Origin of the sequence: Bowmanella pacifica (genome assembly GCF_014645355.1) — a bacterium.
In the GTDB taxonomy this organism is placed as follows: Bacteria; Pseudomonadota; Gammaproteobacteria; order Enterobacterales; family Alteromonadaceae; genus Bowmanella; species Bowmanella pacifica.
This window is the reverse complement of the sequence record NZ_BMLS01000002.1, coordinates 805,378-861,942: the sequence shown is the minus strand read 5'-3', so window position 1 is coordinate 861,942 and position 56,565 is coordinate 805,378. Positions and strand designations below refer to the sequence as shown.

At 49.7% G+C, this 56,565-nt stretch carries 58 protein-coding genes (1 of these 58 only partly in view); 31 read left to right on the top strand and 27 right to left on the bottom strand.

What is annotated here, in order from left to right:
- Nucleotides 1–300: 300 nt before the first annotated feature.
- A complete protein-coding gene (locus IEX02_RS09990) occupies nt 301–1,353 on the top strand; it encodes an aldo/keto reductase (RefSeq protein WP_188693991.1) in 1,053 nt (350 codons plus the stop codon).
- A 47-nt stretch (nt 1,354–1,400) separates the two neighbouring features.
- Here the strand turns inward: IEX02_RS09990 and IEX02_RS09985 are convergent, their stop codons facing one another.
- Nucleotides 1,401–2,171 (bottom strand): hypothetical protein, encoded by a 771-nt coding sequence (locus tag IEX02_RS09985; RefSeq protein WP_188693988.1) that lies wholly within the window; start codon nt 2,169–2,171, stop codon nt 1,401–1,403.
- 247 nt (nt 2,172–2,418) lie between these two features.
- Entirely contained in the window at nt 2,419–4,512 is a 2,094-nt protein-coding gene (fusA, locus tag IEX02_RS09980; RefSeq protein WP_188693986.1) for an elongation factor G, read from the bottom strand.
- A 271-nt stretch (nt 4,513–4,783) separates the two neighbouring features.
- Here fusA and trhP point away from each other — a divergent pair, with 271 nt between their 5' ends.
- The 3 genes from trhP to IEX02_RS09965 all read left to right on the top strand — a co-directional run bounded on the left by trhP (nt 4,784) and on the right by IEX02_RS09965 (nt 6,871).
- Complete coding sequence (trhP, locus tag IEX02_RS09975) at nt 4,784–6,121, top strand: prephenate-dependent tRNA uridine(34) hydroxylase TrhP (protein WP_188693984.1); 1,338 nt, start codon at nt 4,784–4,786, stop codon at nt 6,119–6,121.
- 4 nt (nt 6,122–6,125) lie between these two features.
- Nucleotides 6,126–6,374, top strand: coding sequence for a YfhL family 4Fe-4S dicluster ferredoxin (locus IEX02_RS09970; protein ID WP_188693982.1), 249 nt, complete (start codon nt 6,126–6,128; stop codon nt 6,372–6,374).
- Nucleotides 6,375–6,481: 107 nt separating this feature from the next.
- Complete coding sequence (locus IEX02_RS09965) at nt 6,482–6,871, top strand: GFA family protein (protein WP_188693980.1); 390 nt, start codon at nt 6,482–6,484, stop codon at nt 6,869–6,871.
- A 34-nt stretch (nt 6,872–6,905) separates the two neighbouring features.
- Here the strand turns inward: IEX02_RS09965 and IEX02_RS09960 are convergent, their stop codons facing one another.
- Together IEX02_RS09960 and IEX02_RS09955 are read right to left on the bottom strand one after the other, a co-directional pair.
- Nucleotides 6,906–7,922, bottom strand: a complete 1,017-nt coding sequence (locus IEX02_RS09960) for a GGDEF domain-containing protein (RefSeq protein ID WP_188693977.1) — start codon at nt 7,920–7,922, stop codon at nt 6,906–6,908.
- Nucleotides 7,923–7,990: 68 nt separating this feature from the next.
- The gene (locus IEX02_RS09955) at nt 7,991–10,213 is read right to left on the bottom strand and encodes a GspE/PulE family protein (RefSeq protein ID WP_229702171.1); all 2,223 of its coding nucleotides are present in this window, start codon (nt 10,211–10,213) and stop codon (nt 7,991–7,993) included.
- Nucleotides 10,214–10,571: 358 nt separating this feature from the next.
- Here IEX02_RS09955 and rpsJ point away from each other — a divergent pair, with 358 nt between their 5' ends.
- From rpsJ to IEX02_RS09875, 16 genes are all read left to right on the top strand, one after another.
- Entirely contained in the window at nt 10,572–10,883 is a 312-nt protein-coding gene (gene rpsJ / locus IEX02_RS09950; RefSeq protein WP_010179497.1) for a 30S ribosomal protein S10, read from the top strand.
- An 18-nt stretch (nt 10,884–10,901) separates the two neighbouring features.
- On the top strand, nt 10,902–11,540 hold the full coding sequence (gene rplC, locus IEX02_RS09945) for a 50S ribosomal protein L3 (protein ID WP_188693975.1): 639 nt from the start codon (nt 10,902–10,904) through the stop codon (nt 11,538–11,540).
- Nucleotides 11,541–11,557: 17 nt separating this feature from the next.
- On the top strand, nt 11,558–12,163 hold the full coding sequence (gene rplD / locus IEX02_RS09940; protein ID WP_188693972.1) for a 50S ribosomal protein L4: 606 nt from the start codon (nt 11,558–11,560) through the stop codon (nt 12,161–12,163).
- Nucleotides 12,160–12,462, top strand: a complete 303-nt coding sequence (gene rplW / locus IEX02_RS09935) for a 50S ribosomal protein L23 (RefSeq protein ID WP_188693968.1) — start codon at nt 12,160–12,162, stop codon at nt 12,460–12,462. The genes rplD and rplW overlap by 4 nt, the downstream gene beginning before the upstream one ends.
- Nucleotides 12,463–12,476: 14 nt before the next feature.
- The gene (gene rplB / locus IEX02_RS09930) at nt 12,477–13,301 is read left to right on the top strand and encodes a 50S ribosomal protein L2 (RefSeq protein WP_188693965.1); all 825 of its coding nucleotides are present in this window, start codon (nt 12,477–12,479) and stop codon (nt 13,299–13,301) included.
- 15 nt (nt 13,302–13,316) lie between these two features.
- A complete protein-coding gene (rpsS, locus tag IEX02_RS09925) occupies nt 13,317–13,592 on the top strand; it encodes a 30S ribosomal protein S19 (RefSeq protein ID WP_188693962.1) in 276 nt (91 codons plus the stop codon).
- Between the two features lie 11 nt (nt 13,593–13,603).
- Nucleotides 13,604–13,936, top strand: coding sequence for a 50S ribosomal protein L22 (gene rplV / locus IEX02_RS09920; RefSeq protein WP_188693959.1), 333 nt, complete (start codon nt 13,604–13,606; stop codon nt 13,934–13,936).
- A gap of 9 nt (nt 13,937–13,945) precedes the next feature.
- Nucleotides 13,946–14,656 carry a 30S ribosomal protein S3 gene (rpsC, locus tag IEX02_RS09915; RefSeq protein WP_188693957.1) on the top strand — a complete coding sequence of 237 codons (711 nt, stop codon included), beginning with the start codon at nt 13,946–13,948 and terminating at the stop codon, nt 14,654–14,656.
- Nucleotides 14,657–14,659: 3 nt separating this feature from the next.
- Complete coding sequence (rplP, locus tag IEX02_RS09910; protein WP_188693952.1) at nt 14,660–15,073, top strand: 50S ribosomal protein L16; 414 nt, start codon at nt 14,660–14,662, stop codon at nt 15,071–15,073.
- Nucleotides 15,073–15,264, top strand: coding sequence for a 50S ribosomal protein L29 (rpmC, locus tag IEX02_RS09905; protein ID WP_188693949.1), 192 nt, complete (start codon nt 15,073–15,075; stop codon nt 15,262–15,264). Before rplP ends, rpmC begins: the two co-directional genes overlap by 1 nt.
- Nucleotides 15,264–15,524 carry a 30S ribosomal protein S17 gene (gene rpsQ / locus IEX02_RS09900; protein ID WP_188693946.1) on the top strand — a complete coding sequence of 87 codons (261 nt, stop codon included), beginning with the start codon at nt 15,264–15,266 and terminating at the stop codon, nt 15,522–15,524. Before rpmC ends, rpsQ begins: the two co-directional genes overlap by 1 nt.
- Nucleotides 15,525–15,708: 184 nt before the next feature.
- Entirely contained in the window at nt 15,709–16,269 is a 561-nt protein-coding gene (locus tag IEX02_RS09895; protein ID WP_188693943.1) for a hypothetical protein, read from the top strand.
- A gap of 149 nt (nt 16,270–16,418) precedes the next feature.
- Entirely contained in the window at nt 16,419–17,972 is a 1,554-nt protein-coding gene (locus IEX02_RS09890; protein ID WP_188693940.1) for a Re/Si-specific NAD(P)(+) transhydrogenase subunit alpha, read from the top strand.
- Nucleotides 17,973–19,346 carry a Re/Si-specific NAD(P)(+) transhydrogenase subunit beta gene (gene pntB, locus IEX02_RS09885; RefSeq protein ID WP_188693937.1) on the top strand — a complete coding sequence of 458 codons (1,374 nt, stop codon included), beginning with the start codon at nt 17,973–17,975 and terminating at the stop codon, nt 19,344–19,346.
- A 110-nt stretch (nt 19,347–19,456) separates the two neighbouring features.
- Nucleotides 19,457–20,023: a LemA family protein gene (locus IEX02_RS09880; protein ID WP_188693935.1), complete on the top strand. Its 567-nt coding sequence runs from the start codon at nt 19,457–19,459 to the stop codon at nt 20,021–20,023.
- Nucleotides 20,020–21,084 carry a DUF3137 domain-containing protein gene (locus IEX02_RS09875; protein WP_188693932.1) on the top strand — a complete coding sequence of 355 codons (1,065 nt, stop codon included), beginning with the start codon at nt 20,020–20,022 and terminating at the stop codon, nt 21,082–21,084. Before IEX02_RS09880 ends, IEX02_RS09875 begins: the two co-directional genes overlap by 4 nt.
- A 47-nt stretch (nt 21,085–21,131) precedes the next feature.
- Here the strand turns inward: IEX02_RS09875 and purU are convergent, their stop codons facing one another.
- Both purU and thpR read right to left on the bottom strand, forming a co-directional pair.
- Entirely contained in the window at nt 21,132–21,986 is an 855-nt protein-coding gene (purU, locus tag IEX02_RS09870; protein ID WP_188693929.1) for a formyltetrahydrofolate deformylase, read from the bottom strand.
- Nucleotides 21,987–22,133: 147 nt separating this feature from the next.
- Entirely contained in the window at nt 22,134–22,691 is a 558-nt protein-coding gene (thpR, locus tag IEX02_RS09865; protein WP_188693926.1) for an RNA 2',3'-cyclic phosphodiesterase, read from the bottom strand.
- 265 nt (nt 22,692–22,956) lie between these two features.
- Here thpR and hrpB point away from each other — a divergent pair, with 265 nt between their 5' ends.
- Both hrpB and mrcB read left to right on the top strand, forming a co-directional pair.
- Nucleotides 22,957–25,407 carry an ATP-dependent helicase HrpB gene (hrpB, locus tag IEX02_RS09860; RefSeq protein ID WP_188693924.1) on the top strand — a complete coding sequence of 817 codons (2,451 nt, stop codon included), beginning with the start codon at nt 22,957–22,959 and terminating at the stop codon, nt 25,405–25,407.
- On the top strand, nt 25,407–27,719 hold the full coding sequence (mrcB, locus tag IEX02_RS09855) for a penicillin-binding protein 1B (protein ID WP_188693921.1): 2,313 nt from the start codon (nt 25,407–25,409) through the stop codon (nt 27,717–27,719). The genes hrpB and mrcB overlap by 1 nt, the downstream gene beginning before the upstream one ends.
- Here mrcB and IEX02_RS09850 read toward each other — a convergent pair.
- Nucleotides 27,716–29,824, bottom strand: coding sequence for a tetratricopeptide repeat-containing diguanylate cyclase (locus IEX02_RS09850; protein WP_188693918.1), 2,109 nt, complete (start codon nt 29,822–29,824; stop codon nt 27,716–27,718). The two genes, mrcB and IEX02_RS09850, sit on opposite strands and share 4 nt — an antisense overlap.
- 218 nt (nt 29,825–30,042) lie before the next feature.
- Between IEX02_RS09850 and IEX02_RS09845 the strand changes: the two genes are divergently transcribed.
- Nucleotides 30,043–30,963: a GGDEF domain-containing protein gene (locus IEX02_RS09845; protein ID WP_188693916.1), complete on the top strand. Its 921-nt coding sequence runs from the start codon at nt 30,043–30,045 to the stop codon at nt 30,961–30,963.
- Between the two features lie 306 nt (nt 30,964–31,269).
- Here the strand turns inward: IEX02_RS09845 and hemL are convergent, their stop codons facing one another.
- The 5 genes from hemL to IEX02_RS09820 form a co-directional block, all read right to left on the bottom strand.
- A complete protein-coding gene (hemL, locus tag IEX02_RS09840; protein ID WP_188693913.1) occupies nt 31,270–32,550 on the bottom strand; it encodes a glutamate-1-semialdehyde 2,1-aminomutase in 1,281 nt (426 codons plus the stop codon).
- Between the two features lie 34 nt (nt 32,551–32,584).
- The gene (locus IEX02_RS09835; protein ID WP_188693911.1) at nt 32,585–33,601 is read right to left on the bottom strand and encodes an aspartate carbamoyltransferase; all 1,017 of its coding nucleotides are present in this window, start codon (nt 33,599–33,601) and stop codon (nt 32,585–32,587) included.
- 136 nt (nt 33,602–33,737) lie between these two features.
- Complete coding sequence (locus IEX02_RS09830; protein ID WP_188693908.1) at nt 33,738–34,229, bottom strand: P-loop nucleotide/nucleoside kinase family protein; 492 nt, start codon at nt 34,227–34,229, stop codon at nt 33,738–33,740.
- 84 nt (nt 34,230–34,313) lie between these two features.
- Complete coding sequence (locus IEX02_RS09825; RefSeq protein ID WP_188693905.1) at nt 34,314–34,745, bottom strand: CopD family protein; 432 nt, start codon at nt 34,743–34,745, stop codon at nt 34,314–34,316.
- Complete coding sequence (locus IEX02_RS09820) at nt 34,742–36,424, bottom strand: chloride channel protein (protein WP_188693902.1); 1,683 nt, start codon at nt 36,422–36,424, stop codon at nt 34,742–34,744. The genes IEX02_RS09825 and IEX02_RS09820 overlap by 4 nt, the downstream gene beginning before the upstream one ends.
- 92 nt (nt 36,425–36,516) lie before the next feature.
- Between IEX02_RS09820 and IEX02_RS09815 the strand changes: the two genes are divergently transcribed.
- From IEX02_RS09815 to IEX02_RS09790, 6 genes are all read left to right on the top strand, one after another.
- Nucleotides 36,517–37,239 carry a DUF6776 family protein gene (locus IEX02_RS09815; RefSeq protein ID WP_188693899.1) on the top strand — a complete coding sequence of 241 codons (723 nt, stop codon included), beginning with the start codon at nt 36,517–36,519 and terminating at the stop codon, nt 37,237–37,239.
- An 82-nt stretch (nt 37,240–37,321) separates the two neighbouring features.
- On the top strand, nt 37,322–37,666 hold the full coding sequence (gene erpA, locus IEX02_RS09810; protein WP_188693897.1) for an iron-sulfur cluster insertion protein ErpA: 345 nt from the start codon (nt 37,322–37,324) through the stop codon (nt 37,664–37,666).
- Between the two features lie 146 nt (nt 37,667–37,812).
- Nucleotides 37,813–39,228, top strand: a complete 1,416-nt coding sequence (locus tag IEX02_RS09805) for a transporter substrate-binding domain-containing protein (protein WP_188693894.1) — start codon at nt 37,813–37,815, stop codon at nt 39,226–39,228.
- A gap of 20 nt (nt 39,229–39,248) precedes the next feature.
- A complete protein-coding gene (locus tag IEX02_RS09800; RefSeq protein WP_188693891.1) occupies nt 39,249–39,824 on the top strand; it encodes a glutathione S-transferase family protein in 576 nt (191 codons plus the stop codon).
- A 214-nt stretch (nt 39,825–40,038) separates the two neighbouring features.
- Nucleotides 40,039–41,823 (top strand): PLP-dependent transferase, encoded by a 1,785-nt coding sequence (locus IEX02_RS09795; protein WP_188693888.1) that lies wholly within the window; start codon nt 40,039–40,041, stop codon nt 41,821–41,823.
- A 75-nt stretch (nt 41,824–41,898) separates the two neighbouring features.
- Nucleotides 41,899–42,318 carry an SRPBCC family protein gene (locus tag IEX02_RS09790; RefSeq protein ID WP_188693885.1) on the top strand — a complete coding sequence of 140 codons (420 nt, stop codon included), beginning with the start codon at nt 41,899–41,901 and terminating at the stop codon, nt 42,316–42,318.
- 56 nt (nt 42,319–42,374) lie between these two features.
- Here IEX02_RS09790 and IEX02_RS09785 read toward each other — a convergent pair whose 3' ends face one another.
- Both IEX02_RS09785 and IEX02_RS09780 read right to left on the bottom strand, forming a co-directional pair.
- A complete protein-coding gene (locus IEX02_RS09785) occupies nt 42,375–42,836 on the bottom strand; it encodes an Lrp/AsnC family transcriptional regulator (RefSeq protein WP_188693882.1) in 462 nt (153 codons plus the stop codon).
- Nucleotides 42,837–42,854: 18 nt separating this feature from the next.
- Entirely contained in the window at nt 42,855–44,141 is a 1,287-nt protein-coding gene (locus tag IEX02_RS09780; RefSeq protein WP_188693880.1) for an OapA family protein, read from the bottom strand.
- Between the two features lie 199 nt (nt 44,142–44,340).
- Between IEX02_RS09780 and tyrS the strand changes: the two genes are divergently transcribed.
- Nucleotides 44,341–45,540, top strand: a complete 1,200-nt coding sequence (tyrS, locus tag IEX02_RS09775) for a tyrosine--tRNA ligase (protein WP_188694176.1) — start codon at nt 44,341–44,343, stop codon at nt 45,538–45,540.
- A 130-nt stretch (nt 45,541–45,670) separates the two neighbouring features.
- Here the strand turns inward: tyrS and IEX02_RS09770 are convergent, their stop codons facing one another.
- From IEX02_RS09770 to IEX02_RS09715, 12 genes are all read right to left on the bottom strand, one after another.
- Nucleotides 45,671–46,483 (bottom strand): CsgG/HfaB family protein, encoded by an 813-nt coding sequence (locus IEX02_RS09770; RefSeq protein WP_188693877.1) that lies wholly within the window; start codon nt 46,481–46,483, stop codon nt 45,671–45,673.
- A gap of 171 nt (nt 46,484–46,654) precedes the next feature.
- Nucleotides 46,655–48,007 carry an NAD(P)/FAD-dependent oxidoreductase gene (locus tag IEX02_RS09765; RefSeq protein WP_188693874.1) on the bottom strand — a complete coding sequence of 451 codons (1,353 nt, stop codon included), beginning with the start codon at nt 48,005–48,007 and terminating at the stop codon, nt 46,655–46,657.
- Nucleotides 48,008–48,033: 26 nt separating this feature from the next.
- Nucleotides 48,034–48,603: a GNAT family N-acetyltransferase gene (locus IEX02_RS09760; protein ID WP_188693871.1), complete on the bottom strand. Its 570-nt coding sequence runs from the start codon at nt 48,601–48,603 to the stop codon at nt 48,034–48,036.
- Nucleotides 48,600–48,992, bottom strand: a complete 393-nt coding sequence (locus IEX02_RS09755) for a DUF2721 domain-containing protein (protein WP_188693867.1) — start codon at nt 48,990–48,992, stop codon at nt 48,600–48,602. The genes IEX02_RS09760 and IEX02_RS09755 overlap by 4 nt, the downstream gene beginning before the upstream one ends.
- 12 nt (nt 48,993–49,004) lie before the next feature.
- Complete coding sequence (locus IEX02_RS09750) at nt 49,005–49,427, bottom strand: hypothetical protein (RefSeq protein WP_188693864.1); 423 nt, start codon at nt 49,425–49,427, stop codon at nt 49,005–49,007.
- Nucleotides 49,424–49,795 (bottom strand): rhodanese-like domain-containing protein, encoded by a 372-nt coding sequence (locus IEX02_RS09745; protein WP_188693862.1) that lies wholly within the window; start codon nt 49,793–49,795, stop codon nt 49,424–49,426. Before IEX02_RS09745 ends, IEX02_RS09750 begins: the two co-directional genes overlap by 4 nt.
- Nucleotides 49,796–49,900: 105 nt before the next feature.
- A complete protein-coding gene (gene ahcY / locus IEX02_RS09740) occupies nt 49,901–51,280 on the bottom strand; it encodes an adenosylhomocysteinase (protein ID WP_188693859.1) in 1,380 nt (459 codons plus the stop codon).
- Nucleotides 51,281–51,351: 71 nt separating this feature from the next.
- Nucleotides 51,352–52,167, bottom strand: coding sequence for a cobalamin-binding protein (locus tag IEX02_RS09735; protein ID WP_188693856.1), 816 nt, complete (start codon nt 52,165–52,167; stop codon nt 51,352–51,354).
- Nucleotides 52,168–52,175: 8 nt separating this feature from the next.
- On the bottom strand, nt 52,176–53,123 hold the full coding sequence (locus tag IEX02_RS09730) for a cobalamin biosynthesis protein CobD/CbiB (RefSeq protein WP_188693853.1): 948 nt from the start codon (nt 53,121–53,123) through the stop codon (nt 52,176–52,178).
- A 4-nt stretch (nt 53,124–53,127) separates the two neighbouring features.
- Nucleotides 53,128–53,832 carry a 5'-methylthioadenosine/adenosylhomocysteine nucleosidase gene (locus IEX02_RS09725; RefSeq protein WP_188693850.1) on the bottom strand — a complete coding sequence of 235 codons (705 nt, stop codon included), beginning with the start codon at nt 53,830–53,832 and terminating at the stop codon, nt 53,128–53,130.
- Nucleotides 53,833–54,110: 278 nt separating this feature from the next.
- A complete protein-coding gene (locus IEX02_RS09720) occupies nt 54,111–54,680 on the bottom strand; it encodes a DUF2726 domain-containing protein (protein WP_188693847.1) in 570 nt (189 codons plus the stop codon).
- 100 nt (nt 54,681–54,780) lie between these two features.
- Entirely contained in the window at nt 54,781–55,110 is a 330-nt protein-coding gene (locus IEX02_RS09715) for a hypothetical protein (protein WP_188693844.1), read from the bottom strand.
- 86 nt (nt 55,111–55,196) lie between these two features.
- Here IEX02_RS09715 and IEX02_RS09710 point away from each other — a divergent pair, with 86 nt between their 5' ends.
- Nucleotides 55,197–55,667, top strand: coding sequence for a CBS domain-containing protein (locus IEX02_RS09710; RefSeq protein WP_188693841.1), 471 nt, complete (start codon nt 55,197–55,199; stop codon nt 55,665–55,667).
- Nucleotides 55,668–55,765: 98 nt separating this feature from the next.
- Here IEX02_RS09710 and IEX02_RS09705 read toward each other — a convergent pair whose 3' ends face one another.
- Nucleotides 55,766–56,565, bottom strand: partial view of a glutamate synthase small subunit GltD family protein gene (locus IEX02_RS09705; RefSeq protein ID WP_188693838.1) — the 3' portion only. It continues 616 nt past the right edge of the window; 800 of the gene's 1,416 nt are visible here — the last part of the coding sequence; the start codon falls outside the window, past its right edge; its stop codon occupies nt 55,766–55,768.

Sequence of the window (56,565 nt, the reverse complement as noted above, 5' to 3'; positions counted from 1 at the left end):
GTTCGCAGTTTGCATTTAGTTCTTTTAGCGTCAGACGGCAACACCAGTATTTGGATGAACATAAGCCAGGGGCAGCAATTAAAAGTCGAGCGCATTAGATCAGGGCGCAGATTGCTGGTAGAGCTAGAGTGAGTTGGCAGAGATTCGCTGCCCTAGGGGCGTCGTCACGCAGGGAAGCGAGGGAATCCACTTCACAGCGGAGCACATAGTCTTTTCATCAGGGAAAATGGTCAATATGGGGTTGAGCTTGCTGCGTATAGCCCCAATAAAACTAGATTCAGTAACACAAAGAGATAAGCCATGCAGTACAGCAGATTAGGCAAAAGTGATTTACAGGTTTCCAGAGTGTGCCTGGGGACTATGACCTGGGGAAAACAGAATAACCAGACAGATGCCGATGCTCAGTTGGATTATGCTCTCGCTCAAGGGATAAACTTCATTGATACGGCCGAAATGTACGCGGTGCCACCGAGTGCCGAGACCTATGGTAAAACCGAAACCATTCTGGGTAACTGGTTGGCCGAAAATGCTCCAAAACGTAAAGATTTAATTATTGCCAGTAAGATCGCTGGCCCGGGTCTGCCATACATCCGAGGTGGAGGAGAAATAACCGGTGAGGCGGTGATCCAGGCGGTGGATGCGTCGTTACAACGTTTGCAGACCGACTATATCGACCTTTATCAGTTGCATTGGCCTAATAGAACAACCCCGCACTTTGGTAAGCATTGGCCCGGGCAGGTGAACTTCACCGAGGTAAATACGCAGATGCACAGTAATCAAATGCTGGAAATTCTGCAGGCCTTGGATAGCTGTGTTAAAGCCGGCAAGATTCGCTACTGTGGTCTGTCTGATGACACCACCTGGGGGATAGCAGAGTATCTTCGCCTCAGTGAAAAGCACAGTCTGCCTCGTATGGTATCTATTCAAAATGAATTTAGTCTGTTGCATACCAAAGACTGGCCTTATCTTATTGAGCAATGTGTTCACTCTGATGTAGCGTATTTACCCTGGTCGCCCCTTGCCGGGGGGATGCTGACGGGTAAGTATCTTAATGGTCAGCGTCCGGCAGGCACCCGTTGGACACTCACGCAGCGAAATGGGCTATTCAGAGATACTGCAACATCGCAGGCCGCTATTCAGGAGTATGTTGATCTGGCGGCATCCTTATCAATGACATCCGCACAACTAGCACTGGCCTGGGTAAATCAGGTGGATGGCGTAACATCAACTATTATTGGTGCCACCAGTATGGCGCAATTAGAAGAAGATGTTGCTGCCTTTGAGGTGTCGTTAAATGATGCAAAAATGCAGGCTATCTCCACTGTTCTCCAGCGTTATCCCGTCGCATTTTAATAACGTTTTAAGCAAAAAAGCCCCGTTTGTAAGGGGCTTTTTGATATCTATTCACCTGTGTTAGATGTCGGGGGCGATACTGCGGCCGTGGGGGCCTGAATAATGTTTTCCAATTGTGTGATACGTAAGCCCAGATCCTGAATATTCTGTTGGCTGTCACGCAATTTACCTTTCAACTCATCTAACTGGCTGTTCAGTTTCGGTTGCGCTGAGCTGATCTTCATCAGGCTGGTATGCAGTGTATCCTGACTGTTCTCTAATTTAGCAAACTGTTCTTCAATGGCACTGACCCGAGTTGTGCTCATTGACATATCGGTTTCTAACAGACGCGCTTTTTCAGCGACAGACTGATGTTGCTTCTGCATGTTACCTAATGCGTTAGACAGTTCTTTAATCTCTGATTGGTTTTTACGCCAGGCTGATGCCCAGAGTTTGTCCATTTGCTCCCAGAGTTCATCGGTCTTCTCTGTCACGGCCTTGAGCTTAGCCTGCAGGGCGACGGTGGATTCACCCATTTCTTCACCTGTCGCTGACAGCTTGCCTTCGAGATCCTCAATACGGTCTTTGGCAGCCTGCAGATTTTGCTTTTCTGTTTCCAACTGCTGATAAAGCCAAGCATTTGCGCCAAGGCCTGCCAGAGCCAGCAACATAACAAAAGAGACTAAGCCTTTTCCTGCACCGCCTTTAGGCGCGACAACATGAGGTTGTTCTGCCGCACTGCTCTTATCTGCTTTGGGTTGCTTGCTGCGTTTGTTCAGATAGGCGTCTCTATCTTCCGGTTCCAGCTGGATGCTGGGCATATCATCTGTCTTGGACATGGGTCCCCTCTGAAGCGCCAATAGAAGTTATTAAGCCTATCATACCAATTTTGTTTGGATACGCAGTATTTCCACACCCCAATGTTCAAACAACTTAACCTGTGTGGTTAAAAAACATTCTCTTATAGGGCGAAGAAAAGGCAAGGTGAATTCAAGCTAAGTGTTGTCGCAAAATTGTCTGACCAGGTGATTTGCCAGGCATAAAAAAGCCGACCAGAAGGTCGGCTTTTCTTAGCTGTAAAAGCTATTACTTCTTAGCAGCAGCTTTACGAGCTTTGGCTTCTTCGATGACTTTCTCAGATACGTTGGCCGGGCAAGGCATGTAGTGTGAGAATTCCATTGAGAACTGGCCACGACCAGAAGTCATAGTACGCAGAGAACCAATGTAGCCGAACATTTCAGACAGAGGCACATCCGCTTTTACACGTACGCCAGTCGCGCCCGCTTCTTGGTCCTTAATCATGCCGCGACGACGGTTCAGGTCACCGATAACATCACCCACATTATCTTCAGGGGTGAATACGTCAACCTTCATGATAGGTTCCAGCAACTGAGGTGCAGCTTTTGGAATAGACTGACGGAAAGCGCCTTTGGCAGCGATTTCGAACGCAATAGCTGATGAGTCAACTGCGTGGAATGAACCATCGTACAGTTCTACTTCTACATCCAGAACGGGGTAACCGGCCAGGGTACCTTCGTCTAGCATGCTCTTGAAGCCTTTGTCGATGGCAGGCCAGAATTCTTTAGGTACGTTACCGCCCACAACAGTGGAGCTGAACTTATAACCAGAACCTGGTTCACCAGGACGGATGCGGTAGTCAATCTTACCAAACTGACCAGAACCACCTGACTGCTTCTTGTGCGTGTATGAATCTTCAACGGCTTTGGTGATAGTTTCACGGTAAGCAACCTGAGGTTTACCCACAACCAGCTCAACACCGAAAGTACGCTTCAGAATGTCTACTTTGATATCCAAGTGCAGCTCACCCATGCCTTTCAGGATGGTTTCGCCTGAGTCTTCGTCGGTTTCAACGATGAAGGTTGGATCTTCTGCAATCATCTTAGACAGAGCGTTACCCAGCTTCTCTGAAGCACCTTTATCTTTTGGCGCAACGGCAATAGAGATTACCGGCTCAGGGAAGATCATGGGTTCCAGTGTGCAAGGGTGATTAGGATCACACAGGGTGTGACCAGTCTTCACGTTCTTCATACCAACGAAGGCCAGAATGTCACCGGCTTGGCAACCTGCCAACTCGTTACGGTCATTGGCGTGCATTTCCACCATACGGCCGATACGCTCGGTTTTACCAGTAGCAGAGTTCAGGATGGTGTCACCCTTATTCAGCTTACCTGAGTATACGCGGATAAAGGTCAGGGCGCCGAAACGGTCATCCATAATCTTAAATGCCAATGCACGGAAAGGTTCTTCAACGGCAACTGTTGCGGTTTCACCTGTTGGTTCACCGGTTTCAGGATCAGTCATGTCCTGAGGCTGTACTTCAGTTGGGTTAGGCAGGTAATCAACAACCGCATCCAGTACCAACTGCATACCTTTGTTTTTGAACGCAGAACCGCAGAAAGTGGGGAAGAATGACAGGTTGATAGTACCTTTACGGATACAACGCTTCAGATCTTCCATAGATGGCGTTTCACCATCCATGTAAGCCATCATCAGGTCATCGTCTTGCTCAACCGCGGTTTCTACCAGCTCGTCATGATACTTATTGACTTGGTCAACCATATCCGCAGGGACTTCAGATACCGTAAAGTTATCGGGGTTGCCGGTGCTGTCCCAGACATAAGCTTGTTTGGTCAGTACATCAACTACACCAACAAAGTCATCTTCACGACCGATTGGCAAAGTCATGACCAGAGGCTTAGCGCCCAGTACGTTTTTGATTTGTTCAACAACGCGGAAGAAGTCTGCACCCATACGGTCAAGCTTGTTGACGAAAATCAGACGTGCAACTTCAGAATCGTTGGCATAACGCCAGTTGGTTTCTGACTGAGGTTCAACACCGCCAGAACCACAGAATACGCCGATACCGCCGTCCAGTACTTTCAGTGAACGATATACTTCTACTGTAAAGTCAACGTGTCCGGGAGTGTCGATAACGTTAAAGCGGTGACCTTTCCAGAAGCAAGTTGTTGCTGCTGACTGGATTGTAATACCACGCTCGGCTTCCTGGTCCATGAAGTCCATGGTGGATTCGCCTTCGTGCGTTTCACCGAGTTTATGGATTTTGCCGGTGAGCTTAAGAATACGTTCAGTAGTGGTAGTTTTACCCGCGTCAACGTGGGCGAAAATACCAATATTTCTGTAGAGGGATAAATCTGCCATGGTTTCCTTCACAAAGTTTAAGGGAAAAAAATCGCGCGCAAGTATACAGGAAAACGCAGTTAAAAACCCGTTTTCTGCTAAATATTTGTGCAAAAGTTCTTTCTGCCGCCAAGAAGAGCAGACAGAAAGCTGTTGTTGCTCTTTATTCACGGCGTAACGGCTCGCCGAATAACAGTGACAGTTTAACCTAAGTTTATTGATCCTGATTAACACCTGCCAACGAAATTCTGCCTAGTATGCCATTTTCCTTTCATTCTTCGCGGAGTTATTTATGACGACCTTAAAGGGTAAACCGGAGTTACTCAGTCCTGCCGGAAGCTTGAAGAACATGCGCTATGCCTTCGCTTATGGTGCTGATGCGGTTTATGCCGGACAGCCTCGTTATTCATTGCGAGTCAGAAATAACGAGTTTAACCACGCTAGGTTGGCCGAAGCCATCGATGAAGCCCACGCACAGGGCAAAAAACTCTATGTGGTAAATAACATCGCTCCCCATAACAGTAAGTTGAAAACCTTTTTGCAGGATTTACGCCCAGTCGTAGAGATGAATCCTGACGCATTAATCATGTCAGATCCTGGTCTTATTATGTTGGCGCGAGATGCTTTTCCTAATCTGGATATTCACCTTTCTGTACAGGCTAACGCCGTTAATTGGGCGACCGTGCGTTTTTGGCAGCAGGAAGGGATTAAGCGGGTCATTCTTTCCAGAGAACTTGGGCTTGAAGAGATCGAAGAAATTCGCCAGCGCTGTCCTGATACTGAACTTGAAGTCTTTGTGCACGGTGCTTTATGCATGGCTTATTCAGGTCGTTGTTTACTTTCCGGCTATATGAATAAGCGGGATCCTAATCAGGGGACCTGCACTAATGCCTGTCGGTGGCAGTATCAGGTACATGGGATGCAGCAAGACTCCTGTGGGAGCGGGGCAGAAAGCGAAACGTGCAATCCTCAGGCATTCTTGCAGGAGGCTTTACGCCCAGACGAATTAATGCCGGTGTTTGAAGATGAACATGGCACTTACATTATGAACTCCAAAGATCTCAGGGCCGTACAACATGTGCAGAAACTGATGGAGATAGGGGTGGACTCCTTGAAAATAGAGGGGCGTACCAAGTCGTTCTATTATTGTGCCCGCACAGCTCAGGTCTATCGGCGAGCTATTGATGAAGCGGCTGCTGGTAAACCTTTTGACCCATTATTGCTGGCAGAGTTGGAAAAGCTGGCTAATCGTGGTTACACAGAGGGATTTTTGCGTCGCCATACCCATGATGAACATCAGAACTATGAGGATGGCAGTTCAGTCAGTGATAGCCAGCAGTTGGTTGGTGAGGTGTTAGAGCAAAGAAGCGATGGTTGCTTGCTGGTGGAAGTTAAAAACAAATTCATGCTGGGCTGCAGCCTGGAATTGATGACTCCTACTGGTAATTGCGATTTTGTTTTAACCCAGATGCACACCGAGTCAGGCTTACCCATGCAAGTGGCCCCAGGCGCTGGGTACCGGGTTTGGATTAAACCGCCCGCCAGTATTGATGCCCAATACGGCATTGTTATGCGCAATCTGCCACTACAAACCACTACCAGGCAGCCATTTTATCAGGTCGGGAGTTAATTTTATGGCGTTACATATTACCGAAGAATGCATCAATTGTGATGTTTGTCCCATGGAATGTCCTAACGAGGCGATCACTATGGGGGCTGAGATTTACGAGATTGATACTAACCGATGTACCGAATGCGTCGGCCATTACGATGAACCACAATGCGTGGCTTGCTGTCCGGTGGATTGTATCGAGTCCGATCCCGCTCATCCGGAAACTCAGGCGCAGTTGCACACAAAGTTCCTGGCTATGCATAGTCAATGACGGCATAGTTGAAAGTTGAAGGCCGATGTTGGGCTGGTAAATCTCCCAATAGTGGAGCTTGCCAAGGAAAGCGTTAAACAGGCACACCTATATATAAGGAAGATGCTGTGATAAAAGGCAGTTGCTTGTGTGGACAAGTTCGTTATGAGATTTGCGGCAACGTAGGGGATATTGTTCATTGTCACTGCCGAACTTGTCGCAAAGCCCATGGGGCTGCATTTTCCAGTGTGGCCTCGGTCGTTGATTCTGACTTTAGACTCTATGGCCATGAGCTGTTAAGTGAGTTTGAGTCTTCACCAGGTAAACACCGGTATTTTTGTCGCCGATGCGGTACACAAATTTATGCCAAGCGTGAGAATACCTCCCATATTATATTGAGGCTAGGGTCGCTGGATGATAATCCGCTCAGTCAGGAAGCCAAGCATATATGGGTATCGGATAAGGCATGCTGGTACGACCTAAATGCAAGCTTGCCGGAATATCAAGGCTTTTCCTGAAAAGTCTATCGCGTGAGTAATGGTTCACTGACCTTCATTTGCTTAAAGGCATAACGCGGTTTCGGCCCAGCGTTTTTGCTTGGTATAGCTGTTTGTCAGCCTGTTCGAGTAGATCACTGTTACGCATTGAGCCGCTAAATTCTGCCACCCCAAATGATGCGCTGATACCATCCAGGGTTTTGCCTGTACGGCGATCAATGACGCTGACTTTTTCAATGGCGCGGCGCATCACGTCTGCCTGATGAATGGCCTGATTAAGTTTGCTGGTTTGCAGCAGGATGGCAAATTCTTCACCGCCAAAACGAAACGCCATGGCATTGTCGCGGCAACAGTCCTTAAGCTTTTTTCCTACCGCTTTAAGTACGCGGTCTCCCATCTGATGACCAAATTGGTCATTGATGGATTTGAAATGATCAATATCCACCATAATCAGACAGGTTCCTTTGTCTGGTTTCATCACCCTTAATTCTTCATCCAGGTAACGGCGATTATGCAGGCCGGTCAAAGCATCGTACAGAGCATGCTGTTGACTGTCTTTCAACTGTTCGCGAAGATCGGCAATCTCTTTTTCTGCGGTAGCCAAGGCGGCCGCGAAATCCAGCGTGCTGCGCTTGATATGCTGGGTTTCTTTCACCAAAGAGCGGACAAGTTGCATCACCTCCTCAACCGACCAGCCCTCTTTTTCTACCTTATCTAGATCTGACAGGCGGTTATCAATACTCTGTTTGAAGTTTTGTGTATCGCTGCGGGTATCCAGCAGCGACTGCGATAGCTCGGTTAGCATGGCCTCGAGAGACTGCCGCAGTTGCCAGGCGCCCACCTCCTGACTATCGGCAATGTGCTGGCGATATAACTCCTGTATTTTAGCAGAGGACAGCGGGTGATCGTTTAAAGTCAATCTGTCCAATTCGGCATTTAATGGTGCCGATTGATTACTGGCGTAGGTATACCACAGGGCATAATTAGTGGGGATGGCTGAAATCTGATGCTTAATTAGCAGTGGAATAGTTTGCTTGAGGATCTGAAATGATTGTTCCAGTTCATCTGCCATAACGTTTACTCAGTTGAGCAGCGTAGATAAACACAGTGTAGCAAAGGGCGGGCGAGTATCGCGCAGCCCTATTCTGTGCCGCTGATAATTTGTACTTGGGCAATGTCCGTATCTCCCTTTATCACCTTATAGATACCGTCCTGGGTCAGGGTACGCATACCGTCCTTCATTGCCTGTTCTTTCATAGCCGACACAGCCGCTTCCTTATATACCAAGGCTCGCAACTCTGGCGTCATTGCCAGCAACTCATGAACGCCGGTTCTACCTTTATAGCCGATATCGCCACAGGCCTCACAACCCTTCGCTCGATAGAGCATCAGTGGTTCAGGAAGATTGAGTTCTGCTATGTACTCTTCACCATATTGGCGATGAATAAAACCGATATCGGCGTCACTGGCCTGGTATTCTTCCTTACAGTTAGGGCATAGCGTACGAATCAGGCGCTGGGCTAATATGCCCACACAGGCGTCGGAGAAGTTAACCGGGTCTAAGCCAAGGTCTAACAAACGGGTGATGGTCTCTGGGGCCGAGTTAGTGTGCAAAGTCGATAATACTAAGTGTCCCGTTAATGACGCCTCAATACCGGCATGGGCGGTTTCTTTGTCCCGCATCTCACCGATAAGAATAATATCCGGGTCAGCACGCAAAAATGCACGTAATGCATTGGCAAAGGTAAAACCAATTTTGGGGCTGACCTGAACCTGCTGTAGACCGGCTTGGGTTATTTCTACCGGGTCTTCCGCGGTCCAAATTTTCTTCTCTGGGGTATTAAGATCCCCTAACACTGCGTGCAGTGTTGTGGTTTTTCCTGAGCCGGTGGGACCTACCACCAAGATAATGCCGTGCGGCTTTTTAATCATTTCCTTTAAGCGTTCAGCATTGGTTGGGGCAAGGTTTAGTTTTTCCATCGGCATTGCACCACCGGATGCCAGTATCCGCATAACGACTCCCTCACCGGCAACGGTCGGAATAGTTGCTACCCGCACTTCTACTAATTGGCCCGACATTTTTACTGCTAGCTTGCCGTCCTGAGGTACGCGCTTTTCTGCTATGTTCAGGTTGGCGAGAATCTTAATGCGCGCTACAACTGCACTATGATGTGAGGCTGGGATCTGGGTGATATCACGGCAAACGCCATCTACCCGCATCCTAACGCGGGTAGGGCCACTTTTTTCTGCATCCACGTGAATATCGGAGGCGTTCAGTCGCTTAGCGTCATGCAGAATACGGCTAACCAGTCTGACGACCGCTGGCGCATCATCGGACAGATCATCTTGCTGCTCTTCTAGGTCTTCGCCACCGCCACCGATTTCGTCCAGTATCTCGTCCATTTCCCCTGGTGCGACAGCACCGCCGCCACTTTCACCTAAATACTGCAATACGTGGCTGGGGAGAGAAACATGGATGTCGTAACTGTCGATACCAAGCGCACTTTCAATTTCCATCAACAATGCGGCATTGTTGGGCTCGGCCATCAGAATGATGGGGTTATCGGAAACGTCTGCTACAACTGCTACATAGTTGCGTTTCAAATAGGACAGGTTGAGTTTACTGTTGCCCTGATAGATGTGGTACTTATCCGGTAGGTAAGCCAGGTAGGGAACCTGATAGTGAACTGATAGCGCATGGCCTAACTCGTTCTCGGCTATGCGATGTTCACTGATAAGCCTTTGCACTAGCTGTTTAGGGTCCTTACAGCTCTCCAACAATGTATCCAGATTCGTTTCGCTAATCAGTTCCTTATGTACAAGATATTGAAACGGTTTGTTGGTTCCTCCCAGTTCGAAACGGAATTTCTCTCCGATCATGGCACCCAACTGATTGGCGAGTTCCAAGTCATCAGAGTTAAAGTCACCCTGGCGTTTGTTAATTATCTGCATGACCCCCAGCAGCACGCCTGCGTTCATTACGGGGACACAAATAATGTTGCGGGTGACAAAAGAAGAAGACTTGTCGAACCTGTCGGCAAAACGCAACCTAGGGTGAATGGCGGCCAACTCCTCGGCATTGTATGGGTCGGATATCAGTAGCGGCAACTGACTGAGCGCGACATAGCCGGCGATAGACTGGGGGGTAATTTGAACCTTAATTTCACGCACTTCACGACCGGTTTTAAACCGCGCCACCAAATCCTGATGCTGACGTCGACGCTGGAAGATACTCATACGCTCGGCATTGAACATGCCCAGCACTATGCTCTCCAATTTCTCATAAGCATCCATCAGCCCACTGTAATCGTCTAATAGCTGACGAATTTGAGTTAGCTGGCGGTCTGATTTGCTCGTGATCATGTTTTACAAAGTTATCATGTACTTACTATGTTAGGGCTACTATAGCTGACCACCCGTGCGGTGGATATAGCTAAGGGGCATTTTGTACTATCTGGTGAAGCTTTATATAAAGCTACCGCCAGGTTGATAATCTGGGAGCTAAATCTCAGATTATTTGCAGTATTTAGGTTGCATAAAAAACCAACGTAGGTATAATTCGCGCCCACTGCCAAAAAGGCAGGCTTTGTTGGGATGATTTATCAAACCAGCGATGAACACAAGACCCTAATTTTGGGTCGGCGGTTTACACCCATCCTCCCCCTGATTATTCAGGTTGGTGAGGGTGAATTTTTTTGTTCTTTTGATTGGAGCTTGGTCGATGCCAAATCAAAGAATTCGTATTCGTTTGAAAGCGTTTGATCATAAGTTGATCGATCAGTCTACGGCTGAAATCGTTGAAACTGCCAAACGCACTGGTGCTCAGGTTAGCGGTCCTATTCCTCTGCCTACCCGCAAAGAACGCTACACGGTTCTGATTTCTCCTCACGTAAATAAAGATGCACGTGACCAATATGAAATCCGTACCCATAAGCGTCTGGTGGACATCATCGAGCCTACTGATAAAACAGTAGACGCGCTGATGAGGTTGGACTTGGCTGCCGGCGTTGATGTTCAAATCAGCCTGGGCTAACAAGAGAGGGTTTTAACAATGGCGATTGGTATAGTCGGTCGTAAAGTAGGTATGACCCGCATCTTCACTGAAGATGGCGTGTCCATCCCTGTGACTGTTATCGAAGCAACGCCTAACCGCGTCACTCAGTTGCGTACTGATGAGAAAGACGGTTATCGCGCATTGCAAGTCACTGCAGGTACCAAGAAAGCTAACCGCGTAACTAAAGCTGAAGCAGGTCATTTTGCTAAAGCTGGTGTTGAAGCGGGCCGTGGTCTGTGGGAATTCCGCCTGAATGACAATGAAGGCGAAGGCATTGAAGTCGGCAGTGAAATCACTGTTGAAATCTTTGCTGAGAATGCCAAGGTTGACGTAATCGGTACCTCTAAAGGTAAAGGTTTCGCCGGTGCTATCAAGCGTTGGAACTTCCGTCACCAGCGTAATACGCACGGTAACTCTTTGTCTCACCGTGCCCCTGGTTCTATTGGTCAGAACCAGTCACCTGGTAAGGTTTTCAAAGGCAAGAAGATGGCTGGTCACTTAGGTGACGAGCAAGTTACTGTTCAGTCTTTGGAAGTTGTACGTGTTGACGCTGCTAACAACTTGTTGTTGGTTCGTGGTGCAGTACCCGGTGCTACAGGCGGCGATCTGATCGTCAAGCCTGCGGTTAAAGCGTAACGTCTGGGAGATTAGTGATGGAATTAGTATTGAAAGACGCGAACAGCGCTCTTGAAGTATCCGAAGCTACCTTTGGACGTGAGTTTAACGAAGCTCTGGTACACCAGGTAGTAGTAGCTTACGGTGCTGGCGCTCGCCAGGGCACTAAAGCTCAAAAGACGCGTTCTGAAGTCAGCGGTGGTGGTAAGAAGCCATGGCGTCAAAAAGGTACTGGCCGTGCACGTGCTGGTACTATCCGCAGCCCAATTTGGGTTGGTGGTGGCCGTGCATTCGCTGCTAAGCCTCGTGACTTCGATCAGAAAGTAAACAAGAAGATGTACCGTGGTGCTATCAAAAGCATCCTGTCTGAACTGGTTCGCCAGGAACGTCTGATTGTTGTAGAGAAATTCGGTGTTGAAGCACCTAAGACCAAGGAACTTTTGGCTAAGCTGAAAGCCCTGGATCTGAAAGACGTATTGATCGTGACTGCAGAAGTTGACGAGAACCTGTTCCTGTCTGCACGTAACCTGTACAAGGTTGACGTTCGTGACGTAGCCGGTATCGATCCTGTCAGCCTGATCGCGTTTGAAAAAGTGTTGATCACTGCTGATGCAGTGAAACAACTCGAGGAGGCGTTGGCATGATTAACGAAGAACGTCTACTGAAAGTGGTTTTGGCGCCACACATCTCTGAAAAATCTACTATGGCTGCCGAAGGCAACAACACTGTAGTTTTCAAAGTGCTGAGAGACGCGACCAAAGCTGAAATCAAGCAAGCGGTTGAGAAACTGTTTGAAGTTGAAGTCAATGCTGTTCGCACCGTGAACGTGAAGGGTAAAACCAAGCGTACCGGTATGCGTATTGGCAAGCGCAGCGACTGGAAAAAAGCTTACGTACAGCTGAAAGAAGGTCAGGACATCGACTTCGTCGGTGGCGCTGAGTAATAGGGGATTTAACCATGCCATTATTGAAAGCGAATCCAACTTCAGCCGGTCGTCGTCACGTTGTTCAGGTCGTCAACCCTGATCTGCACAAAGGCGCACCTTATGCACCTTTGTTGGAGAAGAAAAGCAAGACCGGTGGTCGTAATAACGGCGGTAGCATTACTGTTCGTCACATTGGTGGCGGTCATAAGCAACATTACCGTGTTATTGACTTCAAACGTAACAAAGACGGTATTCCTGCTGTAGTTGAGCGTCTGGAATACGATCCTAACCGTTCTGCTAACATTGCCCTGGTGCTGTATGCAGACGGTGAGCGTCGTTACATCCTGGCTCCTAAAGGAATCAGCGCTGGCGATAAGCTACAGTCTGGTGCTGCTGCACCTATCAAAGCTGGTAATGCTATGCCAATGCGCAATATGCCTGTTGGTACAACAGTACACGCCATTGAGATGAAGCCTGGTAAGGGTGCCCAAATGGCACGTTCTGCTGGTGCTTATGCTCAGATTCTGGCCCGTGACGGCGGTTACATCACTCTGCGTCTGCGCAGTGGTGAAGTACGTAAAGTTCTGGCTGATTGTCGCGCCACCATTGGTGAAGTCGGCAACGCTGAGCACATGCTGCGTCAATTGGGTAAAGCGGGTGCTACTCGTTGGAGAGGTGTTCGTCCAACCGTTCGTGGTGTTGTCATGAACCCGGTTGATCACCCTCACGGTGGTGGTGAAGGACGTACCTCTGGTGGTCGTCACCCAGTTTCTCCTTGGGGTAAACCTACCAAGGGTAAGAAGACCCGTAATAACAAGCGTACCGATAAGCTCATCGTACGCCGTCGTAATAAGTAATAGCGAGGATTCACCATGCCACGTTCTCTCAAGAAAGGTCCATTTATTGACCTGCACTTGTTGAAGAAGGTAGAGACTGCGGTGGAAAAGAATGATCGTCGTCCAATCAAAACTTGGTCACGTCGTTCCATGATCATCCCAAATATGATTGGGTTGACCATTGCAGTCCATAACGGTCGCCAACATGTTCCAGTACTGGTTAGTGACGAAATGGTCGGCCACAAGTTGGGCGAATTTGCGCCAACGCGTACTTACCGCGGCCACGTCGCGGATAAGAAAGCTAAACGTTAAGGGGTAGGATAATGGAAGCATTAGCTAAACACCGTTTTGCCCGTACGTCGGCTCAAAAAGCGCGCCTGGTTGCGGATCAAATTCGCGGAATGCACGTTGAGAAAGCCCTGGAGCTTCTGACTTATAGCCCTAAAAAAGCGGCTAGTCTGGTTAAGAAAGTTCTGGAGTCTGCCATCGCCAATGCTGAGCATAACGAAGGTGCAGATATCGACGAGCTGAAAGTCGCGAAGATCTTCGTCGACGAAGGCCCAACCATGAAGCGTATTAAGCCTCGTGCTAAAGGCCGTGCGGACCGTATTTTCAAGCGTAGCAGTCACATCACTGTTGTTGTGGCTGATAACTAGGAGTAGATAATGGGACAGAAGGTACATCCTACAGGTATACGCCTGGGTATCAGCAAACCATGGACTTCTACCTGGTACGCTAATACTAAAGATTACGCAGACAACCTGTTCAATGACCATCAGGTACGTCAGTTCCTGACCAAAGAACTGAAGAATGCGTCAGTTTCTAAGATCGTCATCGAGCGTCCAGCCAAGAGCATCCGTGTGACTATTCACACTGCACGCCCTGGTGTGGTTATCGGTAAGAAAGGTGAAGACGTAGAAAAACTGCGTAAGCACGTTTCTAACCTGGCCGGCGTTCCTGCACAGATCAACATTGCGGAAGTTCGCAAGCCTGAGCTAGATGCTCAATTGGTTGCCGACAGCATCTCCAGCCAGCTGGAGCGCCGTGTAATGTTCCGTCGCGCTATGAAGCGTGCGGTACAGAACGCTATGCGCATTGGTGCCAAAGGTATCAAGGTTGAAGTAAGCGGTCGTCTTGGCGGCGCTGAAATCGCTCGCTCTGAGTGGTATCGTGAAGGCCGTGTGCCATTGCACACTTTCCGTGCCGACATCGATTACGCTACCTCTGAAGCCAGCACAACCTACGGTATCATCGGCGTTAAAGTGTGGATCTTCAAAGGTGAAGTTCTGGGTGGTCTGCCAGCAGCCAATGCTGCCGAGCAAGCTCCAGCTCCAGCACCTAAGAAGAAAGGCCGCAGCGCTAAGCAAGGGGGCTAAGAGATGTTACAACCAAAACGTACGAAATTCCGTAAGCAGCACAAAGGTCGTAACCGCGGTCTGGCAATTGCAGGCGGTAAGGTAAGCTTCGGTACTTTCGGCTTAAAAGCCACTGGCCGTGGTCGCATGACTGCTCGTCAAATCGAAGCTGCTCGTCGTGCCCTGACTCGTCACGTTAAGCGTCAAGGTAAGATCTGGATCCGCGTATTCCCCGATAAGCCAATCACTGAAAAGCCTCTTGAGGTTCGTCAGGGTAAAGGTAAGGGTAACGTTGAATACTGGGTATGTCAGATCCAGCCTGGTCGCGTACTTTACGAAATCGAAGGCGTTTCTGAAGAGCTGGCTCGTGAAGCATTCTCACTGGCTGCTGCTAAGTTGCCCTTCAAGACAACCTTTGTAACTCGGACGGTGATGTAATGAAAGCTACTGAACTGAAAGACAAAAGCGTAGAAGAGCTGAACGCAGAGCTGCTGAACCTGCTGCGCGAACAGTTCAACCTGCGCATGCAACACAGCACAGGTCAGCTGGAAAAATCTCACCAGTTGAAATCAGTGCGTCGCAGCATTGCGCGTGTTAAAACCATTCTGACTCAGAAGGCAGGTGCCTAATGACTGAAAAAAATACACGTACACTGCAGGGCCGTGTCATTAGCAACAAAATGGACAAGTCCATCACTGTCGCTATTGAGCGCAAGGTGAAACACCCGATTTACGGTAAATTCATCAAGCGTACTACTAAACTGCATGCACATGATGAAAACAACGAGTGCAGCATTGGCGATATCGTCACTGTAAGAGAGTGTCGTCCTTTGTCTAAGACAAAGACCTTCACTTTGGTTACCGTTGTTGAGAAATCCACCGAGGTGTAAACCTCTTAGGATTTTGTTAAAAAGCGCCTTAGGGCGCTTTTTTTATGTCTGAATCTCTCCTTATTGTCTTCCTGCTTTCGGTCATCTGCTGCTTAAAAGATAATCAGGTATAACTTCGCTTACCTATTCGAGATCTGAAGCAAGCTATGCTTGAACCTCATTCCCTGAGGTGAAGGTTGGGCTCATGCATAGGTACAAATTGTTATTGCTCAGTTTGCTCACTAGCACGGCGGTTGCCGAGCTCTCGGACACCAGTGGATTCGGCGAGGATTGGCTACAGTCTGATAGAGCGCTTAGTTACCAGCGCTGGGAGTCCGGGCATGTGGACTTTTATCGCTACCGTCAGCAGCAAGTTGAATGGCAACAAGCGGTAAATGAAGATATGCAGTTTTCTTTTCAGGTTAGTAAAGTGGACAAAACCCTTTCTGCTTGCCCCAATAGCCACCGTATTTCTGAACTGGCTTTTTCAGTGGTACCGCAATTCAGATTTGCCGAAGATGTATCTGTGGGATTTGGCTGGCAACTGGCGCATGCTGGAGAGTTGTCGCTGAGTCAGTCTCGCGCTATTCCATTAGGCAGTCGGCAAGGGTGGTTAGTGAATGCCCAGGTGGCGCTGGCTGAGCAACAGACCTTACTGTTGACCCTAAAGGGGGTTGAGTATCAGAACCGATTTGATTCTGGGCGCCAGGATGGCGAAAACTTCAGGGAAACCCAGCTGCACTTGTCTTATTCGGTGACATTCTAAGTATTATCCTTATTCAGGTTGAGCGCGCTTTTTCCTTTCATTGACGCTGTTTAGTTAACTATTCCTACCTATAAAAAAAGATTGATTAGCTTAACGTCCTTCGGTAGAACTGATGGTTAAATAATCGGCAAAGTGAACAAGGAATGCCCATGCTCATCGGCGTACCCAAAGAAATCCTTACTCATGAAACCCGCGTAGCCGCGACTCCCAAGACGGTAGAGCAGTTATTAAAGCTTGGCTTTGACGTGGTGGTTGAATCCGGCGCGGGAGAATTGGCCAGCTTTACCGACCAAGCCTATGCCGATGCTGGGGCAAGGCTCGCCAGCAGGGAAGAAATTTGGCAGGCCGATATCATTTTTAAGGTCAATGCGCCGATGAAAAACGGCCGCAAAAGGATAGACGAATTTGAGTTGGTTAAAGCCGGGAGCACTATTGTCAGCTTTATCTGGCCTGCTCAGCATCCTGAGCTGTTGGCTACCCTAGCCGAGAAACAGGTTAATGTGCTGGCAATGGATGCCGTACCACGAATTTCCCGCGCTCAGTCACTGGATGCGCTGAGCTCTATGGCAAATATTGCCGGTTACCGTGCTGTGGTGGAAGCCGCCCATGAGTTTGGGCGCTTTTTTACCGGGCAAATTACCGCAGCCGGTAAGGTACCGCCTGCCAAGATACTCGTGGCGGGGGCTGGGGTGGCTGGTTTAGCGGCTATAGGCGCAGCGGGCAGTCTGGGCGCTATAGTGAGAGCTTTTGATGTACGTCCCGAAGTGAAAGAGCAGGTTCAGAGTATGGGCGCTGAGTTTCTGGAAGTCGATGTCAAAGGCATGGAACAAAGCAGCGATGGTTACGCAAAAGAAACTAGCGATGAGTTTAATCAGGCCGCTGAGCGTTTGTATGCCGAACAGGCTAAAGAGGTGGACATCATCATTACGACGGCACTGATCCCTGGAAAGCCGGCGCCTAAGTTGATCAGTAAAGCAATGATCGACAGCATGAAACCCGGCAGTGTGGTGGTGGATCTTGCTGCGGCTAATGGTGGCAACTGTGCTTACACTAAGGCCGATAAGCTAGTTACAACACCAGGTGGTGTAAAAGTCATTGGCTACACAGATATGACCGGTCGCCTGCCTACTCAGTCCTCACAGCTATACGCAACCAACCTGATTAACCTGGCCAAGCTGTTATGCAAAGACAAGGACGGTCAGATCGCAGTGGATTTTGAAGATGTAGTGATCCGCGCTGTTACCGTCGTTAAAGACGGCGAAGTGACCTGGCCAGCCCCGCCTATTAAGGTATCGGCGCAGCCTAAAGTGAAGCCGCAGCAGATAAAAGCTAAGACAGATCAAAAGCCAATGGATCCGAAACGTAAATATCTGCTGATGGCGATCGCGGCCAGCTTATTCGCTTGGTTGGCCAGCAGTGCACCGCCTGAGTTTTTATCGCATTTTACGGTATTTGTGCTGGCGTGTGTGGTGGGGTACTACGTGGTGTGGAACGTGACTCATGCGCTGCACACCCCCTTGATGTCGGTTACCAATGCGATTTCGGGGATTATCGTGGTGGGGGCATTGTTACAGATAGGTCAGGGGGATGGGCTGGTGACTTTCCTGTCCTTTATTGCCGTGTTAATCGCCAGTATCAATATCTTTGGTGGCTTTACGGTGACCAAGCGAATGTTGGAGATGTTTCGTAAGGGGGGCAAGTAAATGTCTGCAGGATTAGTACAAGCCGCCTATATCATTGCCGCCCTGCTGTTTATATTGAGTCTGGCGGGGCTGTCTAAACAGGAAAGTGCCAAAGCCGGTAACTATTTCGGTATGGCGGGTATGACCATTGCGTTACTGGCAACTATTTTCAGCCCGACATCCGCAGGGTTGGGCTGGATTGTGTTGGCCATGGTGACCGGTGGGGCTATTGGCATGCATCTGGCACGCAAGGTAGAGATGACCCAGATGCCGGAATTGGTGGCTATACTGCACAGCTTTGTAGGGTTGGCGGCGGTATTAGTAGGATATAACACTTATATCGATCATCCACCTTTGTATGGGGCCATGTTAAGTATTCATTTGGTGGAGATCTTTCTCGGCGTATTTATCGGTGCTGTCACTTTTACTGGCTCAATTGTGGCATTTGGTAAGCTGAAGGGGATTTTCTCTTCCAAGCCCATGATGCTTCCTCACCGTCATAAACTGAATTTAGCCGCTGTGCTGGTGTCTGTTTTACTGCTCTCGCATTTTGTTAGTGCCCAGGGCTCTGCCTTAGCGTTGTTATTAGTAACCTTCATCGCACTGGCGTTTGGCTGGCATCTGGTGGCATCCATTGGCGGTGCGGATATGCCGGTAGTGGTGTCTATGCTGAACTCCTACTCGGGCTGGGCGGCCGCGGCGGCCGGTTTTATGCTCTCCAATGATTTGTTGATTGTTACCGGTGCCTTAGTGGGAAGTTCCGGGGCTATTCTGTCGTACATTATGTGCAAGGCCATGAACCGCTCTTTTATCAGCGTGATTGCCGGTGGATTTGGTACCGACGGCCTGTCTTCCGGTGACGAAGAGATGGGCGAATATCGGGAAATCCAGGCTGAAGAGGTGGCCGAACTGCTTAAAGAAGCCAGTTCAGTGATCATTACGCCAGGCTATGGTATGGCGGTCGCCCAGGCACAATATCCCGTGTATGAAATGACCGAGAAGCTTCGCGGCATGGGTGTTGAGGTGCGTTTTGGGATTCATCCTGTGGCGGGGCGTTTGCCTGGGCATATGAATGTATTACTCGCCGAGGCGAAAGTGCCTTACGACATTGTTCTGGAAATGGATGAAATCAATGAGGATTTTGCATCAACCGATGTGGTGCTGGTGATAGGTGCCAATGACACCGTCAATCCCGCTGCAGCAGAAGACCCTGGTAGTCCTATCGCGGGTATGCCGGTATTAGAAGTCTGGAAAGCGCGTAAGGTTATCGTATTTAAGCGTTCCATGAATACCGGCTACGCTGGCGTGCAGAATCCACTGTTCTTTAAAGACAATACCGCTATGCTGTTCGGCGATGCCAAAGCCTCAGTGGAGGCCATCTTTAAAGCATTGTAATTTACTAGGGCAGGAAGGGGCATCGCCCCTTTTTTGTTGGGGAAAAGTCTTGACCCGCATGTGAAAGAACAAATAATCTTTTGTTTCATCCAATTCAAAGGAGTGTAGTTATGACTTGGACGACCATTGCCATGTTGGCAATCCCGCTGGTTCTTTTATATGTCTGGTATGCCTCAATTATTTCTCGTCGTAACGCTGCTCAGGAAGCTTTTTCAGGGATAGATGTGCAGCTCAAGAAGCGTACTGACTTAATTCCCAATATTCTGAAGATAGCAGCCAGTTTTATGCAGCATGAAAAAACCTTACTGGAAGATATCACCCGATTGCGTACCGAAGTTTTGAAAGCCTCAGGACAAGCCGCTCAATCAGAGCGCTTTGCCTTGGAGGCCGACTTATCACAGAAAATGGGTAGCTTGCTGGTGGCAGTGGAAAATTATCCCGAGCTGAAATCACAGCAAAATATGTTGGAAGCCCAGCGGGTATACGCCGACGTGGAGGAGCATATTTCCGCCGCCAGACGCAGTTACAATGCGGCCGGTAAAAGCTATCGTGATGCCATTCAGATATTCCCCGGCAATTTAATTGCTGCCATGCTGGGCTTATCGCCTATGCCATTTTTTGAGGTGGTTGAAGCTGACCGCAAGCCTGTTGATGCCGATAGCTTCCTGAAATCATGAGTAATTTTCTTCATACCTTTCAACAGGCTGGTGTTGCTATCCGTCAATTGGCAGATGGTTCCGCCTTTAAACGACATGTTGAAGTAGACACACCTCTATCGGACGAATTTAAAGCGCTAATTGAATCCGATGTGAAACCCTTATTGGCACCATTGGAAGCTTTTCGGCTGGAAAAGCTGGCCACTAAAACGCGCAATAAAAAATGGGCATTACGGCTGGGGTGGATTTTGTGGTTACCCGCCCTGATATGGGATCTGTTGTATCTGGCCAGTGGTGACTTACATATTAGTGTGCTTTTTGTGGCGGCAGGCCTAGCTATTTGGGTCATTTATCCTGAAATGCAGTACCGCAAGCATTATAAACAAATGTTGATGCCTGTATTAGTAAAGGCCTTTGGCGATTTTCGTTACGATGAAAAAGGCTGTATTGATATTGATGGTGTGCAGACACTGGATACCATGCCGTCTTTTTCCCGTAAGTCGCATGAAGACTATATTAGCGGCAAGGTTGAAGACATCGAGTTTGAATTTTGTGAGTTGAAACTGGAGCGTAAAGGGCACAAATCTTCTACCACGGTATTTCGAGGCGGGGCAGTGGTACTCAAGCTGCCATTTCAATTAAGTGGCCACACTGTGGTAGGGATGGACTACGGAAAGCTTGGCAATATGTTTGCGGCCTCTATGGCCAGACGTAAAGTGGCACTGGAAAACCCTGAGTTTGAGAAGCGTTTTGAGGTTAGCAGTACAGACCAGCAGTATGCCCGTTATTTGCTTTCTCCTGCCATGATGGAGCGCTTACTGGCGTTAGATACTCTGTTTCGAGCACGGGCCAAGGGCTCGGGTCTGAGCTGTGAGTTTAAGGGCGATCAGGTACTGCTGATGATTTCCTATTTTGGCGACCTGCTGGATACCGCTGACTTGAATGTATCGGCTTATGATTTGGATAAATTGCCGCTACTGGAGCAAGAGCTGGCGATGATCACCGGGCTGATTAAACAGCTTAAGCTGGATTATCTGGCGGCTAGAAATCAGGCCGTGGATAGATATTCTTCGTCGCTTTAGATGAGAGAGCAAGCCCTGCCATCAGGCAGGGCGAGACCTTATTCACGTCAGGCAAACACCACAGTTTTGTGCTGGTGGATGATCACTCTGTCTTCAAGGTGATAACGAACACCGTTAGCCAGTGCCTGTTTTTCACAATTCTTACCTTTGCGCACCATATCGGCTGCTGAGTCACTGTGGCTGATACGCATGACTTCCTGCTCGATAATTGGGCCTTCATCGAGATCTGAGGTGACATAGTGACAGGTGGCACCAATAAGTTTAACGCCCCTGTCATAGGCTTGCTGATAGGGCTTGGCCCCGGCAAACGAAGGTAAAAAGCTGTGATGGATATTAATAGCTTTACCCGCCAATGCTTCGCAAAGCTGATTGGGTAGAATCTGCATAAATCGGGCTAAAACGGTGAGATCAGCCTGATAGTGATGAAGCAGGTTCTGAATTTCCTCAAAGGCCTTTTCCTTGCCCAACGTTTGGAAATCCACCCAATGAAAAGGCACGTTATACCAGTCAGCAAACTGCTGCATATGAGGGTGGTTGGCGATAATGCAGGGAATGTCACAATACAACTCATTGGTATGCCAACGATGCAGTAAGTCAATTAAACAATGGGACTCGTGGCTAGCCAGTAACGCCACTTTTTGCTTGCGGTGTGAGTCCGTAAGGCGCCAGTTCATCTGATACTGTTCGGCCAAAGGGCTAAATACCGAGCGAAATGCTTCCAGGCTTAGCGGGAGTGAGTCGGCCCTAATTTCGTGACGCATAAAGAAGCGCCCTGTTTGCAGATCGGTATGGTGACTGGCTTCTACTATGGTGGCGTTATGCCCCGCCAAAAATTGACTCACGGCGGCCACTAAGCCGACTTGGTCCGGACAATCAATAACGAGGCGAAAAGTTTGTTGCATGGCTGCATCCTTCAGTTTGCTTGGCTCACGTTATACCAGTTGGCAAGGCGGGGTAAAAGCGGCATTTTTAGGATGTTGTCATCGAAAGAGGCTGGATTTGAACAAAAATATACTCAAATAGGGCTGTCTGCCCGTAGCTGCTAGATGTCACTGGAAATGCCCCCGGGCCAATTTTTCGCGGATTGAGCCAGGCTCTGTTAATGGCCAGCGTTCCATGACCCGGTAACGAACACCTGTTGCGGTAGATTGCGACTCAAATAAGCAAAATTCCTTAACCTGAATATGCATGTCCGGGGCGCAAAGCGGTGCGGGGGGATTCTCACGCAGTTTACGGAACAAACTGATATGTGGCTGATAAGGGCGATTGTCTGTCGATATTTGTTGTTGCTTCAGTTTATCTCGTAACTGCAACACCAAGGTATCAAGTGCCATTGGTATGTGCGAAGGGCCAATCCAATAGACTTTAGGTTTGGACCAGTATCCGGTTTGATCTATATGCAAACTGAAGCTTTGGCCAGAGGCTTGATTAGCAGCCTGATACACCCTTTCAAGAGCGCTGTCCGCCGTCTCCCCCAGAAATGCCAGGGTAATATGCAGGTTGGCGGGGGCCACCTGTTGGGCCAGCGGAGGCAGCATCTTGCTACGCCATTGATCTATTGTCAGTTTGTCAGGACCAGTAAAGTCGAGGCCAAAGAACAGTCGCATAGGGGGTCTCTAATCATTTTACTTTAAAGGGGATCGGTTACGCACCAATACCGCCTGTGATTGAGCTGTGACCTTACTATGAAAGGGGCTGGGTGGGAATGCTAAGGCGAGGGGCTCTTCAGCTTGAAACATGGCATGATACAATCTGCGCACTTGTTGTCGTGCGCTAAACGCAAGTTGTCAATTTGTGCTGATAAGATGTTGTACCTACTTGGTTTGTCAGGCACTGAACCAGCTACTCTATCGCTAAGGTGAACTCCCGAGCATGTCCCTGCCCGTTGTCAGTATTAAATCCCGGTTACTTGAAGAGATTGACCATAGTAACGTTATCTTAAGTGCTCCCCCTGGTGCTGGTAAGTCGACAGTTATTCCGCTATGGCTGTTGGCACACCCTAGATTCAAAAATAAGAAGATCCTGATGCTGCAACCCAGACGGGTTGCTGTGCGTGCCATTGCGGGTTATCTGGCGTCTCAGTTAGGAGAGCCTGTGGGGCAGACCGTGGGATATCGAATCCGTGGGGAGAGTAAAACCAGCCATAATACTCGCCTGGAAATCCTTACCGAAGGCCTGCTGACCCGCAAATTGCAGCAGAATCCGGAGCTTGCAGATACGGCTGTGGTGATTTTTGATGAGTTTCATGAACGCAACCTGCATAGCGATTTTGCGTTGGCCCTGTGCCTGGAAAGTCAGGCCGCATTACGAGACGACCTACGTTTGCTGGTAATGTCAGCCACCTTGGACGAACTGGGGCTGGAAGCTGTGTTGCCTGATGCTGCCCGTTTACAAAGTGAGGGGCGCAGTTTTCCGATCGAATACCACTACCATGTACCGCCTTCTGCACAGCAATGGCTGCCCTTTATGGCCAATATTATTCGTCAGGCCCTAGCCCTGGAGGGCGGGGTGCTGGCGTTTCTACCGGGGGCCGGAGAAATTCGCAAGTTGGCGGAACTCTTATCATCGCAATTAGATAGCAATGTGCGGCTGCACTGTCTATACGGTGAACTGGGTAAGCAAGCACAAATGGCGGCGGTAGCGCCATTACCGGCAGGCATGAAAAAGTTGGTACTTGCTACCAACATAGCTGAAACTAGTCTTACCATTGAAGATATCAGTCAGGTGGTGGACTGTGGTTTGGAAAAGGTCGCGCGTTTTGACTTAAACCAGGGCGTTACTCATCTAAACACGCAACGAATTTCACAGGCCTCAGCCACACAGCGGGCAGGAAGGGCTGGGCGTACTGGAGCGGGTATCTGTTATCGGCTGTGGGGACAAGAGCAGCAGGCCCGAATGGCCACTCAGAGTCAGCCTCAAGTCCTGCTTGCTGATATCGCTCCCCTGATGCTGGAAGCTGCAGCCTGGGGCACAGAACTTACGGCCTTGCCCTTGTTGGATCCTCCCAGTTTGGCTCAACTTGCCCAAGGGCGGAAACTGCTGGAGCAACTACAAGCTGTGGATGCTGGTGGGCGTATTACCTCTCATGGTAAAGCCATGTGTCAGTTGGGTTGCCACCCTCGTCTGGCGAATATGATGTTGCATGCCAAGCAACAAGGTCCAAGTTCATTGACTTTGGCTTGTATTCTGGCGGCCTTATTGGAAAGTAAAGACCCACTGAAAAACGCACATACCTTGTGTATCAATGAACGCGTCGATTGGTTACAGCGCCATCGCCAAGACCCTATTATGCAACTCGCCTCAAGTTGGGCCAGGCGACTGGATAGCCCCTTAGCTGCAGACCTGAATAGCGCTGACGCGGGACAATTGTTGATGTTGGCATTTCCTGATCGTATTGCCAAAGCCCGTGGGGCTGGCCGTTATCTGCTCGCCAGAGGAATAGGCGTTAAGCTAGATGAACGTGACCCGCTGTGTGCCAATGAATACCTGCTGGTGGCTGACCTGATTCAAACTGGCAGCGGTGCAGATATTCGCGCCGGGTTAACGGCGCCACTTGCGCTGCGGGTTATTGAAGAGGGCGCAGGCCATTTATTTGAGGAGCAATTGAGCAGTGATTGGCATGAGGATGTCGGCCAGATAAGAGCGCGTAAATTACTGAAGCTGGGTAATATTGTGCTGCGCAATGAGGTCATGGCTAATCCCGGAAAAGCCCAGTTGGGACAAATCTGGGCGTCATTACTTTCGCAAAAGGGAGTATCATGGCTACCGTTGGGTGAAGCTGGCCTGCAATTTTTACGTCGTGTGCGCCTGGCGTGTGAATTCCTGGGGCAACCAGAACGTGCCGAGTGGACGGACGATGCGCTGCTGGACAGTCTGGCGGACTGGTTGATACCTTATTTGGATGAAGTGCGTACCTTCAAACAGTTGCAGGCATTGGATTTTGTCAGTTTGCTGCGCAACCGCTTAGATTGGAACTGTTCGAGTCTTATCGATAACGCCTTACCGACTCATCTGACAGTGCCCAGTGGCAGTCGCTGCAAACTGGATTATCAGGAAGACGGTCAGGTTACCCTGGCTGTGCGTATGCAGGAAATGTATGGTTTGGCCAGCACACCACGCCTGGCAGAGGGCCGTATTGAATTGGTGATTGAACTATTATCGCCCGCCAGGCGTCCACTGCAAAAAACCCGCGATTTAGCTGGCTTCTGGGCTGGCTCATATAAGGAAGTACAAAAGGAAATGAAAGGACGCTACCCCAAGCATTTCTGGCCGGATGACCCGGCAACGGCGCAAGCAACCACGCGAACCAAGAAGGCGATGTAATGAGTAAGAGTAAGGCGGGTAAGCCGTCCCGCAATCCGTTTAAGTGGCTATGGCGTCACAGCCTTAAGATTATATTGGTCAGTCTGGTGTGCCTGACGGCTTACTGTTTGTATCTGGATGCACAGATTAAAGATAAGTTCAGTGGCAATAAATGGCAGGTGCCCGCCCAAATTTATGCTCGGCCGATGTTGTTGCAGGTCGGTCAGGAACTGGATATGGATGAGGTGGTGGAAGAGCTGGAATGGCTTGCATACCGCCGTGTCTCGACAGTCAAAGGGAGCGGTCAGTATAGTCGGCAAGGCAACAAGTTAGTTTTTCATCGCCGCGCTTTTGAGTTTGCTGATGGTTTTGCAGATGAAGCCTTGGTGACATTAAATTTTGCCAAAGGCGAACTGACTTCCATACAGTTGGATGGTGGTAAAGCACAAAAGACCCTCAGGCTTGAGCCTTGGTTGGTGACCCGTTTTACCAATAGTAGCCAGGAAGATAGGATGCTGGTGGAACTGGCTGATGTACCTTCTGAATTAGTGCAAATGCTGTTGCTGGTGGAAGACCGGGATTTCTATCACCATTTCGGCGTGGCGCCTTTGGCTATTGTGCGGGCCTTAATTGCTAACCTTAGCGCCGGACGAGCGGTGCAGGGCGGCAGTACCCTAACCCAGCAGTTAGTGAAAAACTTCTTCCTCAGCCAGGAAAAATCACTCAGCCGTAAGCTCAATGAAGCGCTGATGTCATTGTTGATCGAGCTGCGCTACAGCAAAGATGAAATCCTCGAAGCATACCTGAACGAAGTCTTTTTAGGGCAAAACGGTGCCAATGCGGTACATGGGTTTGGCTTGGCCAGTTACTTTTATTTTGACCGGCCGCTAAATGAGCTGAGTGTTCCTGAAATGGCGATGCTGGTGGGGATCATTAAGGGGCCCTCATTCTTCAATCCCAGGCGCCATGAAGAACGGGTGACCGAACGACGCAATCTGGTACTGCGTCTTTACTTTGATGACCAGCAGGCTTCCGCCGCCGAATATGCAGCCTGGCTCAAAACGCCACTTGGTCTGGCGCAGGGTTCTAAGCTGGCCAAAGGTAAACATCCGGCCTTTATGGATCAGGTGCGGCGGGAATTACATGTTGCCTTACCGGATCCTTCTTTGCATCAAGCCGGCATTAAGATTTTTACTACCTTGGACCCACTTGCTCAGCGCAAGGCTGAGCAAGTGGTCAGTCAGGGGCTGAACAGCATAGAGAAACGTCGCAATATCAGTGACCTTGAAGCGGCCATGGTGGTGAGTGACATTGCGACCGGAGAGATACGTGCGTTGGTCGGCAGCCGCAATACCGATTATCAGGGATTTAACCGCGCCTTGGACGCCCGTCGACAGATAGGCTCGATCATTAAACCTGTGGTATATCTTACCGCGCTGGAGCAGCCGGCTTATTATAATCTGGCCACGCCGCTGAGAGATGAGCCGATTAAGTTAAAAAGCAGCCAGGGGCAGTTGTGGTCGCCACAAAATGCTGATCGAAAGTACCGTGGGGAGGTGTCTCTGTTGATGGCGCTCAGTCGTTCACTCAATGTGCCGACTGTTAGCCTGGGGATGGAAGTGGGCTTGAGTGAAATCGCTTACACCCTCAAGCGCCTGGGGGTTGAAGAAGATGTCAGTGAATACCCGGCGCTGACCTTGGGGGCAGCTGCTTTTACGCCGCTTGAAGTGAATCAGATGTACCAAACCCTAGCCAACGAAGGTTTATATATTCCCCTTCATAGCATTGATACGGTCACAGACTCTGATGGTCGTTTGATATGGCAACAGCAGGTGCACGCCGAGCGCCGTGCCGACCGTAAGGCGGTGTATTTGCTCAACTATGCGCTAAACAAGGTGACCCGGGATGGCACGGCCAAGGTGCTGAAGCAGACCTTCCCTAACCTGCATCTGGCAGGCAAAACTGGTACCACAGACGATTATCGGGATAGTTGGTATGCCGGTTTTGACCGCAACAATCTGGCCACGATCTGGTTAGGAAAAGACAATAACGACACCACAGGTTTGGCCGGCGCAAGTGGTGCCTTGCCCATTTACATCGAGTATTTAAAGCGCCAGCACCCCAAATCCTTGGTGAGACCTTTCCCGCAGGGATTGGGGATTGCCCATTTTGACAGCGTAACAGGTCAGCATATGCAGCCTGGCTGTCCTCAGAGTATCAGTGTACCTGCGGTGCTTGATGCCCTGGCAGCACCTAAGGACTGCGATGGTAAGCGTGAACCTAAACAGGCGCCTAAGAAGAAGAGTTTCTGGGAACGCTTGTTTGGTGACTAATCTGGCGTTGATGGCCAGCAGATATTGTCTATTGAGGCTTTAATAACTAACTTGTCCTGTTGAGCGAGTTGTGGCCAATGACAGGGCGGTGATGGCAGATAGGTTTTTTGCACGCCCTCAATGCCAATCCAGCAGTGCTTTCCCGACGATTTGGCCGCATACAGGCAGGCATCAGCAGCCTCCAGCACCTGCTGCCAGCCAATTTGTTGAGAATGCTCCGGTGCTAACGGAAAGCAGCAATATCCAATGGAACAACTTTTCGGCAGCAAGGTGCCGTCCGTTAAGGTAAAAGGGTGTTCAAGTACCGTGTCTAACAGACGCTGTGCCAGCTCGGCGGCCTGCTTTCGGTGTGTAAAACGGGAAATAACCAAAAACTCCTCACCGCCCCATCTCAATAGGTAGTCCGAGCCGCGGAATACCTGTTTCAGCAGGTCGGCAAATTGTTGCAAGACCAGATCGCCGGCACTATGGCCATACACATCGTTTACCTGTTTAAAGTCATCCAGATCCACCAGGAAAAACAATAAGTCCTGCTCGACGCTTTCGGGATGATCACGATGCAGCCGTAAGCTTCTTTGCAGATCCGGTTGCAGATTTTGCTCAAGAAAACGTCGGTTTCTCAGCCCGGTCAGCGGATCTGTGGTACTGGCTTGTTCTACCTGGCGATACGCTTCCTGCAATTCCTGATTTTTGGCATTTAACTGTTCGGTGCGCTGGGCCACCTGCTCGCTGAGGAGACGAGTTTGGCGGCGCTGGCTGTATTTTCCATATGCCAGAAACAGCACCAGAAAGCCGCTGGTCAGGGCGACTATCCATAGCGACCAAAAAAAACGCTCCCGTTCGGCAGCGGTAAGCTGCAGCTCCTGATCTTTTTTCAGTAAGGCAATTTCCTGAGCCCGGCGGGTAAATTCAGCCTGACTTTGCATGCGAGCCAGAGACTCGGCCCGGTGTTTGTCCATCAACTCGTCTTTTAGTTGCTGGAGTTTCTGTTGTGCAGAAAACGCCTGATAGAAGTCTTGCTGCTGTGCAAAGAGGTTGACGCTTAATGCTTCAAAATCCGCTTGTTTTTCCTTACTTTGTTGCTGTCTGGCCAGGGCGTAGCCTTGCTCTATATGCTGTTTGGCTAAATCAAGTTGCTTCTGTTTCAGGTACAGCTCGGCCAGTTGCAGATGGGCGTCGACATTGAGGTCGAGCACCTCTTTTTCCTGAACACCAAGCAAAGCGGTTTGCAGTAGTTGTTCGGCCAGAGACAGATTTCCGGCGGTAAATTCTATTCGTGCTTGCACTAATGTAGCCCACAGACTGTCGCGCTCGGCCTCGATGTGCCGGAACAGTTGCTGTGCTTCTTTTACCTGCTGCCGGGCTTCATCAAGGCGACCTAATTCCATTAAAACCGTGGCAACCTTAGTGTGACTGTAGGCAATGTTTTTAGGCTGACCGGAGTCTATATCCAGCCGCAATGCATCCTGGAAGTAGGTAAGGGCGGTGCTTTTATCGCCCAGGTCACGATGAATTTCGCCAATATTGTAAAACGCGGTCGCCAAACCGACGATATCGTTGTATTTACGGGCAATCTCCAGAGCACTGTTGTAGGCCAGCAGTGCTTCTTGCCAGGCACCCTGCCATTCGAGAGAGACACCAATGGCGGTGTAGGCGTCGGCCATCCCTTTTTCATCCCCGATACCTTTATATAGTTCAAGGGCTTCTTGGCTAAGGGTTAGCGCCTGTGGATGCTGGCCCTGTGTGCGCAGGTTGGCGGCTTTGGCATTTATCACTTTTGCCTGGGCTTGAAGATCCTGGGTTTGTTCCAGCACTTGTTGAGCGTGGTTTAACTGTTCAACAGAAGCGTCGATATCTCCCCGCTCCCGGGCAATCTCGGCTAATTCCAGCAATGCTCTGCCCTTATCAGACTGGCTGGCGCTGTCTTTAGCTAAGGATAAGGCTTGCTCGGCCAACCGCGTTGCCTGGGCTGTTTGACCCATTTCACGTTGTTGCCGCGCCTCTTCAAGCAATGTTCTGGCATAACTATCCTGTGCCAGAGCAGGCAAGGCGCAGCCCAGCAGCAAACAGAATATTAATGACAACAGATGCGGTGATTTGCTCATCCCTATCCCTTTTGATGCAACTTCCTTTCAACTCGTTGGCAAACGAAGAAGGTATCGCTCCTTGTTACCCATGCTAATATAGTTTTAACCTAAGTGTCACATTTGTAACCCGAACTTAGTGGTGTTTAACCTGTGTTTTAGCAAAACTCCCGCGCAGTAAAGGTGAGGAGTCGTTGCATTGAACATCCTTGTTGTCAGCTTGATAAAGCGGAGCCGACTTGAAGCAGAATCTTGAGCTATTGATGGAGATGTTGGCAGCGCTGCCCGATCCGGTGTTCGTGCTGTCTGAATCGGGTAAATACCTTGCCTTAATCGGTGGTCATGATGCCCGTTATTACCATGACGGTTCTCACTTAGTTAACTTCAGCTTGCATGACGTTATGCCAAAAGCGCGGGCCGACTGGTTTTTACAGCAAATTCAGCAAACCCTGGAAGAAGGACGTTTGCGTACTGTCGAATACTCCCTGGGGGCGCACGAAATAAAAGGCATGGAGCTGGCGGAGGGACCCGAACAGGATATTTGGTTTGAGGGGCGCGTTCAGCCGCTTCGCAGGCCATTTCGGGGCGAGCGGGCCGTGGTATGGGTCGCCCGCAATATTACCGAACACTACAACATGCAAAGGCAACTGAAGACGCTTTCAGAACAGGATGAATTAACCGGGGCCTATAACCGGCGAAAACTGATGGAGGCATTACAGGAACGGGTCGCCGAGTTTCATCGTTATTCCCACCCTTTATCGCTAATTATCTTCGACCTGGATCACTTTAAACGGGTAAATGATAAGTTTGGTCATGTGTCTGGCGACAAAGTGTTATTCAGTATCACGACTTTGTGCAACAAACAGCTTCGTCAGCAGGATCTGCTATGTCGCTACGGCGGTGAGGAATTTGCGGTATTGCTGCCCAATACCAACCTGGAAGATGCCGTTCAACTTGCTCAGCGGTTGCGTACCACTGTCGGCAGTTATGATTTTGAGCAGGAACTAGGGGAGTCTTACTCTATCACCATCAGCGCAGGGGTAAGCACGTTGACACCAGGAGATGACATAGAAAGCTTAATTAAAAGAGCCGACAGCGGGCTTTATCAGGCAAAAAATAGTGGCCGAAATTGTGTTATCGAAAAGGCTAGGCAATTGTAATAGCATTTTGTTTACATTGGTATTTCATTTTGATTGGCTAGACAGGAAGTTGTAGATGCATCAATTTTTCAGAAACACTGCCATTGTCATTCCGGATTGTTGTTAGACTCTGTCGTTTTTTTGTTGTGGTTCGCTAGTATTCTGCTGAAACCAACCAGTATTTGCTAAATACCCCTTTGCTAAAATGGTGTGCTTTAAGATTCAGGCAAGGAATTTCCATATCCAGATAATGTAGTGCGCTTTGTGGAGACATTCACCTGATATCATCACAAAGCGCCTACGTTTAGTTCATTCAAGCAGTTTTTCTTACAAACTGCCCAGCACTTTATCCGCTGCTGCCAGGGTTTGCTCGATAATCGTCTGATCATGACAGGCAGAGACAAAGCCAGCTTCATAGGAAGCGGGAGCCAGGTAGACGCCTTCAGCCAACATGGCGTGGTAGAAGCGGTTAAATTGCTCCTGATTACAGTTAATCGCTTGCTGGTAATTGGTCACCCGTTCGACGTCGGTAAAGAACAAGCCGAACATGCTGCCCGCGTAATTAATGCTCATGGGGATGCCGTGTTTATCCGCCAAGGCTTTAAAGCCTTCCGCCAATTGTTTGGTGGTTTGGCTGAGTTGCTCATACAAACCAGGTTGCTGAATGGCGGTGAGTGAGGCAATGCCGGCGGCCATAGCAACCGGGTTGCCGGATAAGGTACCAGCTTGATACACAGGTCCTGTGGGTGCGATATGGCGCATAATGTCGGCTTTACCGCCAAAGGCACCGACCGGCATGCCGCCACCGATAACCTTACCCAAACAGGTCAGATCCGGGGTGATACCATAATGGGCTTGCGCGCCGCCCAGAGCGACACGAAAACCTGTCATTACTTCATCGATAATCAACACCGAGCCATATTCATCACAAATGGCACGCAGACCTTGCAGAAAGCCATCAACCGGCGGGATACAATTCATATTGCCAGCCACAGGTTCGACGATAATGCAGGCAATCTGCTCACCCACCTCGGCAAATGCCTGACGAACGCTATTCAGATTATTGTATTCCACGGTCAGAGTATGCTGAGCGAAGTCGGCAGGGATCCCCGGCGAGCTAGGCACTCCCAAGGTTAAGGCGCCAGAACCGGCTTTTACCAGCAACGCATCGGCATGGCCGTGGTAACAACCTTCGAATTTCAGGATCTTGTCGCGTCCCGTGTAGCCGCGGGCCAAACGAATGGCACTCATGGTCGCCTCGGTGCCAGAGTTCACCATACGCACCATTTCCATTGACGGCACTAATTGGCTAACCAGTTCTGCCATCTGTACTTCGACTTCGGTGGGGGCACCGAAGCTTAAGCCTTTGTCCACAGCGTCCAACACTGCCTGACGAATGGCAGGGTGATTATGGCCCAGCACCATAGGGCCCCAGGACTGCACATAGTCGATATAGCGTTTTCCATCGGCGTCGAACAGGTAGGGGCCGTCAGCCCGTTCAATAAACAGCGGTGTGCCGCCCACCGCTTTGAAGGCACGAACCGGTGAGTTAACGCCACCGGGAATATGCTGCTGGGCACGTTCGAACAACTGAATGGATTTTTGCATGTTAACAGCCTGAATTAGTTAAAAGAAAAAAGGATTAGATATTCTGTTTATTGCTGTACCACTGCACTTCGCAATCGTACTTCTCGACTATGTTCTCGACGCCCAGGGTTAAAGCGAACAGGGCCATACGGATTAGCACGCCATTATCCACCTGGCGGAAAATGGCCAGATTAGGGTTGAGATTCAAATCGTTGTCCAGTTCATTGGCATCTGCACGGGAGTCTCGCGGTAGCGGGTGCATAATCACGGTCTTGGACTGGAAGTGGCGGGTATAAATATCCTGGTTCAGACGGAATTTACCCCGGTATTTGTTGGCTTCATCTTTGCTCGTGAAACGCTCTTCCTGAACGCGGGTTTGATAACAAATATCCGCATCTACACTGCCTTCCAACTGATCCGTTATCCGCAGGCTGTGGCCTGCATTTTCTATTTCATCCATGATGTATTGCGGCATGGCCAATTCCTGCGGGGAGATCAGGGTAAAGCGGATGTTCTTATACAAGCTCAGCAGTTTGGATAGCGAATGTACGGTGCGACCATGTTTAAGATCGCCGATCATGGCGATATGCATGCCTTCTATGCTGTCACCGTGGAACTGCAGTTCCTTGCTGATGGTATAGAGATCCAGCAAGGCCTGAGTGGGGTGCTCATTGGGGCCGTCACCACCATTGATGACCGGCACACGGCTGCCTTCGGCAAATTCGGCCACCGAGCCTGCATCTGGGTGACGCATGGCAACGATATCCGAATAACTGGATAGCACTCTGGCGGTATCAAACAGCGATTCACCTTTGGATAGGGCCGATGTAGCCATACCGGCGGTTTCTCGTACCTCGCCTCCCAGCAGATTAAATGCCGTGCCAAAACTCACCCGGGTACGGGTGCTGGCTTCAAAAAACAGGTTGCCCAGAATGGCACCATCCAGCACTTTAGTGCGCTTTTGGCGATGCGCGTAGGGGCGCATTTTATCCGCCACCTGAAACACTTGCTGGATGTTGTCGCGATTGAACTGATCGACAGAAAGAATGTGCTGACCTTTGAACTGGCTCATGGGGATATCGGCTTGATTGGGAGTAGACGGATTTTAGCAAGACCAGAGGGGGAAGACTATCCCAGCGCTGGGTTGCCTGGCTTTTTATCTGTGCTTTTTAAGGTTTAGCCAACCGAGGCTGGCTAAACGCCGAGAGCTAAAGACCAATGTCCTTATGGCTGACAATATTCAGCTTTTCATGATCACTTGGGCATTCGAAGAATCCCGTGACATGCCGGAACACGGCCTCGGTATCGAAGTTGGCGCGCTCAGGCTGTTCAAGGCGGCGTTTTGCAATCTGGGTCAGGCATTGCTCGTCGCTGATATCTAGGTAGATAAGCTGATGAGGACAGTCAATTTCGTTGCAAAGGGAGATAAACCAAGCCCTTTGCTTGACAGTATTGGCCGGAAAATCCCTCACTACATTGGTGCCGCTGGTTAGAATCTGCTGCACATGCTGCTTCATAAAGGGTTTGATGGCTCTTGATAACCTTAGGTAGTCGTCGAATGTCTCGATTTGGGCGGGATAATGTGCCGCTAGCCAGTTATCTTCCGAAATGTGAACTCCATGGTGATCAGATGCCACCCGTTGTGACCAGGTAGACTTACCGGCCCCCATTTTTCCACAGAAGAAAAAAAGTGTTCCCATTGTCAAAACATCTATCTCCCTATATGCCTAAACAAAACTGCAGCAGCGCTTAGGTAAAGCCTAATCAACCTTGTCACTACAGGCTTAAAGCAGTGGCTTGACTACGGCCAGACAAACTATTGCCAGTAATATCAATACCGGCGCTTCGTTTAAAAAACGGTAGAAGCGCGGTGAATGGTGATTTTCATCCCGGCCGAATTGCTTAAGTAAACGATACAGATAAAAGTGATAGGCATAAATGACAATCACACCGACTAATTTGTAATGCAGCCACATGGACGCGCGAAACCAGTCGCGGCCATAGGTAAAGATGAGCGCCAGGCCAAATACCAAGGTGAGTACGGCAAAGGGGGTTACAAACCACCACAAGCGGCGTTCCATGACCTTAAACTGGTCTTTAACCGCTTGGTTGTCCGTTTGTGCATGGTAAACAAACAGCCTTGGCAGATAAAAAATCCCAGCCATCCACGCCACCATAAAGAAAATATGCAGGGCTTTAAGCCACAAAATCATCAATATTGCTCCTTCATCAATTGGGCTCGCAGACTGTTCCAGGTGATCACGCCGATGATATCGCTGGGGGTATCTTCATAGATATACACCGCGCCATCACGGCCAGCCTGGAGTATTTCATAAACTTCGGCCAGGGTGGCCTGAGCAGGCGCCCCCTCCATCACTACGTATTTAAGTGGGTGACTTTGATCGGGACTCAAGCTGACATCAAACTGCACCAGTGAATATTGCATGCCAATTTCAAAATCTTGAGCTAGTACCAATAAATCTGTGGGGTGCTGTTGCAAGTGGGCCAGCATGGGGTGCTCAGGGCTATCATGAAACAGCTTAAAATCCTGTCTTGCTTCGGCCATAACACCGGTTTTTTGCAGATGCTCCCGTATAGAGGAGGTGGTATAGCTGAGTTTCTGGTAATCCAACTGGCGAATAAAAATGGAGCGGTTTTTGAACAATTGTGTCGAGGTGACATAAGCCGGCACGATAACCAGCATGGCCGGCAGAATGATTTCGGGTGATAGCGACAGCTCCATGGCCGCCGACAATGCTGCCAAGGGGGCATGCAATACCGCACTGAGTAAACCGGCCATACCTAATAACGCGAAGGTGCCGGTATAGGCCGAAGTATCCTCCACAAACCACCCCAGAGGTAGTAGCATGATGGCGCCGCTTAGCACACCCATGCCTATTACGGGGCCTATCACTCCTCCTGGTACTCCCAGGCCCAGCGCTATCAGGGTTAGCAGAAATTTGGCAGCCAGAATGGCAAAGAGCAGCAGCAAATTATCCGGTGAACTGACGACAAACTGGATTGAGCTCATTCCCGAGCCCATGGCCTGGGGAAGTAAGTAGCCTACCATGCCGGTTAACAAACCTGCCAACAGCAGGCGACTGGCCATATTCAGTGGCCTGAACCAGCGAATCATATTCATCAACTGATTATTGAATAATGTCGCCATGGCACCCAGTAAGATGCCGACGGGGATGAGGTATAAATAGAACCAGTTGCTAAACTGGCCAAAGTTTAATAACGCCAGTTCGCTGCCATCTCCGAATACCAGGCGGGTTAATACCGAGCCACAGGCTGCTGCCAGCATAACCGGAATAAAAATGTGGATCTTATATTCGCGAAGTACCACTTCCATTACAAATATCACCGCCGCAAAAGGCGTGTTAAAGGAAGCAGAAATACCCGCCGCAATACCACATCCGGCCAGTATGCGAATACTGTTATAGGGCAGTTTTAGCCATTGCCCCAGAAAGCTGCTGCCTGCTGCGCCCAAATGTACGCTAGGGCCTTCGCGGCCGACCGAAAAGCCAGACGCCAGTGCAATCACGCCACCAAAAAACTGATTGATGCTGGTACGTAAAGGTATGTGTCCGTAACGATGCTTAACCCGGTGAATAACATAGGGAATACCCATACGGTAATGTTTGAAACCTGTGATAAAGGCGAACAACAGGATTAGCACAGCACCGATAATAGGCAGAATAAATCGGTCAACCGCATCCATAGTGGTGAAATTGTCGCCCTGTTGCAGGTACAATCCCTGCAATAATTCGATGGTCAGGCGAAACAGAATTATTACTGTTGCCGCGCACACACCACCAACAATGCCGAGCAGGCAAAGTTGCACTGAGGTTCGTGGGTGAGCAAGTTCCTGGCGCAGTCCCTGTAAATTCATGCTGTGGCTGGCTGTACTTTTGGCTCAAGTCTACCACAACTCTGCGGAAGAAAACCCTGATATGACAGACACTTTGGTCAAAGAGGAAACGAATGTTGCTGTCCCCTAAAGCATTAAAAATGAAGTTGGGTGCCATGCGCTTTTATTGGCTGATGTTCGCCTTGTTAGCACTGGCCGTTTACCTTGGAATAAGATGGGGCAACCATCAGTATGTTTATCAGGCGCGCCAAATCGCTGCGTTGGAAGAAAGTCTGGCGAATGTTACACAAGAGAATAACAGGCTGATTAAAAGCTTGAATATTCTGGGTGTTGAACTGGAAGTCGAACGCTTGGCCAGTCAGCAAATGCAGGGTAGCCTGACTCAGAATCTGCAAAAACAGGCTGAGATTCGCCGAGAGTTGTCGTTCTACCAGAAAGTCATGGCGCCGGAAACGCAAGAGCAGGGGGTAGTGGTAGATTCCCTGGATATTGAAGCCACCAAGAGTCCAGGTTACTTTCGCTTTGCTCTGGTGATGATGCAAAAGAATAAGCGTAAGGATTTGGTTCAAGGCCAGGCTCAGGTGGTTATCTACGGCAGCCAGGATGGGGTGCCAGCTCAGTTGGTGCTTACTGACCTGATGGATTCTGAACAGAAAGCGTTAGGCTTCAGGTTTCGTTATTTTGAAGTGTTAGAAGGGCTCTTTAAGTTGCCGGAAGGCTTTATCCCGCAGCGGCTGGAAGTGGATTGCAATCTCACCAAGCCGAAGCGGGGTGAATTAAAGCGCACTTTTGAATGGTTGCTGTCGGTGTCGGAAACGGCCGAACTGAATAGTTGATAGAAATAGTCGGGTATAAGATAATAGCTACCGAATGTCGCAGTCGTTATTGCGGCTGCAATTATCCTGATTGAGGTTAAAGATGTCTGTCGAGTCAGCCTATCCTGTTGAATTCTCCGATGCGGCGGCGCGTAAAGTCAAAGCATTGATTGAAGAAGAAGAGAACCCGAATCTGAAATTACGGGTGTTTGTTACTGGTGGTGGCTGTTCTGGCTTTCAGTACGGTTTTACCTTTGATGAGAAGGTCAATGACGGTGACACCACCATAGATAAAGACAGTGTCACTCTGGTGGTGGATCCTATGAGTTTGCAATACCTGGTGGGAGGCATTGTAGACTACAGCGAGGGCCTGGATGGCAGTCGTTTTTTGGTGAATAACCCCAATGCCACCACTACTTGTGGTTGCGGTTCCAGCTTTAGCATCTGATTGATTTGGCCCGCTTTTTGTGGGCCAACAGCTTTTCAATTGAAGCCGTTTTCGGCTTAACCCGCCCCCTAAAGTAAAATTCATATACAAATAGTTAACGCGCTCTAGTATGGTATTAATTCTTACTTAGCTTGAGCTTGTTGCATTTGAATAGACATTGGCAAACCGGCCTGATGCGCTGGGCCTGGTCATTCCTCTTGGCGTTAAGCTGTCCTGTGTTAGTTGCCGACGAGCTAAAAACACTGAAGATGGATAGCCCCATTCAGCCTGATAGTCCGCACAGCCTGTTTGTGGGGGAGCTGTTGGGAAATGCCTATGCGTCACTGGGTTATCGTTTGGAACTTGAGTCCATGCCCCTTGGGCGAAGCTTCATTGAGGCTGATGAAGGGCGTTTGGATGGTTTGCGGGACAGGGGGCAAAGTATAGCTAACGCCTATCCGCATCTGATTCGGGTTCCTTTCCCGCTCTATGACTTTAATCTGGTCTTGCTGGCAGATCGGCGTCGATGCGGGCTGTGCGAGCTGAGCGATATGAATAGCCTGGTGACCTTGCGAGGCTTTCAGTTTCAGGAAGATTATTTCAACGCACAGGCGGTGCATCCACCGCTCATTAAGCTGGGTGACACCAAGGCCGTTTTGGATATGCTGACGCTTAAACGGGTGGATGCAGCGGTATTGACCGAACTGATTGTGCCCCCCAGTTTTTACCAAAGCTCGGCCCATTGGATTCAGTACCCGTTAGACAGCGCGTCTATTTTTCATTATCTGCATGCCAAACATGCCGCTCTGGCCAGAAGGCTGGTCAGCAAACTGGAAGAAATGGAATTAACCGGTGAAGTCTGGCAGTTGCGGCAAAAATACGGCATCCCGCCGATCCATATTGCCCCTTCGCTAGGCCCTGCGGGAAAAATTTCTGCCATTTCCGGTAGCTGGCAAGGTTATACCGACACGCCTCAGGCCACATACTGGCGTATGTTAAGGCGAGCCTTTGCCGAGCAGCGCGTTGAGGTTGAAACGCGGCCCTCCAACTGGAAGCGGGCCAAGCAGGCGTTTGCTGAAGGCCGGTTTGATATGCTGATCGGCGCATATGCTTTTGAAATACCGCCAGGTATGCTGCGCTCCGATGTGCATATTGATTATGAATATCCCGTTGTGGCAGTCGGTCCTGATGCACAAAGTTTGGCTTTGATGCTGGATAGAGGAGAGCCGGGCAAAGCTTGCCAGGTGCTAGGTTATGAATTTGCTAAATGGCTACCGGCCAATATCGAGGTATATGAAGCCAGCACGGCGCAGAACTGCCTTAAACTGTTGCAGAGCCAGCGGGTGGATATGCTGGTGGACTTCAGTTACAACCTGAGCGATGAGGAGCGGATAAGCTTAGCGCAGCGCGAGATTAAAGAAGCTCTGCCTCTGTTTGTTGCATTTCAGAACAGTAGCCGCGGTCATTTGCTGAAGAAGATCTTTGAACAGGGCTTTCGCGACTTGGTTGCTTCTGGAGAGGTGGCCAGCTATTTTCCTGAACAACTTAGTTATCGTCAGGCTCGTCTGACAAAATCCCCTTAACCCTCAAATGGAGCATTGCCATGCTTAAGCTTTACGGCTCAAATACCTCACCCTTTGTGCGCCGTTTACGCCTGCTGCTAGTTAATCAGCAACATGAGTATATTAATATGCAGATTTTCGACGGCGCGGATAGGGAACTACTGCGCTCGTTAAACCCGACCCTGAAGATTCCTATGCTGGATAATGACGGTGAGGTAATTTTTGATTCACGAGTGATTTTCCGCTATCTGAGCGACAAGCTGGGACTGCCCAGATTGAGTTGGGGACAGGAAAACATCCTGACCCTGATTGATTCGGTCAACGATGCCTTGGTACAGGCGCTGTTAATGCAGCGCTCAGAGGTGGCAGCGGATACGGAAAAATTGATCTTCCGTTTGCAGCAGGAACGTATTGAATCCGTGTTTGCTGAGCTGGAGAAGCTGGCCGGAGAAGGGGCATTTGATGCATGGGACTATCCGTCCATTTGTTTGTATTGCCTATTGGACTGGGCACTGTTTCGCGAATTACACAATGTACTGGCTTATCCGGCACTTGCTGCATTTCATGCTAAACACCATGCTAAGCCACAAGTGCAGGCAACGGATCCCAGATTGTAGAAAGGTTTATACTATGTGGCGGCCCTTATTCTTCGGCCGCCTTTTTATTTGATTCGCCAAACGTCATTTTACTCCTTTCCCTGAGCTGAACTAAATCAGAAAGCGTGTCATTCGGCTTGATGATGTGATTTTGTATTTAATTTGTTAGATATTTGTTTATTTGGAATATAATTCTGATTAATCTGTTGATGTTTTAACCAAATTAGGTAGGGTTATGTCAGATATTATTCAACAGGCAAAGCTGCTCTCTCCCCGTCGCAATAGCTCCCATGCTCAGTCGATGCAGGAGTTGGCACAGGAGCAACTGCAACATTTCGGGATAGATGCAGCATCGGAATATGGGCAGGCCCTCCACCAAGCGGCGCTGCATCTTTATCAAACTCAGGGTGATATTGCCCGGCTTTGGCAAGTTACCCAGGACACGTTAGAGGGACTTAGCCGGGAAGATAAGATCGCTCGTTTCAATGCTAAAAAGTTTTTATCATTTCAGATTGCTAAAGTATTGGATACCCTGCAAAACCCCTTTAGAGCGGTACATCAAAGCCTGCATCGCCAACAAGGATCGCAGCTGGCTCGCAATCATTATCCGCTGTTTGATAATGTAACAGCGCTGTTTTCTGCCACCCCGGTAGTGGTGCGAACAGCGACCTATGTGTACGCCTGTACTGAATGGGTGGATGATGCTTTTCAGGGGAAAGAAGCGACCCATCAGATTTATTCGCGTTTGTTAAATCCAACCGCTATTTCACTGGCCAATGCTATCGTTGATCTGGAGGCTGGGCCTTATGCTGGAGAATATCTGGCCTGGAACTTTAATTCAGGTATGGCGGCTATTGATGGCATGCTTTCCAACGTATTGCGACATGGTGACGTGTTAGTGGTCTCGCGCAATATTTACGGTGGGGTATTCCAGCTTTTGCATGACTATTTTGCCCGTTCGGATCGTCTGGCAATTCAGCTCGAGTGGTTTGACGGTTATCAGGCTGATGAGTTTGCCGTTTTTTTAGATAAGGTGAAGAGTAAACATACCCAGCGTTTGGCGCAGGGCAAAAAGCTGCATGTTTACTTAGAATCTCCCTGTAACCCTCATGGGTATGTGTTGGATGTGCCCGGTATTTGTCGCCTTGCTCATCAGGATGAGCACCTTGTGATGCTGGATGCGACGTTGGCGACACCGGTGCTGAGTCAGCCATTGCAATGTGCCGACCGAGCTGAGCGTCCGGATTATCTGGTGCACAGTTATACCAAGGATATCTGTGGAAGCGGTGCCACTACGGCTGGGGTAGTGATAGGCGAAAATCATCGCATGTTTCAGGCCAAGGGCGACAACGTTAATGGTGTGGATTGGTCACAAACCATGTTCTGGGATGTGTTCTATATTAAAGGCGCGTTTCTTGACTCTGAAAAAGCCTTCGATGTCCTCAACGGTATGAAAACCCTGGAGCAGCGTATGTTATCCAAGGTGATTAATACCCAGGTATTCTGCCGCTTTTTGGCTTCTCACCCGGATTTTAGGGTCAACAGTCACGCGGTTGAGGGGCACCCTAATGCCGGATTACGCAATAAATTGATGCGCCATGGTTGGCCTTGCTCACTCTTTACCGTGGATATGGAAGGGGCCAGTCTGGACAGGCAGACTTTTGTGCGTTTCTTTGACTCGCTTGAGCCAGCATTCAGCCATCAGGTCTCTATTGGCCAGAACAACACTATAATTTTATGTCCGGCGCTCACGTCTCATTCTGAATTGGCCGAAGCTGACCAACATGCCGCCGGCATATTTCTGACCACTATGCGGGTGGCCATGGGCACGGATAATGTCAAGGAGCTGATTGCTCAGTTTATTCAAAGCGCCAGGTTGCATATTGATCCGCTAAGGCCGGGTTTCACTGATAAGTTTATGTCGCCGGCCGATATTGATGCCCTGTATCAAAGTGTGGCCCTAAGCAGTGCCGGGCAGCATTATAGCTCCGGCCCTAGTATGGCTGCGTTGTTGAGCTAAGTTGCCAATAAAAAGATTGCAGAGAATGCCCTGTCTGCCGATGATAGGGCATAGCCGTTTTTTGTTGGACAACCTATGTATCAATTCACCCTGAATGTTAAGTTTGATGCGCCGCTGTCGCGCTTGTTTGAAGCCTGGTACAAGACCGAGTTGATGCAACAATGGTGGGCGCCTGGCGATCTACAGGTCGCGCAAATAATGTCCAGCTTTCAGGAAGGGGGAAAGTTTCGTTTGGTGATGCAGGATGCAGAGTTTAATCAGCACATCGTCATGGGCGAGTATCTGCAAATTAAACAAAATGAGAAACTGGTATTCAGCTGGCAATGGCAGGACAGTGAGCTTGTGAGTGAAGTGAGTCTGGACTTCGCCAGCGTTAACCCGCACACCTCTGAGCTAACCCTGACTCATAGTGGCTTTACTGACCAGGCTATGGCCGATGACCATCAGGCTGGTTGGGTAGGGTGTTTAGAAAAACTGTCGTTGCTGACGTTATAACAGCTGAGTAGGGTGGGGTTGTCGAGACTAGTGTTTTTTATGTCAGTTGCCGAAGCTTAAAACTTCGGCAAACTTTGGCTCTGACAATAATCATAAACCAGTGCTGTTTCGACGTGATTAACTTCTGCCCTGGCGGTCACAGCGTTAAACACGAAGTCACGCAAATGGTGAGTATCTGCGACTGTGACATGGACAAAAAAGTCATTTTCACCGCCCATATGGTAAAGGCGCATCACTTCCGGCATGGGCAGCAGGTCGGCCATAAAGGCATCCACGGTTTCTCTGTTGTGATTGGATAGCCGCACGGCAATCATGGCCTGAATATGCCCTCCCAGGGCATTCATATTCAGTGTCAGGCTGCAGCCTTGTATCACTTGTTCGACCTGCAGTCGCTTAACGCGCTCCAGACAGGAAGAAGGGGCCAAGCCAACGCGACTGGCCAACTCTTTGTTGGTCAATCGCGCGTCCTTGTACAGCAGAGCTAATATCTGCAGATCCATATTGTCTAAGGGGCGCATGATAGGTGCGAAAGTGCCTCAACGCATGGCCAGCATAATGCGGCGATTGTTTTCCAGATGGGTCATATACTGTTCTGCCAGGGCTATGAACTTAACCTTGTCCTGTTTGGCAATGGGTTCTGCCTTGGGAAGGGTGACGGTACGTGGATTACGATGCACGCCGTCAACCAGGAACTCATAGTGCAGGTGTGGCGCCTGGGACATACCAGTAGAACCCACATAGCCTATCACCTGACCTTGCTTAACGGTTTGACCTTTTTTCACCGCGCGTTTGGAGAAATGCAGGTATTTGGTCATGTATTTTTCACCGTGCTGCACAAACACATAGTTACCGTTGTATTTGTTGTAGGCCGATGCCACGACCTTACCATCACCAGCTGCGACCACAGGCGTACCGGTGTTGGCGCGATAGTCGATTCCATTGTGGGGCTTGACCCGCTTTTGAATGGGATGAAAGCGCTTGGGGTTGAAATTGGAACTGATGTATTTGAAGTTCACCGGTGCGCGCAAGAAGCTTTTACGCATACTGCGGCCCTCAGGGGTATAATAGTTACCGTCCTCGTAACGAACCGCCTGATACACTTCACCCTGGTTACTGAATTCTGCCGCCAGAATCTTACCGTACCCAATAAATTCACCGTCGATAAATTCTTCTTCAAAGACCAGATTGAAGCTGTCGCCTTCTCGCAGTTCCAAGGCAAAATCGATATCCCAGCCAAAGATATTGGCCAGGCTCATAATTTGTGCTTCCGACATGCCGGCTGCAATCCCCGCGTTCCAGAAACTGCTCTTAATAGCACCACTGGCATAGCCGAGGCGTACATCCACGTCTTTACTTTCAATGCCGCTGGCCAGAAGCCCTTGATCATCGGGCTGGATATACAAGGTTTCTGTTGCTGAAATATTGTAGCTCAGCGCTTGAAATTGCCCTTGATCATCAATGGCCAAACGCAATATATCGCCGGGCATCATTTTCAGCAGCGCTTTGGCATCTTTTCCGGCATTGGAAACTTTGTAGGTGTCCTGAGGGCTCAATCCGGCGCGGGAAAAAATCTTGGCCAGGTTGTCGCCACGCTCAACCTTGAACTTTTTCCACTGGAAACGATTCTCGCTGATCTGCTGGGCTGGCAATTCATCTACCGATAACTGCAACGGGTAACGTTTACCCAACTCCAGCTCTTCGGTTTGACGCGATGCAGTAGCCGGCTCAGATGGCAGTACAAATGCCAAAAAGGCCACCAGGCTTAAACCGGCAATCATCCACTTATGTGGCTTGGGTAGTTGTTTTAAGGTTTGCTTGACCACCTACTACAACCTCTTACTTTAAATTCGGAACAACGGCATTCTGACCTGCGAGATGAAAAAGGGTTCCACAGATCGGGCGCTTCAGCGCAGAATATCTGCTTCTGGCGAGAATTTCTACTCCTGTGGCTTTTATTGCCTACAGTGCAAGGCTAGAATGGCCAGCTATTTTTATGTCCCGGAATAAATGAGAAGCAAGTTGATGACAGATTGGCAAACCGCCTTTGCGGAGATAAAGCGAGGCAGTGAAGATATCCTGCTGGAAGAGGAATTGATCGAAAAGCTTAAAGAGGGTAAACCCCTCAAGATCAAGGCCGGCTTTGATCCTACCGCGCCGGATCTGCATCTTGGTCATACGGTGCTGATCAACAAGCTACGTACTTTGCAGCAGTTAGGTCACGAGATCATCTTTCTGATCGGTGACTTCACCGGCATGATTGGCGATCCCTCGGGTAAAAATGTCACCCGCAAACCGCTTTCCCGTGAAGATGTGTTGGCTAATGCTGAAACCTATAAAGAGCAGGTGTTCAAAATTCTCGACCCGGCCAAGACTCAGGTACGCTTTAATTCTGAGTGGATGAGTAATCTGGGCGCTGACGGCATGATTAAACTGGCGGCGCGTCAAACCGTGGCCCGTATGCTGGAACGGGATGACTTTAAAAAGCGTTATGCTGGTGGGCAGCCTATTGCCATTCATGAGTTTTTATATCCGCTGGTACAAGGCTGGGACTCGGTCGCGTTGCAAAGTGATATGGAGCTGGGGGGAACCGACCAGCGTTTCAATTTGCTGATGGGCCGTGAACTGCAAAAAGATGAAGGCATGCGCCCTCAGACCGTGCTGATGATGCCGCTGTTAGAAGGGTTAGACGGTGTGCAGAAGATGTCCAAATCTCTGGGCAACTATATCGGTATTACCGATACCCCAACGGATATGTTCGGCAAAATGATGTCCATCTCTGATGATCTGATGTGGCGTTACTATGACTTGCTAAGCTTCAAGCCGCTGGAAGATATTGCTGCGCTGAAACAGCAGGTCGCTGATGGGGCAAATCCCCGTGATATGAAGATTCTACTGGCTAAGGAAATCATTGCGCGTTTCCACGATATCGAAGCGGCCGAAGCCGCCCATCAGGACTTTATTCAGCGTTTTTCTAAAAATGCGCTGCCGGATGAAATGCCTGAGCTGACCATCAGTTTGCCAGCAGATGGACTAGCCATTGCCAATTTGTTGAAAGATGCCGAACTGGTGGGGTCTACGTCTGAAGCCTTACGTATGATTAAGCAAGGCGCGGTAAAAGTGGATGGTGAAAAGCTGGAAGACGGTAAGCTGGTACTTACCGAGTCTGGCACCGCGGTGTATCAGGTGGGTAAACGCAAGTTTGCCAGAATTACTCTGCAGTAATTTAGACTAAGGCGCCAATGGCGCCTTAGTGCTATCAGGGCGTTGGTTTCTTTTGCTGACAGATTTGGTCTCGTCATCGAGCAAATAAAAAAGGCCCGCTATGCGGGCCTCTTAATTTATCGTCTGCAGTTTAGTTAACGGTTAACTTGCCGCCTTTACCTAAACCACCTTCAACATTCTGCGCTTTATAATTACGCAAGGAATTAACCATATGGTTGTAAGAGTCTGCAAAAGCCGCAGTGATCACTTTGCCTTCTGGCGTGTCAGAGAAGCCGCCCGCACCGGCGAATAAACCGAACCATGCGCCACCAAAAAGACTGAAGTCCCAGTTTTTAGCGTTACCCACAGAAGAAGATATCTGGACACCAGAACGGTTATCGATCAGCAGCAAGGTAGTCGCTGCTTCATTACTTCTGGCACCACCGGCAACAGCGCCAACCCAGCCACCTAATAAGCCGCCCATACCACCAGTCTTCTCTGAAAACTGAATGGATGGTTGCATGGTGTAATCAGCAGCGACCAGTTGACCCTTGCCAAAATTACTGCCTTCACGAAGCTCACCAGAATTCATCAGATCCCGCTCGGTATCCATGGCCGACATGGTTCTGCCACGTTCTACAACGACAAAGCAGTTAGACTGCTGAATCATGGTACGCAGTACCGGCAGTGTGCTGCCCAGATTTGGATAATGCCTGCGATAGGTATACCACCAGTCGTCGTTTTGATCTTCGAAAACAGACATAGTGCCCAATGGCGCGTCACATTTCTCAAGTGCGCTGTTTGTACCTTCGGCGTTTGCACCGCTGGCTGCACCCGTTACTGTGTTGCCACTGGAGCCACCCATTGTTGGGGTGGTGCTGACGCAGCCGCCAAGCAAACCCATAAGGGTGAGTGCTAAAGTGGCTTTGATTAGTTTCCTACTACCTGGGTTTTTTTCAGACATTCTTCTATCATCCTGAAACTAAATGAAAATTTGGAACGGCATCATAGCTTTGTGATGTTTATTTGTCCATGTTGCTAATGTGGCAATTTAGTCATCACTTATGCACAGCTATAACATACTTTTGTGAAGGTTAAGTGGTTGGGGTCTTTACTCTTATGCTGTTGTAACTTTTTATAACAAGCCGTCACGAAAGCGTCCAAGGTGATAAAAAGCCCATAGTCCAAGACGGCGAAACTGTGCCATTGGGAATTGGGGCAGGGGGGATTGCATAAAAGGTAAGGTCGGTAAATTCAGATCTCCGGCTACGCGCTGGGCCAGGCGTTTTCCGGCCTGGCTGGCAAAAGAGACACCCGAGCCACAATAGCCCATGGCATAAAACACTTGTCCCTTATCATCAGCCTGGCAAATTCGCGGGTAGTCATCCAGTGATACGCTAACCCAGCCGCTCCAGAAATACTCTGCCTGTATCCCATTGAGCGCAGGTAGCGTCTGTACTAATGCATCCAGTAAGCGTTTTTTGTACACCGGATGATTGGCGTCCTTACCCCGAATAGCACCGCGCCCACCAAATAGAATACGATTATCAGGTAGCAGGCGGTAATAGTATTTCAGGGTGCGGGTATCCATGGCCATCAGGCCGCTTTTTAGTCCACAGGCTTGTCGTTGGGCATCACTTAGTGGTGCGGTCACTATGATGCTGGACAGCACCGGGAAATGACGTTTATCCACTGCACTATGAAACTGGTTTGGGGTGTAGCCGTTACTGGCAATGACCAGTTTGTCCGCCACTAGTGAACCGCTCGGGGTCAGCAGGCGAATCTTACTGCCCTCCGGTTGAATTTTTATCACCGGTGACTGGGGATAAATCTTGGCGCCCGCCTGGTGTGCCATATTGGCATAGCCTTGTGCCAATTTAAGCGGGTGCAGACCGAAGCAGTATGGGTAATGCAAGGCACCATGGGCCTGAGGAGAGTGCAGGTAGTTTTTCTCTAACGCTTGAGCACTGAGAAAGCGTAGCGGGTCACCAAACTTACGTTGCATTAAAATGGCTTGTTGCTTGAGTAGCTCAACCGATTGGCGGTTATGAGCAATCTTCAGGTAACCGCCATATTCAGGAGCACAAGGAATATCGCCGATATCTATTAGTTCTGAGACGGTATCAATGGCCTGGCGGTACTCTGCGTAAACAGCCTGTGCGGTTTGTTCACCCCATTTGTTTTCTATCTGGGCAAATGACAGCCGGCCGGTGCCGTTTAACACGAAGCCACCGTTGCGGCCGCTACAACCCCAGCCAATCTGATTGGCTTCCAGCACGGTAGGCTGAATATCATGCTGGCTGGCCAGATGCCAGGCGCAGGATAAACCGGTGTAACCACCACCAATGATGGCTACCTCGGTTTGTTGTTCACCGCTTAGGGCTGGCGCAGACCAGGGGTTAACCCCTTGCGCCCAGTAAGAAACGGGGTAGGGCCGACCCGTGCCGGGGTTGCTATCCAAAAGTGGATCATAAAAGCTCGACAACATGCGCTACCAGTGTGCTGAGTTTAGTTTTAGTCCTCGAAGGTTAACAGCATTTCTGCTGCCACACAGTCGCACTGGGTGCCACAAATCGGGCAAACATAGCCTTCATTGTCACAGTTTTCCTGCCATTTCCCAGGGTGCTCTTTCACCAACTTGCCGCCGCATTTAGAGAAGTATTTAAATGCACTGTTGCCTGGGCTTTGCATCCATATATGGGCTAGACCAGCCTTGGCGCCTTGTTTGGCTGCTTCTTGAATAGACAGCTTTAACATTTGTGAGCCAATACCTGCAGCACGGTAGGTGCTGTCTACGGTATTACATTTGAAATAGCACACTTTGTCTTGGGGATGTCCCCATAAGTCAGGGCTGCTCCATTTATCCGGTTGCCAGTGACCTGCAGCCCAGGTAATACGGAAGCCTACCAGGCGTTCACCATCCAGCGCTACCCAACTGGCATTAATACCATTGACCATACCTGCCTGGTGATAGCTTTGCAGCGACGGTAGGTCCATATAGTTGTCGCCATGTACGCTATTGGCTAAGGCCAGCAGGCGCTCGTAATGATCTTCATGTAGGGGAAAGTACTTAATATTGCTCATTTTTTTTTATTGGTTTGAATGTTCAGACTTTGCAGGTAGACGTCCAGCGCTTCTACAGAAATACGGATCTCGGCCACTGACAGCCACAGGGACCATAACAGTAAGATCAGGCTTAGGCCGAATATCCAACTGCCAGCTACCTGATAATTGAGGTAGATGGCCAGCATCGACAATACGCATAAAAAGAAACTGGCTACCCCGGCCTCTTGCATACGCTTGATAAGCTGAATGCGTTTGCGCAGATTAGCGATCTGCTTATGGGTGCTGTCGCTGTTATCAACGAAATTGCGGATGATGCTGGCTAAAGTTACAAACCTGTTGGTGTAGGCCAATAACAGTAACGAAATAGCTGGAAACAGCATCGCTGGTGTAGTCAGGGTAATATTCATTTAGGGTTAGGCTCAGAAAACAGCGTCCTGCAGGAATTTCAACATGGCCGCCTTGGCTTTGTCCAGATCGGCGAAGATTCTCTTTTGGATATCAGTGCTTATCTTGCTCTCTCGGCGTATTTGCGCCAATTGATTGATACCTACAGGTGAGTCGATGCAGTAGGCATCTCCCACACAGCCCAGTTTAAGGCACTCTTCATAGGCTTTTTGCAAATTACTGGCGGCATCGGGAATGGATGCCTGGTAGCCCGTGCAGTCGGCTATATATACCCAAGGTTTTCCCTGCAACTGCTGGGCAAGTTGCAACAGATTATTCAGATAGCTTTTACTTAAGCCCGAGCCAATCACTCCGCTAACCCTGGCTATCAGCAACTGCCCCTCTATCTGTAGCTGGTAGCCGCCGTACTTATCGCGTTTGCCGTAGGACTGGTTCATTTCTCAACCTGAAGCCCTTGTTCCTGCCAGCCCAGCATATCGCCTTCAAGCAGTGTGATACTGCCAAACCCTAGCTTATGCAGTTCATTGGCGGCTAACTTGGCGCGACGACCAGAGCGGCAATAGAGGACTAATTGGCTGCTCTTTTCATTGTCTAACTGCTGCAAAAATTCGTTGATACGATCATGGGGCACATTAATAGCACCGGGCACATGGCCCTCGGCATATTCTTCGGGCGTTCTTACATCTACCACAACAACGTCTTGTTTCCTCTCTAAGAGTTGTTGCGCCGAAATAGAAGAGAAGCCGGTCCCAGATGCAGAGGCTAGGCTGGTAAACAATACCAGGAGTAGGATGTATAAGCGCATAGATTACTCGCTTTGTCATGTTTCAAGCATATTAAACCCAAGGGGCCGGCGTAGTACAGAGCCATCCGTGTTTTGTTGTCAGTAAACACCAACTGTCACATTCCGTTAGTAGCGGTAGTCGTGGTGTTTAAATGGCCCATCTATCCCTACTTGAATATAGTCGGCCTGTTGCGGCGTCAGACGGGTGATGACGCCACTAAATCCCTCCACCATATATCTGGCGACCTCTTCATCCAGATACCTGGGTAATACATCAACCCGCAGGTTTTCTTGCTTTTCTGCATTCTCCATATGGGCAAAGCCTCTCTCAAACAGGTGTATTTGGGCCAACACTTGATTGGCGAAGGAGCCGTCCATTACCCGGGAAGGGTGGCCGGTGGCATTGCCTAAATTTACTAGCCGCCCTTCAGATAAAAGTAACAAGGCATCGTGAGGCTCATTGCTTCGGTAGATTTTATGCACTTGGGGTTTTATCTCCTCCCAGTCCCAGTTTTGGCGCATAAAACCGGTATCAATCTCATGATCAAAATGCCCGATATTGCATACCACGGCACCGGCTTTCAGGCATTTCAGCATATTGGCGTCGCAGACATTGATGTTGCCTGTGCAAGTGACGACCAAGTCGATGCTCTGCATCAACCCCTGGTCTATGTCGGCCAGTTGACCACTGTTGTTGCCCATGCGGTAGGGTGACACCACTTCGTAACCGTCCATACAGGCTTGCATGGCACAAATGGGGTCAATTTCGCACACCCTGACAATCATGCCCTCCTGACGTAAGGACTGCGCCGATCCTTTGCCCACATCGCCGTAACCAATCACCAAGGCCTTCTTGCCCGCCAGCAAATGATCTGTGGCACGTTTAATGGCATCGTTGAGGCTATGGCGGCAGCCATATTTGTTGTCATTCTTAGACTTGGTTACGGAGTCATTGACATTGATGGCGGGAACTTTAAGTCTGCCTTGTCTCAGCATTAACAACAGACGATGCACGCCTGTAGTCGTCTCTTCGGTAATACCATGTACTTGCTCCAGCACGTGCGGGTACTTGTCATGCAATATGGCAGTGAGATCGCCACCGTCATCCAGTACCATATTGGCCTGCCAGGGCATACCGTCTTTTATAATGGTTTGTTCGATACACCACTCATATTCGGCTTCTGTCTCGCCTTTCCAGGCAAATACTGGCACCCCGGTAGCCGCCATGGCAGCTGCGGCATGGTCCTGAGTGGAAAAAATATTGCAGGATGACCAGCGTACTTCTGCGCCCAAAGCGGTCAGGGTTTCTATCAGCACCGCGGTTTGAATAGTCATATGAATGCAGCCCAAAATTCTGGCCCCGGCCAGTGGTTGCTGCTGATGATACTTGTGACGAATGGCCATCAGCGCTGGCATCTCTGATTCGGCTATCTGAATTTCTTTGCGGCCCCATTCTGCCAGAGCCAAATCGGCTACTTTAAAATCCCCTGATAAACCGGTTGCCATCTTTCCATCTCCCTCAACTGGTGTTTATGGATGAATGGTAAGCATGGTATTGAATTATCAAGCTTTCAAATCTACGGCTCAGGGGAGTGAAGTTTTCCACAGAGTTCGTCTATGCCTTGAGGTAAACGCAGGGAAAAACGGTGTAAGGTATCAGGATTAACACTATGAATTGCTTGTTCGGATACCGCCAGAACTCCTTTCCAGGGCTGCCAGAAAGCCAGCAGTTGCGCTCGGGGTTGTGTAAAGGCTGCCACGATTTGTTCTGGCTTACGCGCCAACACACCTTCCATTGCGACTTCGGGATAATCGGAAAGCGCATCGGCAAAAATGTTCTGTGCATTACAGATACTCAGCATCTGACTGGCCCAGGCATTGGGGCCGATGCTCATCATGGGGGTTGGCCACAGATAGTAAAACACTTTCACAGGTGGTTGCTGTGCGTAGTGGGTTTTCAGCGCCCGCAATTTTTGTAAGTAGTTGTCTGCCAGTTGTTCGGCCAGATCTGATTTACCTAAACGTTTGCCCAAAGCCTTTAGCTCGCTGGCAATATCTTCCGGACGTTTGGGGCTGGATAGGAATACCTCGAAGCCAAGTGATTGTAATCGCTCAATATCCTGTGGCTTATTGCCCCCTTGCCAGGCCAAAATCAAATCAGGCTTTAAGCGCATCAGGGCTTCAAAGTTTACTCCCTGATAACTGGCCACTTGCGGCAGTGCCTTGGCTGCTTGCGGGTAATCACTAAACTCGCTGACCGCCACAAGCTGCTCACCAGCCTGTAGAGAATACACCAGCTCGGTGGTGTGAGGGGCGATGCTGATTATGCGCTCTGCGGTCACTCCCGGTAGGCTGAACAGCAGACTAAGTAAGGTAAACAAGAAAGGTTTCATTCAATTCCTCAGAGGACCAGGGGCAGGGCGGATAATAGTGCACTGAGCACAATCAGCAGCCATTGGATTTTTACTATGGCTATTCTGGCTGTCTGGATATCAGCCGCTTCGGCCTGACGCTCGCCGCCGCATTTGGGCAGGCGAACTTTGTGTCCGTTGTAAAAGGCGGGGCCACCAAGCTGAATACCTAATGCGGCGCCAGAATAAGCAAGCAAGGTGACTCGGGGCGTGCGCTGGGCTCCCTGCTGAATACTCGCCCGGCTGCCTTTTTTAGGCGGCTGCAACATCAGCAATAACAACATACTTAGCCTGGATGGGAAAAACTGCAGCCAGCGACATACCCAGGCCAGCGGGGCACCAAAATACCGAAATTCGGCCTGACGAACATTCCATACCTGACTGAATTCGTATAGCAACCGGTAGGTCAGTGCCCCCAGTCCCCCAAGCAGTAGATACCAGAACAATACGGCAGCGTATTGGTGATAAAAACGCAGTAACCCGCTCTCAATTACCGCCTTGCTCAGCCCCATGGTGGTTAACTGAGCGGTATCGCGCAGCACCAAAGGCTGGGCTATGTTACGGGCCAGAGATTTTTTGTTTCCCACAAGCGCACGTTGGATCTTCCCCATGCCATCCAACACCGGTTGATAGCTGAGCGCCATAAGAAGCAAGAAGGCATCAAAAAATGCTGGGAACTCGGCCAGATAGATAAACAGTCCAATACACACCAATATGGGGGTAAGTACCACAATGGGGGCCAGGCTACCGGATAAACGCTGCTGGCCAATGCTGTGGCCAGAGGGGTTAACCTTAGCGGCCAGGCGGGTGGCTAACAGTCGGAAAAAGGATAACGGATGGTATCTGGCTGGCCAGCGCCAGAGCTTTTCTATCCATACCACAATAAGCAACAACCAGACGGTTTGTAGCTGGGGATCAAAGAAAAGCTCGGCCAGCATGAATTTAGCGGGAGTTGGCTAAGGTCTTGATCATGTCCATGACCAAATTGGCGGAATTCTTAGCTGCCTTTTCCAAGTACTGGTCAAAAGAGACTTTAGACGTGGTACCGGCAATATCCGACAGTGAACGGATGACCAAAAACGGCGTGTCCAGCATATGTGCCGTTTGGGCAATGGCCGCGCCTTCCATTTCCACTGCTTTCATATCCGCAAATTTGCTCCGCAATGTGGCGGCAGCATCATCACAGCCGATAAAGGCATCGCCGGTACAGATAAGGCCAGTACGAAAGTTGACATGTAGTACATCGCGGGTGGCGTGTTCCGCTGCCGCAATCAGGCGTGGATCGCAGCTAAAACGCGCAGGCATACCGGCCATCTGCCCGGCCTGATAGCCAAAATGGGTAAGGTCGGCATCATGATGCAAGACTTCACTGCCGATCACTACATCGCCTACCACCAAGTCCGTATCAAAACCGCCGGCTGAGCCAGTATTGATAACATAATCCGGTGCGAACTGGTCAATCATCAGGGTGGTGGCAACCGAGGCGGCTACCTTGCCAATACCACACTTGACCAGGATCACTTCCACGTCATGCATAGTGCCGTCATAAAAGTCCAAATGGGCATGACGGGTGTGGTTGATGTTCTTCAAAGACTCTTTAAGCAGCGCAATTTCCTGATCCATTGCGCCCAGAATGGCTATTTTCATGCTAATACTTCATCGGGGGAATTGGCCGCTAGTTTAATAACTTGGGGCTGTCAGTCCAAGTACTAAAAGTGGTCAGGGCGCAGAACGGAGTGGTTGGCTTAGGCAGAGACTAGTCATTGATGTGTAATCTGCTCGAAGCGAGTTTTCTCATGGCTTCAGAGGTATTACTGTATAAAGCGCAAGCACTTTATTAACTTACCCCTATTAAAGGCGGTGGCTTCCGCCAAGATTCATCTGCCAACTTAAGAGGATGCCGTCCCTGGCTCCATCATGAACACTTATGCCGTTATTGCACGGCCCAGAGCGGTTTTATCGTCTTTAATTGTGCCTTGCACCAGGGGCTTTTTCGGTTCTTTGTATCGCATAGGGGCGAGTTTGGCCTCGATACAATCACGAATTTCCTGTGCCGAATAACCTGACTTCACTTTAATACGCAGGTGGGGGATACGGGCGGCGTCCAGGCTGCTGCTGACATACCAGTCGCGCTGGCTTTTGTAGCCGTCTTTGCCGGCGTTATGTACCAGATCTACGGCCACCACCGGGCTCATATCGGCTTTGTCACACAGCACAAAATCCAGTTGTCTGGAGGCGGCTTTTTGCAACGCGCTACGGGCGGTTTTTTTGTCAGTGCCCTGGCGTAGGCTGAGAATGTCGCTGAGTTTGACCCGGCAAATCACCCGGTACTGATGGCCAACGGCACTTTCCAGTAATTCCAGAAACGAGCGTTCAACGGGAGTAAACAGGTTACTGCGTTTTTTAAACGGAAAGGCCAGTTTTTCGCCCGTCAGTTTAATGGCGCCGATAGCCACTACAATTAGCATCATTAGCAGAACAATGGTCAGTTCCATAGCAGTCTCCGTAGAAAAGAAGCCAAGGTTTTGACGCTTGGCACAAGTATGGGAGTGTCTGCAAGTTAGGTGCCAGAACTGGCCGGGGGAAATCGGGAAGTTATTCTTTTACCAGCATGTCTACCTGGCTGCCCTGGCCGTCAGCAGAAATCACCACCACCCAACGACCTTGCTTGTCTTCCAGCACCTGGCGGTCTTTACTCTGACTGGTTGAAGCATCACTTAATCGGTTTTGATAAAATGCCAGGGTTTGCGCTGGGGTCAACGCCGAGAAATAGCTCAGGGTGGCCGGCAGCGTATCGTCAAACAGGTGACAATAGCTGGCGTTTTCTGCCAGTGGCAGTTGATGGAACTGTTCGGGACAGTCTGTTGCTGCCAAGACTGGACTGGAGATGCCGAGCAGGAGCAAACAGGATTTTTTTATGGCCATGGTACGCATGTCTCTTAATGAGGTATGGTTACTATAGAATGTCCCTAAGGGGGCGACAAATAGCCAGTGTGATACAAAGGTATAAGATGAGTCTGGAAAAAGTCATGACCAAGCGCGTGGTAACTATTGGCGCAGATGCCAGTCTCGCCGAGGTACAGCGCATTTTTGCGGCCAAGCTTTTTCACCATTTGCTGGTGGTGGAAAATGACCAGTTGGTGGGGATGGTGTCGGATCGTGACCTACTTAAAGCCCTGAGCCCCAATTTGGGGACCGCGTCGGAAACCCGGCGTGATACCGCGACGCTGAATAAAAAGGTGCATCAAATTATGACGCGTCAATTGTGGGTGTTGACTCAGGATGATGATATCTACGATGCCATTAGTTTAATGAACCAGCAGAAGATTTCTTGTTTGCCGGTGATAGATGTAAACCGCAAACCCATAGGGATTTTAAGCTGGCGGGATATTCTGCGCTTATTGTCGGCAGGGAAGGCCAAGCGCGACAGACAATTTGACGCCTATCACCAACCTTTACAGCATCGCGACGACATGTCCTGAACCATAAAAAACGCAGCCGAGGCTGCGTTTTTTAAATTCCTTAAACAGGCTAAATGTCACGTTGCTGCTATGCCAAGGTCTGACAAAGCGGCAGGTTCTCAGACGTTAAGGTAGTCCAGAATGCCTTCTGCGGCCTGGCGGCCTTCAAAGATAGCGGTAACTACCAAATCTGAGCCTCGGACCATATCACCACCGGAGAAGATCTTAGGGTTACTGGTCTGGAAGGGATATTTACCTTTAGCAGGAGCTCTGACCCGGCCCTTTTCATCCAGGATAATGCCGTAATCAGCAAACCAGTTGGCCGGACTAGGCTGAAAACCAAAAGCGATAATCACCGCATCGGCTTCCAGTACATGCTCGGAACCGGGCACCGCTTCGGGGCTGCGACGACCAGCAGCATCCGGTGCGCCTAACTGCGTTTTTACCAGTTTAACGCCGCAGGCTTGGCCCGCTTCGTCGACCGCAATGTCCAGAGGTTGCAGGTTAAACTGGAAGTCCACCCCTTCCTCACGGGCATTTTGTACTTCACGACGTGAACCCGGCATGTTTTCCTCGTCACGACGATAAGCACAGATAACCTTGTCAGCGCCCTGGCGTACCGCAGTACGTACACAGTCCATGGCGGTATCCCCACCACCTAGCACCACCACCTTTTTGCCTTTCATATCCACATAGTCAAAGGCCACTTGCTCATGTCCCATTAACTTGTTGGTGTTGGCTATCAGGTAAGGCAGGGCTTCATAGACACCGGGCGCGGATTCGTGTTCGAAACCACCCTGCATATATCGGTAGGTACCCATGCCCAGGAACACCGCATCGTATTCATCCAGTAACTGCTGGAAGGCAATGTCTTTGCCGATCTCGGTGTTCAGCACAAACTCTACGCCCATTTCGGTAA

Excerpts from the sequence above, each read along its gene's own strand:
- IEX02_RS09985 (WP_188693988.1), bottom strand. The coding sequence starts at position 2,171 with ATGTCCAAGACAGATGATATGCCCAGCATCCAGCTGGAACCGGAAGAT.
- rplB (WP_188693965.1), top strand. The coding sequence starts at position 12,477 with ATGCCATTATTGAAAGCGAATCCAACTTCAGCCGGTCGTCGTCACGTT.
- IEX02_RS09725 (WP_188693850.1), bottom strand. The coding sequence starts at position 53,832 with ATGAAAATAGCCATTCTGGGCGCAATGGATCAGGAAATTGCGCTGCTT.
- IEX02_RS09890 (WP_188693940.1), top strand. The coding sequence starts at position 16,419 with ATGCTCATCGGCGTACCCAAAGAAATCCTTACTCATGAAACCCGCGTA.
- mrcB (WP_188693921.1), top strand. The coding sequence starts at position 25,407 with ATGAGTAAGAGTAAGGCGGGTAAGCCGTCCCGCAATCCGTTTAAGTGG.
- IEX02_RS09800 (WP_188693891.1), top strand. The coding sequence starts at position 39,249 with ATGCTTAAGCTTTACGGCTCAAATACCTCACCCTTTGTGCGCCGTTTA.
- trhP (WP_188693984.1), top strand. The coding sequence starts at position 4,784 with ATGACGACCTTAAAGGGTAAACCGGAGTTACTCAGTCCTGCCGGAAGC.
- rplP (WP_188693952.1), top strand. The coding sequence starts at position 14,660 with ATGTTACAACCAAAACGTACGAAATTCCGTAAGCAGCACAAAGGTCGT.
- IEX02_RS09990 (WP_188693991.1), top strand. The coding sequence starts at position 301 with ATGCAGTACAGCAGATTAGGCAAAAGTGATTTACAGGTTTCCAGAGTG.
- IEX02_RS09735 (WP_188693856.1), bottom strand. The coding sequence starts at position 52,167 with ATGAAACCTTTCTTGTTTACCTTACTTAGTCTGCTGTTCAGCCTACCG.
- pntB (WP_188693937.1), top strand. The coding sequence starts at position 17,973 with ATGTCTGCAGGATTAGTACAAGCCGCCTATATCATTGCCGCCCTGCTG.
- IEX02_RS09850 (WP_188693918.1), bottom strand. The coding sequence starts at position 29,824 with ATGAGCAAATCACCGCATCTGTTGTCATTAATATTCTGTTTGCTGCTG.
- rplD (WP_188693972.1), top strand. The coding sequence starts at position 11,558 with ATGGAATTAGTATTGAAAGACGCGAACAGCGCTCTTGAAGTATCCGAA.
- rpsC (WP_188693957.1), top strand. The coding sequence starts at position 13,946 with ATGGGACAGAAGGTACATCCTACAGGTATACGCCTGGGTATCAGCAAA.
- IEX02_RS09875 (WP_188693932.1), top strand. The coding sequence starts at position 20,020 with ATGAGTAATTTTCTTCATACCTTTCAACAGGCTGGTGTTGCTATCCGT.
- IEX02_RS09750 (WP_188693864.1), bottom strand. The coding sequence starts at position 49,427 with ATGAACCAGTCCTACGGCAAACGCGATAAGTACGGCGGCTACCAGCTA.
- IEX02_RS09830 (WP_188693908.1), bottom strand. The coding sequence starts at position 34,229 with ATGGGAACACTTTTTTTCTTCTGTGGAAAAATGGGGGCCGGTAAGTCT.
- IEX02_RS09895 (WP_188693943.1), top strand. The coding sequence starts at position 15,709 with ATGCATAGGTACAAATTGTTATTGCTCAGTTTGCTCACTAGCACGGCG.
- IEX02_RS09760 (WP_188693871.1), bottom strand. The coding sequence starts at position 48,603 with ATGAGCAATATTAAGTACTTTCCCCTACATGAAGATCATTACGAGCGC.
- ahcY (WP_188693859.1), bottom strand. The coding sequence starts at position 51,280 with ATGGCAACCGGTTTATCAGGGGATTTTAAAGTAGCCGATTTGGCTCTG.
- rplW (WP_188693968.1), top strand. The coding sequence starts at position 12,160 with ATGATTAACGAAGAACGTCTACTGAAAGTGGTTTTGGCGCCACACATC.
- IEX02_RS09955 (WP_229702171.1), bottom strand. The coding sequence starts at position 10,213 with ATGATCACGAGCAAATCAGACCGCCAGCTAACTCAAATTCGTCAGCTA.
- IEX02_RS09755 (WP_188693867.1), bottom strand. The coding sequence starts at position 48,992 with ATGAATATTACCCTGACTACACCAGCGATGCTGTTTCCAGCTATTTCG.
- rpsJ (WP_010179497.1), top strand. The coding sequence starts at position 10,572 with ATGCCAAATCAAAGAATTCGTATTCGTTTGAAAGCGTTTGATCATAAG.
- IEX02_RS09720 (WP_188693847.1), bottom strand. The coding sequence starts at position 54,680 with ATGGAACTGACCATTGTTCTGCTAATGATGCTAATTGTAGTGGCTATC.
- IEX02_RS09770 (WP_188693877.1), bottom strand. The coding sequence starts at position 46,483 with ATGTCTGAAAAAAACCCAGGTAGTAGGAAACTAATCAAAGCCACTTTA.
- IEX02_RS09970 (WP_188693982.1), top strand. The coding sequence starts at position 6,126 with ATGGCGTTACATATTACCGAAGAATGCATCAATTGTGATGTTTGTCCC.
- IEX02_RS09960 (WP_188693977.1), bottom strand. The coding sequence starts at position 7,922 with ATGGCAGATGAACTGGAACAATCATTTCAGATCCTCAAGCAAACTATT.
- rplV (WP_188693959.1), top strand. The coding sequence starts at position 13,604 with ATGGAAGCATTAGCTAAACACCGTTTTGCCCGTACGTCGGCTCAAAAA.
- IEX02_RS09815 (WP_188693899.1), top strand. The coding sequence starts at position 36,517 with ATGTTGCTGTCCCCTAAAGCATTAAAAATGAAGTTGGGTGCCATGCGC.
- tyrS (WP_188694176.1), top strand. The coding sequence starts at position 44,341 with ATGACAGATTGGCAAACCGCCTTTGCGGAGATAAAGCGAGGCAGTGAA.
- rpmC (WP_188693949.1), top strand. The coding sequence starts at position 15,073 with ATGAAAGCTACTGAACTGAAAGACAAAAGCGTAGAAGAGCTGAACGCA.
- IEX02_RS09880 (WP_188693935.1), top strand. The coding sequence starts at position 19,457 with ATGACTTGGACGACCATTGCCATGTTGGCAATCCCGCTGGTTCTTTTA.
- IEX02_RS09785 (WP_188693882.1), bottom strand. The coding sequence starts at position 42,836 with ATGCGCCCCTTAGACAATATGGATCTGCAGATATTAGCTCTGCTGTAC.
- IEX02_RS09795 (WP_188693888.1), top strand. The coding sequence starts at position 40,039 with ATGTCAGATATTATTCAACAGGCAAAGCTGCTCTCTCCCCGTCGCAAT.
- fusA (WP_188693986.1), bottom strand. The coding sequence starts at position 4,512 with ATGGCAGATTTATCCCTCTACAGAAATATTGGTATTTTCGCCCACGTT.
- IEX02_RS09745 (WP_188693862.1), bottom strand. The coding sequence starts at position 49,795 with ATGCGCTTATACATCCTACTCCTGGTATTGTTTACCAGCCTAGCCTCT.
- IEX02_RS09835 (WP_188693911.1), bottom strand. The coding sequence starts at position 33,601 with ATGAGCCAGTTCAAAGGTCAGCACATTCTTTCTGTCGATCAGTTCAAT.
- IEX02_RS09765 (WP_188693874.1), bottom strand. The coding sequence starts at position 48,007 with ATGTTGTCGAGCTTTTATGATCCACTTTTGGATAGCAACCCCGGCACG.
- IEX02_RS09790 (WP_188693885.1), top strand. The coding sequence starts at position 41,899 with ATGTATCAATTCACCCTGAATGTTAAGTTTGATGCGCCGCTGTCGCGC.
- thpR (WP_188693926.1), bottom strand. The coding sequence starts at position 22,691 with ATGCGACTGTTCTTTGGCCTCGACTTTACTGGTCCTGACAAACTGACA.
- IEX02_RS09820 (WP_188693902.1), bottom strand. The coding sequence starts at position 36,424 with ATGAATTTACAGGGACTGCGCCAGGAACTTGCTCACCCACGAACCTCA.
- rpsQ (WP_188693946.1), top strand. The coding sequence starts at position 15,264 with ATGACTGAAAAAAATACACGTACACTGCAGGGCCGTGTCATTAGCAAC.
- rplC (WP_188693975.1), top strand. The coding sequence starts at position 10,902 with ATGGCGATTGGTATAGTCGGTCGTAAAGTAGGTATGACCCGCATCTTC.
- erpA (WP_188693897.1), top strand. The coding sequence starts at position 37,322 with ATGTCTGTCGAGTCAGCCTATCCTGTTGAATTCTCCGATGCGGCGGCG.
- IEX02_RS09715 (WP_188693844.1), bottom strand. The coding sequence starts at position 55,110 with ATGGCCATAAAAAAATCCTGTTTGCTCCTGCTCGGCATCTCCAGTCCA.
- IEX02_RS09710 (WP_188693841.1), top strand. The coding sequence starts at position 55,197 with ATGAGTCTGGAAAAAGTCATGACCAAGCGCGTGGTAACTATTGGCGCA.
- hrpB (WP_188693924.1), top strand. The coding sequence starts at position 22,957 with ATGTCCCTGCCCGTTGTCAGTATTAAATCCCGGTTACTTGAAGAGATT.
- purU (WP_188693929.1), bottom strand. The coding sequence starts at position 21,986 with ATGCAACAAACTTTTCGCCTCGTTATTGATTGTCCGGACCAAGTCGGC.
- hemL (WP_188693913.1), bottom strand. The coding sequence starts at position 32,550 with ATGCAAAAATCCATTCAGTTGTTCGAACGTGCCCAGCAGCATATTCCC.
- rpsS (WP_188693962.1), top strand. The coding sequence starts at position 13,317 with ATGCCACGTTCTCTCAAGAAAGGTCCATTTATTGACCTGCACTTGTTG.
- IEX02_RS09730 (WP_188693853.1), bottom strand. The coding sequence starts at position 53,123 with ATGCTGGCCGAGCTTTTCTTTGATCCCCAGCTACAAACCGTCTGGTTG.